Origin of the sequence: Domibacillus sp. A3M-37 (genome assembly GCF_024213455.1) — a bacterium.
GTDB classification, from domain to species: domain Bacteria; phylum Bacillota; class Bacilli; order Bacillales; family Domibacillaceae; genus Domibacillus; species Domibacillus tundrae.
In genome coordinates this window covers 1-44,683 of sequence record NZ_JANAVL010000020.1, presented here as the reverse complement: position 1 = coordinate 44,683, position 44,683 = coordinate 1, and the positions used below count along the sequence as shown (strand labels likewise).

The 44,683-nt window shown below is 44.4% G+C and carries 46 protein-coding genes, 2 tRNA genes and 1 rRNA gene; 3 read left to right on the top strand and 46 right to left on the bottom strand.

Annotation, left to right across the window (positions count from 1 at the left end; genetic code table 11):
* Positions 1 to 273 precede the first annotated feature (273 nt).
* The 14 genes from lysS to spoIIE all read right to left on the bottom strand — a co-directional run bounded on the left by lysS (position 274) and on the right by spoIIE (position 15,575).
* Positions 274 to 1,758 carry a lysine--tRNA ligase gene (lysS, locus tag NLX67_RS19465; RefSeq protein WP_254313056.1) on the bottom strand — a complete coding sequence of 495 codons (1,485 nt, stop codon included), beginning with the start codon at positions 1,756 to 1,758 and terminating at the stop codon, positions 274 to 276.
* 14 nt (positions 1,759 to 1,772) lie between these two features.
* Entirely contained in the window at positions 1,773 to 2,771 is a 999-nt protein-coding gene (dusB, locus tag NLX67_RS19460) for a tRNA dihydrouridine synthase DusB (protein WP_254313054.1), read from the bottom strand.
* A gap of 20 nt (positions 2,772 to 2,791) precedes the next feature.
* Positions 2,792 to 3,304 (bottom strand): 2-amino-4-hydroxy-6-hydroxymethyldihydropteridine diphosphokinase, encoded by a 513-nt coding sequence (gene folK, locus NLX67_RS19455; RefSeq protein ID WP_254313053.1) that lies wholly within the window; start codon positions 3,302 to 3,304, stop codon positions 2,792 to 2,794.
* A complete protein-coding gene (folB, locus tag NLX67_RS19450) occupies positions 3,301 to 3,666 on the bottom strand; it encodes a dihydroneopterin aldolase (protein WP_254313051.1) in 366 nt (121 codons plus the stop codon). Before folB ends, folK begins: the two co-directional genes overlap by 4 nt.
* Entirely contained in the window at positions 3,659 to 4,480 is an 822-nt protein-coding gene (gene folP, locus NLX67_RS19445) for a dihydropteroate synthase (RefSeq protein WP_046181276.1), read from the bottom strand. The genes folB and folP overlap by 8 nt, the downstream gene beginning before the upstream one ends.
* Positions 4,481 to 4,561: 81 nt before the next feature.
* Complete coding sequence (gene cysK / locus NLX67_RS19440; protein WP_254313049.1) at positions 4,562 to 5,482, bottom strand: cysteine synthase A; 921 nt, start codon at positions 5,480 to 5,482, stop codon at positions 4,562 to 4,564.
* A 144-nt stretch (positions 5,483 to 5,626) separates the two neighbouring features.
* Entirely contained in the window at positions 5,627 to 6,502 is an 876-nt protein-coding gene (hslO, locus tag NLX67_RS19435; RefSeq protein WP_254313048.1) for an Hsp33 family molecular chaperone HslO, read from the bottom strand.
* A 13-nt stretch (positions 6,503 to 6,515) separates the two neighbouring features.
* On the bottom strand, positions 6,516 to 7,280 hold the full coding sequence (locus tag NLX67_RS19430; protein WP_254313047.1) for a type III pantothenate kinase: 765 nt from the start codon (positions 7,278 to 7,280) through the stop codon (positions 6,516 to 6,518).
* A 106-nt stretch (positions 7,281 to 7,386) separates the two neighbouring features.
* Positions 7,387 to 9,396, bottom strand: a complete 2,010-nt coding sequence (ftsH, locus tag NLX67_RS19425; protein WP_254313045.1) for an ATP-dependent zinc metalloprotease FtsH — start codon at positions 9,394 to 9,396, stop codon at positions 7,387 to 7,389.
* Positions 9,397 to 9,500: 104 nt separating this feature from the next.
* Positions 9,501 to 10,055 (bottom strand): hypoxanthine phosphoribosyltransferase, encoded by a 555-nt coding sequence (gene hpt, locus NLX67_RS19420; protein ID WP_046181281.1) that lies wholly within the window; start codon positions 10,053 to 10,055, stop codon positions 9,501 to 9,503.
* A gap of 23 nt (positions 10,056 to 10,078) precedes the next feature.
* Positions 10,079 to 11,440, bottom strand: coding sequence for a tRNA lysidine(34) synthetase TilS (tilS, locus tag NLX67_RS19415; RefSeq protein WP_254313044.1), 1,362 nt, complete (start codon positions 11,438 to 11,440; stop codon positions 10,079 to 10,081).
* 31 nt (positions 11,441 to 11,471) lie between these two features.
* Complete coding sequence (locus NLX67_RS19410; RefSeq protein ID WP_254313041.1) at positions 11,472 to 12,362, bottom strand: protein kinase domain-containing protein; 891 nt, start codon at positions 12,360 to 12,362, stop codon at positions 11,472 to 11,474.
* Entirely contained in the window at positions 12,346 to 13,047 is a 702-nt protein-coding gene (locus NLX67_RS19405; RefSeq protein WP_046181283.1) for a hypothetical protein, read from the bottom strand. The genes NLX67_RS19410 and NLX67_RS19405 overlap by 17 nt, the downstream gene beginning before the upstream one ends.
* A gap of 53 nt (positions 13,048 to 13,100) precedes the next feature.
* Positions 13,101 to 15,575, bottom strand: coding sequence for a stage II sporulation protein E (spoIIE, locus tag NLX67_RS19400; protein ID WP_254313040.1), 2,475 nt, complete (start codon positions 15,573 to 15,575; stop codon positions 13,101 to 13,103).
* Positions 15,576 to 15,763: 188 nt separating this feature from the next.
* On the opposite strand from spoIIE, the gene NLX67_RS19395 reads away from it, so the two are divergent.
* Together NLX67_RS19395 and NLX67_RS19390 are read left to right on the top strand one after the other, a co-directional pair.
* Positions 15,764 to 15,837 (top strand) — tRNA-Met (locus tag NLX67_RS19395).
* Positions 15,838 to 16,000: 163 nt separating this feature from the next.
* A tRNA-Glu gene (locus tag NLX67_RS19390) sits at positions 16,001 to 16,072 on the top strand.
* A gap of 307 nt (positions 16,073 to 16,379) precedes the next feature.
* Here the strand turns inward: NLX67_RS19390 and NLX67_RS19385 are convergent.
* The 22 genes from NLX67_RS19385 to metG form a co-directional block, all read right to left on the bottom strand.
* Positions 16,380 to 16,820: a S1 domain-containing RNA-binding protein gene (locus tag NLX67_RS19385; RefSeq protein ID WP_046181284.1), complete on the bottom strand. Its 441-nt coding sequence runs from the start codon at positions 16,818 to 16,820 to the stop codon at positions 16,380 to 16,382.
* 87 nt (positions 16,821 to 16,907) lie between these two features.
* Positions 16,908 to 17,306: an FtsB family cell division protein gene (locus NLX67_RS19380; protein WP_046181285.1), complete on the bottom strand. Its 399-nt coding sequence runs from the start codon at positions 17,304 to 17,306 to the stop codon at positions 16,908 to 16,910.
* 17 nt (positions 17,307 to 17,323) lie between these two features.
* Positions 17,324 to 17,794 (bottom strand): spore cortex biosynthesis protein YabQ, encoded by a 471-nt coding sequence (yabQ, locus tag NLX67_RS19375; protein ID WP_046181286.1) that lies wholly within the window; start codon positions 17,792 to 17,794, stop codon positions 17,324 to 17,326.
* Positions 17,791 to 18,051: a YabP/YqfC family sporulation protein gene (locus NLX67_RS19370; protein WP_052728635.1), complete on the bottom strand. Its 261-nt coding sequence runs from the start codon at positions 18,049 to 18,051 to the stop codon at positions 17,791 to 17,793. Before NLX67_RS19370 ends, yabQ begins: the two co-directional genes overlap by 4 nt.
* Before the next feature lie 83 nt (positions 18,052 to 18,134).
* Entirely contained in the window at positions 18,135 to 18,395 is a 261-nt protein-coding gene (locus tag NLX67_RS19365; RefSeq protein ID WP_046181288.1) for an RNA-binding S4 domain-containing protein, read from the bottom strand.
* The gene (yabN, locus tag NLX67_RS19360) at positions 18,392 to 19,858 is read right to left on the bottom strand and encodes a bifunctional methyltransferase/pyrophosphohydrolase YabN (protein WP_254313039.1); all 1,467 of its coding nucleotides are present in this window, start codon (positions 19,856 to 19,858) and stop codon (positions 18,392 to 18,394) included. Before yabN ends, NLX67_RS19365 begins: the two co-directional genes overlap by 4 nt.
* Before the next feature lie 7 nt (positions 19,859 to 19,865).
* Positions 19,866 to 21,422: a putative polysaccharide biosynthesis protein gene (locus tag NLX67_RS19355; protein ID WP_254313038.1), complete on the bottom strand. Its 1,557-nt coding sequence runs from the start codon at positions 21,420 to 21,422 to the stop codon at positions 19,866 to 19,868.
* A 79-nt stretch (positions 21,423 to 21,501) separates the two neighbouring features.
* A complete protein-coding gene (gene spoVT / locus NLX67_RS19350; protein WP_046181313.1) occupies positions 21,502 to 22,038 on the bottom strand; it encodes a stage V sporulation protein T in 537 nt (178 codons plus the stop codon).
* An 87-nt stretch (positions 22,039 to 22,125) separates the two neighbouring features.
* A complete protein-coding gene (mfd, locus tag NLX67_RS19345) occupies positions 22,126 to 25,647 on the bottom strand; it encodes a transcription-repair coupling factor (RefSeq protein WP_254313037.1) in 3,522 nt (1,173 codons plus the stop codon).
* Positions 25,648 to 25,899: 252 nt separating this feature from the next.
* Complete coding sequence (pth, locus tag NLX67_RS19340) at positions 25,900 to 26,460, bottom strand: aminoacyl-tRNA hydrolase (protein WP_254313035.1); 561 nt, start codon at positions 26,458 to 26,460, stop codon at positions 25,900 to 25,902.
* A 97-nt stretch (positions 26,461 to 26,557) separates the two neighbouring features.
* On the bottom strand, positions 26,558 to 27,187 hold the full coding sequence (locus NLX67_RS19335; RefSeq protein WP_046181292.1) for a 50S ribosomal protein L25/general stress protein Ctc: 630 nt from the start codon (positions 27,185 to 27,187) through the stop codon (positions 26,558 to 26,560).
* A 144-nt stretch (positions 27,188 to 27,331) separates the two neighbouring features.
* Positions 27,332 to 28,291 (bottom strand): ribose-phosphate diphosphokinase, encoded by a 960-nt coding sequence (locus NLX67_RS19330; RefSeq protein WP_046181293.1) that lies wholly within the window; start codon positions 28,289 to 28,291, stop codon positions 27,332 to 27,334.
* 21 nt (positions 28,292 to 28,312) lie between these two features.
* Positions 28,313 to 29,689, bottom strand: coding sequence for a bifunctional UDP-N-acetylglucosamine diphosphorylase/glucosamine-1-phosphate N-acetyltransferase GlmU (gene glmU / locus NLX67_RS19325; protein ID WP_254313034.1), 1,377 nt, complete (start codon positions 29,687 to 29,689; stop codon positions 28,313 to 28,315).
* A 174-nt stretch (positions 29,690 to 29,863) separates the two neighbouring features.
* Entirely contained in the window at positions 29,864 to 30,157 is a 294-nt protein-coding gene (gene spoVG, locus NLX67_RS19320; protein WP_046181295.1) for a septation regulator SpoVG, read from the bottom strand.
* A 120-nt stretch (positions 30,158 to 30,277) separates the two neighbouring features.
* Complete coding sequence (locus tag NLX67_RS19315; protein ID WP_254313033.1) at positions 30,278 to 30,655, bottom strand: RidA family protein; 378 nt, start codon at positions 30,653 to 30,655, stop codon at positions 30,278 to 30,280.
* Positions 30,652 to 31,497 carry a pur operon repressor gene (gene purR / locus NLX67_RS19310; protein WP_046181297.1) on the bottom strand — a complete coding sequence of 282 codons (846 nt, stop codon included), beginning with the start codon at positions 31,495 to 31,497 and terminating at the stop codon, positions 30,652 to 30,654. The genes NLX67_RS19315 and purR overlap by 4 nt, the downstream gene beginning before the upstream one ends.
* Positions 31,498 to 31,565: 68 nt before the next feature.
* Positions 31,566 to 32,435 (bottom strand): 4-(cytidine 5'-diphospho)-2-C-methyl-D-erythritol kinase, encoded by an 870-nt coding sequence (ispE, locus tag NLX67_RS19305; RefSeq protein ID WP_254313032.1) that lies wholly within the window; start codon positions 32,433 to 32,435, stop codon positions 31,566 to 31,568.
* 139 nt (positions 32,436 to 32,574) lie between these two features.
* Positions 32,575 to 32,832 carry a biofilm formation stimulator Veg gene (gene veg, locus NLX67_RS19300; protein WP_046181299.1) on the bottom strand — a complete coding sequence of 86 codons (258 nt, stop codon included), beginning with the start codon at positions 32,830 to 32,832 and terminating at the stop codon, positions 32,575 to 32,577.
* Positions 32,833 to 33,015: 183 nt separating this feature from the next.
* Positions 33,016 to 33,897, bottom strand: coding sequence for a 16S rRNA (adenine(1518)-N(6)/adenine(1519)-N(6))-dimethyltransferase RsmA (gene rsmA / locus NLX67_RS19295; protein ID WP_254313030.1), 882 nt, complete (start codon positions 33,895 to 33,897; stop codon positions 33,016 to 33,018).
* On the bottom strand, positions 33,894 to 34,451 hold the full coding sequence (gene rnmV / locus NLX67_RS19290) for a ribonuclease M5 (RefSeq protein WP_046181301.1): 558 nt from the start codon (positions 34,449 to 34,451) through the stop codon (positions 33,894 to 33,896). The genes rsmA and rnmV overlap by 4 nt, the downstream gene beginning before the upstream one ends.
* A gap of 43 nt (positions 34,452 to 34,494) precedes the next feature.
* Positions 34,495 to 35,262, bottom strand: a complete 768-nt coding sequence (locus NLX67_RS19285; protein WP_254313028.1) for a TatD family hydrolase — start codon at positions 35,260 to 35,262, stop codon at positions 34,495 to 34,497.
* A 33-nt stretch (positions 35,263 to 35,295) separates the two neighbouring features.
* On the bottom strand, positions 35,296 to 37,311 hold the full coding sequence (gene metG / locus NLX67_RS19280) for a methionine--tRNA ligase (protein WP_254313026.1): 2,016 nt from the start codon (positions 37,309 to 37,311) through the stop codon (positions 35,296 to 35,298).
* 361 nt (positions 37,312 to 37,672) lie between these two features.
* Here metG and NLX67_RS19275 point away from each other — a divergent pair, with 361 nt between their 5' ends.
* Positions 37,673 to 37,957 (top strand): transition state genes transcriptional regulator AbrB, encoded by a 285-nt coding sequence (locus NLX67_RS19275; protein WP_046181303.1) that lies wholly within the window; start codon positions 37,673 to 37,675, stop codon positions 37,955 to 37,957.
* 39 nt (positions 37,958 to 37,996) lie between these two features.
* On the opposite strand, the gene rsmI is transcribed toward NLX67_RS19275, so the two are convergent.
* The 10 genes from rsmI to rrf form a co-directional block, all read right to left on the bottom strand.
* Positions 37,997 to 38,869: a 16S rRNA (cytidine(1402)-2'-O)-methyltransferase gene (rsmI, locus tag NLX67_RS19270; protein WP_375143422.1), complete on the bottom strand. Its 873-nt coding sequence runs from the start codon at positions 38,867 to 38,869 to the stop codon at positions 37,997 to 37,999.
* Positions 38,847 to 39,128, bottom strand: a complete 282-nt coding sequence (locus NLX67_RS19265) for a GIY-YIG nuclease family protein (protein WP_254313025.1) — start codon at positions 39,126 to 39,128, stop codon at positions 38,847 to 38,849. Before NLX67_RS19265 ends, rsmI begins: the two co-directional genes overlap by 23 nt.
* On the bottom strand, positions 39,097 to 39,861 hold the full coding sequence (locus NLX67_RS19260) for a tRNA1(Val) (adenine(37)-N6)-methyltransferase (protein WP_254313024.1): 765 nt from the start codon (positions 39,859 to 39,861) through the stop codon (positions 39,097 to 39,099). The genes NLX67_RS19265 and NLX67_RS19260 overlap by 32 nt, the downstream gene beginning before the upstream one ends.
* A 58-nt stretch (positions 39,862 to 39,919) precedes the next feature.
* Entirely contained in the window at positions 39,920 to 40,237 is a 318-nt protein-coding gene (yabA, locus tag NLX67_RS19255; protein WP_046181316.1) for a DNA replication initiation control protein YabA, read from the bottom strand.
* 49 nt (positions 40,238 to 40,286) lie between these two features.
* Entirely contained in the window at positions 40,287 to 41,114 is an 828-nt protein-coding gene (locus NLX67_RS19250) for a PSP1 domain-containing protein (protein WP_046181306.1), read from the bottom strand.
* Positions 41,107 to 42,114: a DNA polymerase III subunit delta' gene (gene holB / locus NLX67_RS19245; RefSeq protein WP_082091642.1), complete on the bottom strand. Its 1,008-nt coding sequence runs from the start codon at positions 42,112 to 42,114 to the stop codon at positions 41,107 to 41,109. Before holB ends, NLX67_RS19250 begins: the two co-directional genes overlap by 8 nt.
* Positions 42,115 to 42,128: 14 nt before the next feature.
* A complete protein-coding gene (locus tag NLX67_RS19240) occupies positions 42,129 to 42,458 on the bottom strand; it encodes a cyclic-di-AMP receptor (RefSeq protein ID WP_046181307.1) in 330 nt (109 codons plus the stop codon).
* A complete protein-coding gene (gene tmk, locus NLX67_RS19235) occupies positions 42,455 to 43,132 on the bottom strand; it encodes a dTMP kinase (protein WP_046181308.1) in 678 nt (225 codons plus the stop codon). Before tmk ends, NLX67_RS19240 begins: the two co-directional genes overlap by 4 nt.
* A gap of 1 nt (position 43,133) precedes the next feature.
* Positions 43,134 to 44,537, bottom strand: a complete 1,404-nt coding sequence (locus NLX67_RS19230) for an aminotransferase class I/II-fold pyridoxal phosphate-dependent enzyme (protein WP_254313022.1) — start codon at positions 44,535 to 44,537, stop codon at positions 43,134 to 43,136.
* Positions 44,538 to 44,607: 70 nt separating this feature from the next.
* Positions 44,608 to 44,683 (bottom strand): 5S ribosomal RNA (rrf, locus tag NLX67_RS23460); the annotation flags it as partial.

The window sequence follows — 44,683 nt, the reverse complement described above, 5'->3', positions numbered from 1 at the left end:
CAAGCATCTTATAATAGAAGTTTCTTGCTTAAAACGTTGACGTTTTTATTGATTTTGTTCAGTTTTCAATGTTCAATGTGTCATTTGCGACTTTAATATCTTAACATTTCCTTCAAGTGATGTCAATCACTTTTTTGAGATGTTTTTCAACTTCGTTGTTCTATGTTACTGACAACGAATATAAATATACCATCGTGTTTCTTTAGACGCAAGCATTTTTTTAATTTTTTTAAAAAAATTAAACCTCTGGTGTTTCCACCAAAGGTTTGTTTATTAATCTTTATGTCTCATAAGTGGGAATAACAGCACGTCACGAATCGAAGGAGCGTTTGTTAACAGCATAACAAGACGGTCAATGCCAATACCCAGCCCACCTGTTGGCGGCATACCGTATTCGAGGGCTTCGATAAAATCATCGTCCATTTCATGCGCTTCATCATTTCCTTGCTCACGTTCTTTCAACTGTGATTCAAAACGTTCGCGCTGATCGATTGGATCATTCAATTCAGTAAACGCATTGGCATGTTCACGGCCAACGATAAATAATTCAAAACGATCTGTGAAGCGCGGATCATCCGGATTCTTTTTTGCAAGAGGAGAAATCTCAACTGGATGTCCATAAATAAAAGTAGGCTGAATAAGCTCTTCTTCTACTTTTTGTTCAAAGAACTCATTGATGATATGACCAAATTGCATCGTTTCTTTGTATTCAATGCCGTGTTCTTTGGCAAGTGCACGAGCTTCTTCGTCACTCATTTCTTTCCAAAAATCAACACCCGTGTATTCTTTTACAGCATCAACCATATGAAGACGACGCCATTCCGGCTTCAATTCTACCGTATACTCGCCGTATTCAATGGTTGTTGTCCCAATTACTTCTTCAGCCACGTGAGCAATAACATTCTCAGTCAAGCGCATAATATCGCTATAGTCTGCGTACGCTTCATATAGTTCAATCATTGTAAATTCCGGGTTGTGACGCGTAGATATGCCCTCGTTACGGAATACACGGCCGATTTCGTATACCTTTTCCATCCCGCCTACGATTAGACGTTTTAGATGCAGTTCAATGGCAATCCGCATGTACAATTCCATATCAAGCGCATTATGATGTGTCACAAACGGACGGGCAGCAGCTCCACCAGCAATGGAATGCATCATTGGTGTTTCTACTTCCAGGTAACCGTTGTTATCAAGGTAGCGGCGCATCGATTGGATAATACGGCTGCGGGCGATAAATGTTTTTTGGCTTTCTTGGTTCGTCATTAAATCTAAATAACGCTGACGATAGCGCTGTTCAATATCTTTCAAACCGTGGTGCTTGTCCGGAAGCGGGCGAAGTGATTTCGTTAAAAAGATGTATTCTGTTGCCTTAACTGACAACTCTCCGACGTTCGTTTTAAAGACTTTTCCTTTAATCCCGACAATATCGCCAAGATCTGTCATTGTGAACAAATCATATTGTTCTTCTCCAACGGCATCTTTTCGCACATAAATCTGAATTTGTCCGCTTAAGTCCTGCACGTGGGCAAAGCCTGCTTTGCCTTTCCCGCGCTTTGTCATAATACGGCCAGCAATGACTACTTCTGCTTCTTTCGTTTCAAGCTCTTCTTTTGAAAAGGAATCAAATTGGGCAGAAATGCTTTCTGCTGTATGCGTACGGTCAAACCGGCCGCCAAACGGATCGAGGCCTTTTTCTTGTAAAGACCGTAATTTTTCTCTTCTGACCAACAACTGGTCGTTTAATTCTTCACTCATTCCGTTCACTCCTATTAAACCGCCTGGATAGACGCTTCTTTTTCTTCTACTTCACCGACAAATGTTGTTAAAAGTGTGGCAAGTTCATCTCGTGTTTCACATTCATTAATTTCTTTGCGCACTTTTCCGTTACCACGAATACCTTTTAAGTACCATGCTGCGTGCTTTCTCATTTCACGTACTGCCACGTTTTCATTTTTCAAACCGATTAGACGATCCAAATGAAGCAGGCATACATCTATTTTTTCACGTGGCGTCGGCTCACCGATTAATTCACCCGTTTCAAGGTATTGAACGGTTTGATAAATCATCCATGGGTTGCCAAGCGCGGCACGGCCGATCATAACGGCATCACAGCCTGTTTCGTCCAGCATTCGCTTTGCATCTTGCGGTGTTTGAACATCACCATTTCCGATCAATGGAATGTTAATGGACTGTTTCACTTCTTTGATAATATCCCAGTTCGAGTGACCTTCGTACATTTGAACACGTGTCCGTCCATGAAGCGCCACTGCCTGCCCGCCAGCGCGTTCAACAGCACGGGCATTTTCGACTGCATAAATATGGTCTTCATCCCAGCCCATACGCATTTTTACCGTGACCGGCTTATCGACTGCATCAACAACAGCAGATACCATTTCATAAATTTTATTCGGATCTAAAAGCCATTTTGCGCCAGCATCACATTTTGTGATTTTCGGAACCGGACAGCCCATATTAATGTCAATAATATCCGCATTCGTATTTTTGTCCACGAAGCTTGCAGCTTGAACGAGCGTTTCTCTTTCACCGCCAAAAATTTGCAGACTGAGTGGGTTTTCACGCTCGTCAATGTAAAGCATATTCATTGTTTTTTTATTTTGAAGTACAATCCCTTTGTCACTGACCATTTCAGCACACACCATGCCAGCGCCAAATTCTTTGACTGTGAGGCGGAAAGCGGAGTTGCATACACCAGCCATCGGCGCAAGCACTACCCGATTTTTCAATTCAACCGGTCCGATATTTAACATATATAATCACCTTTCTATTTTCACAAGCGGTAAAAGGCGTCCGCTGTTTTCCAAAGCTTAACGCCTTCTTTCCCTTCCACATTTTGTACATATTGCTCCAGTGGCAAACCTGCGTCAGGAAGTTCGATTGCTGCATCTATTTCTGCCAGCGGGATAAGCACAAAAGCACGCTCATTCATGCGCGGGTGAGGAATAATAAGACTATCTGATTTAATATTGTCGTGATTATACAGTAAAATGTCAAGGTCTATTGTGCGCGGACCCCATCGGATGACCCGCTTTCGACCAAGCTCGTTTTCAATTTCCATGCAGAGGGAGAGCAGTTCATGCGGTTCGAGTGTTGTTTCTGCTTTTATAACGATATTAAAGAAAGGCGGCTGATCGGTGAAGCCAACGGGATCTGTTTCATAAATGGAGGAAACCGCCGAAACATGGAGTTCTTTTTGAGCGTCCAGGAGACTGATCGCTTCTTTTAAATACGCTTCTCGGTCACCAATATTCGTGCCGAGTGATAAATAGGCGATGTTGTTCATTCTCCGCGTTCCCTCGTAATTTCAATGGCGACAAAATCATAATGCCCAGGGATTGGGGGGTCAGGCTTTATAATTTTAACAGTGCAGGATTGAACAGATAAGAAACTTCCTAAAATACTTGCAGATATTTTTTCAGCCAATGTTTCTATAAGCTTTACCGGCTCTCCTTCCATCACGTTTTTGCACGCATTATAAATGTTTGCATAGTTGACCGAGTAGTCAAGGTTATCTGTTTCACCCGCTTTTTTTAATGAAACGTTTAATGTAACATCCGCTCTGAACCGTTGTCCCAGTTTGTTTTCTTCCGGAAATACACCATGATAGCCCCAAAACTCCATACCCGTTACATAAATTTTATCCACGCTTTTGCTCCTTTCCCATTAAGGCATCCATCATTTTCATCATTCTCGCGATCGGCTTCACGTCATGCACGCGCATAATGCAGCAGCCTTTTTGCGCTCCGAAGCAGCATGTGGCACCCGTCCCTTCCATTCGTTCGTCCACTGGCACATTCAGCACGTAATCAATCATCCTTTTTCGTGATGTGCCAAGCAGAACGGGATAGCCTAAAGCAATAACGCGATCTAAATTTTGCATCATTTCAATATTTTGATCCATTGTTTTAGCAAAACCGATACCGGGATCTATTATAATTTGATCATCCGCTACGCCTGCCTTTTTTGCGATCGTAATGCTTTCGTATAAATCATTTAAAGAGTCTCTCATAAAATTCGTGTAATTTATTTTTTCCCGGTTGTGCATTAAAATAATCGGCACTTGTTTTTCTGCGGCCACCGCGGCGATCTCCGGCTCTTTTTTCGCTCCCCAAATATCATTAATAATCGAAGCCCCTGCTTCTACCGCTTTTTCCGCTGTCCGTGCTTTAAATGTATCAATTGAAATTGGTACTTCTACAGCGGCTGCCACTGCTTCGATAACCGGAACAGTCCGGCTTATTTCTTCCCGGGCTGAAATCGGTGTGTAGCCGGGGCGTGTTGATTCTCCGCCGATATCAATAATGTGCGCGCCCTCAGCTGCCATTTGAACTGCATGCCGGACCGCCGCTTCGGTCTCATCGTAGCGTCCACCGTCCGAAAACGAGTCAGGCGTCGTGTTTAAGATGCCCATAATGTGTGTTCTATCTTGAAAATCAAGTATGTAATTTCTTGCTTTCATTCCTTACCAACGCTCCTTTTCCCTCTTATTTTAACATGAAAAAAAGCCAGGCTGCTTTAGACAGTCTGGCTTGAGGTCGAATTAATCAAATTGGTAAAGCGGTGTGCTCAAGTAACGTTCGCCGTTTGAAGGAAGAATCGCCAATACTTTTTTGCCTTTGCCAAGCTTTTCAGCCACTTGAATAGCAGCAGCAATTGCAGCACCAGATGAGATACCGCCAAGAATACCTTCTTCACGCGCAACGCGGCGGGCTGTTTCGAACGCTGTGTCATTATCAATTTGAATGACTTCATCATAAATTTTTGTATCAAGAATGGCTGGAACGAATCCTGCACCAATCCCTTGAATTTTATGTGGTCCTGGCTTGCCGCCTGAAAGAACCGGTGAATCTTTCGGCTCAATCGCAAAAATTTGCGCGTTTGGCCATTTTTCTTTAATGACTTGTCCAGCTCCTGTAATCGTACCGCCTGTACCGATCCCAGATACAAACGCATCAAGCTGGTCGAACTGCTCTACGATTTCTTTCCCCGTTGTTAAACGGTGAATTTCAGGGTTTGCTTCGTTTTCAAATTGCTGTGGCAGGAAATAGCCGTTTGCTTCCGCTAATTCTTTCGCTTTGCGGATGGCACCGCCCATTCCTTCTGGTCCTGGTGTAAGAACAAGTTCTGCACCGTATGCGCGAAGCAGGTTACGACGCTCCATGCTCATCGTTTCAGGCATAACAAGAATCGCTTTATAGCCTTTTGCCGCTGCGATCATCGCAAGACCAATTCCTGTGTTGCCGCTTGTCGGCTCAATTAATGTGCCGCCCGGCTGTAAATTGCCTTTTTTCTCTGCCGCTTCAATCATAGCAAGTGCGATCCGGTCTTTTACACTGCTGCCCGGGTTCATGTATTCAAGCTTTACATAAACATCTGCACTGTTTTCACTTACAACGTTGTTTAATTTCACAACTGGTGTTTGGCCGACTAAATCGGCTACTGAATTCGCTACACGTACCATTAATTTGTTACCTCCATTTTAAATGCCGAGTATTTTCATTGGTTATATAGAATTTACCAGCTTTTGATTGAAAAGTCAATTACTTTGATATAATTTCGGGAATGGTATACAAAAAACCTGCCAAAATAGACAGGTTTTTTTAAATTATACCTCTTGTTTTAAATGTTCAAGTTCTTCTTTCGAAAAGTGAAATATTTCATTGCAGAAATGGCATTGCGTTTCTGCGCCGCCGTCCTCATCAATCATTTCTTGAATTTCTTGACGACCCAGGCTGATCATCGCATTGCCGAACCGCTCTTTAGAGCATGTACATTCAAATTGAACTGGCATTGTTTCTAAAAATTTGACGTTTTCTTCACCAAGAATATAGTTTAAAAGCTGCTCTGGCGTCAAACCGCGTTCAATGAGCTTTGAGACCGGCTCCATCGTTGTGATGCGTTCTTCTAAAATGGCAATCGTCGCATCATCTGTATTTGGCATAAGCTGAATAATAAACCCGCCAGCCGCTAAAATGGTGTTGTCTGGATTTACAAGCACGCCAACTCCCACAGAGGATGGAACTTGCTCGGAAACGGCGAAATAATACGTAAAGTCTTCTCCAAGCTCTCCAGAGACGATCGGCGTCTGGCCGCTGAAATTTTCGCGAAGGCCCAGGTCTTTAACGACTGTCAGCATGCCCTCTGTCCCAACAGCCCGGCGGACGTCCAGTTTCCCTTGCTCATTTAAATCGAAATGCGTTTGCGGACGTGTAATGTAGCCGCGCACATTTCCATTGGCGTCGCTATCGACAAGAATTCGTCCCGCTTCGCCCCCGCCTTCAATTTTCAAGGTGATTTTTTCATTTCCTTTCATCATCGCACCCATCATGACACCCGCTGTCATTGCACGTCCAAGTGCTGCGGATGCCGTCGGCCACGAGCCGTGCCTTCTTTGCGCTTCACCAATTGTTTCCGTTGTATCTATTGCGTATGCACGCACCTGGCCATTAAAAGCCAATGCCTTCACTAAATAATCGCTCACAATCCTCTTCCTTTCATACATTTCGTTTATAAATTAACAAGAGTCCTTTTAACGTTAAATCCGAATCGACAATATCAATCATGCTGCATTCTTTGGCAATCAAGCCGGCCAGACCGCCTGTAGCGATAACCGTAGGATTCGTATTATTTTCTTTTTTTATCCGGCTGACGATGCCTTCTACCTGTCCGACATACCCATATAAAATCCCCGCTTGCATCGCTGAAACTGTATTTTTTCCGACCACTGCTTCCGGCCTTGTAATTTCAATGCGTGGCAGCTTCGACGCACGTGTATAAAGTGCTTCAGTGGAAATACCGATTCCCGGCGCGATTAACCCACCCATGTAATGGCTGCTTTCATCAATATAGCAGTAGGTTGTCGCTGTACCGAAATCGACGATGATCAGCGGCGTACCATATTCATGAATACCCGCAACTGCATTTACAATACGGTCTGCTCCGACTTCACGCGGATTTTCATATTTAATGTTTAACCCGGTTTTCACACCGGGACCGACGACAAGCGGCTTTACGTGAAAGTACTTTTCACACATACGCTCCAGTGCCGCCATAATTGGCGGAACGACAGAGGAAATAATGACCCCTTCGATTTGTTCGAACTGCAGGCCGTCATGCTGAAACAAGCTCTTGATCATCATTCCGTATTCATCTTCGGTTTTATTCCGGTTCGTTTCAATGCGCCAGTGATGATTCAACGTTTCCCCTTCGTATACACCGAGCACAGTATTGGTATTCCCTACATCCAGTACAAAAATCACCTTCACCACACCTGTCCGTCTAATTTTCGAGTTTTATCATAACATACCCTCCTAAAAAAGAAGAGAAAAGACGCCCGAAAAGAGTTCTTTTCGGACGCCTTCTTTGTTACACTTTTGGCCCGCCGCTATTCGGTGGGTTTTGGAGATCGTCGCGCACTTGGGATCCATCAGCCGCATCAGCCGGCAAGTTTGTCGTTTCTGTCGCTGGTGTTCCTTCTGTCTCCGCTGTTTCTCCGGTTTGTTCCGCATTGTCTTTCACAAGCTCGCCATCTGTGTCGCTGTAGTTACGCTCAGGCAGTGTACCGTGATCAGATAAATGCTTAATTTGTGCTGCATCAAGCGTTTCAATATCAAGGAGCGTGTTTGCAATGAGTTCAAGCTTATCGCGATTCTCCGTTAAAATTTGTTTTGCTCTCGCATAGCACTCTTTAATAATCGTCTGGATTTCCGTATCAATTTCATAGGCAATCCGGTCAGAATAATTTTGTTCGCTATTAAAGTCGCGGCCTAAGAATACTTGCCCTTGCGACTGTCCAAATTGAAGCGGTCCAAGCTTGTCGCTCATTCCGAATTCCGTGACCATGCGGCGGGCAATGCCTGTCGCACGCTGGAAGTCATTGTGAGCGCCAGTTGATACCTCACCAAAGATAATGTCTTCTGCTACACGGCCGCCGAGGAGGCCGGTGATTTTATCAAGAAGCTCTGGCTTTGTCATGAAATAACGGTCTTCTCTCGGCAGCATAACGGCATAGCCGCCAGCCTGACCGCGCGGAACGATCGTTACTTTATGAACGATATCTGCATTATCAAGCACAAGCCCGATGACCGTGTGGCCCGCTTCATGGAATGCAACAATTTTCCGTTCTTTCTTAGAAATGACGCGGCTCTTTTTCGCAGGCCCTGCAATAACACGGTCTGTCGCTTCATCGACGTCTGTCATGTCAATTTTCTTTTTATCAGTACGAGCAGCAACGAGCGCGGCTTCGTTCAATAAGTTTTCTAAATCTGCACCGGAAAATCCAGGTGTCCGCTGCGCGATTGCTTTTAAATCAACGGATTCGTGGAGCGGTTTGTTTCTTGCATGAACACGAAGGACTTCTTCACGACCCTTTACATCCGGACGATCAACCGTAATTTGACGGTCAAAACGGCCCGGGCGAAGAAGGGCTGGATCTAGAATGTCCGCGCGGTTTGTTGCAGCAATCATAATGATGCCTTCGTTCGCACTGAAACCATCCATCTCAACAAGCAATTGGTTCAGGGTTTGCTCTCGTTCATCATGACCGCCGCCAAGTCCTGCACCACGCTGACGTCCAACTGCATCAATTTCATCGATAAAAATGATACAAGGCGAGTTCTTCTTTGCATTTTCGAACAAGTCCCGTACACGGGATGCACCGACACCGACGAACATTTCAACGAAGTCGGAACCACTGATCGAGAAGAAAGGCACGCCTGCTTCACCGGCAACAGCTTTTGCAAGCAATGTTTTACCAGTACCTGGAGGCCCTACAAGCAGAACCCCTTTTGGAATGCGGGCGCCAAGCTCCGTGAATTTGCGCGGGTCTTTTAAAAACTCAACGACCTCGACAAGTTCTTGCTTTTCTTCATCTGCTCCGGCTACATCGTTAAACCGGACTTTTTTCTTTTCATCGTTGTAAAGACGCGCTTTACTTTTACCGAAGTTCATCACACGGCCGCCACCGCCGCCTTGTGCCTGGTTCAGTAAGAAGAAGAAGAAAATAAAGATAATGAGGAATGGGATAATCGTTGTGAAAAACTGAACCCACCCGCTTGTTTCTTTGGCTGGAAGAACTTCCGCCGTCGTGCCTTGAGATGCCTCATTAATTTGGTTCAGCATCGTATCGTTGCCTGTTACGTAAGCAACAAACACTTCACTTTCCTCTGCACCTTTTAATTGGCCGCGTATTTCATAAACACCGCGTTCAGGCTGAATCGTGAATTTTTCAACGTCATCCTGTTCAAGCGATGTCAGGAATTCATTGTATGTGACGTTATTCGTCGGTGCGTTATTGTTGTTGAAATAACTGACAACACCAATAATCACAAGAAAAACTAGTAAATAAAATATAGTGTATCGAAAAATTCTGTTCATTCCTTACCTCCTCCCGAGAAAAACTGACTATATGCAATGTTATCATACAAAAAGTTGGTGTTACAACTATTTGAACCTTCTTTTAGCCTATTCATTCTGAACGTTTATTCCTCTTCGGCCGCTGTGTAAATAGCTGGTTTTAAAACACCGATATATGGAAGATTCCGGTAGCGTTCTGCGTAATCAAGACCGTACCCAACAACAAATGCGTCCGGAACTGTAAAACCAATTGTGTCTGCTTTAATTTTCGCTTTTCGTCCAGTAGGTTTGTCTAGAAGGGTGACAATTTTCACAGACTTTGCTTTTCGGTAATGAAAAAGCTCTGCCAGATAGCTTAATGTCAATCCACTGTCGATAATGTCTTCAATGATTAATACATCACGACCTTCCACAGACGTGTTCAAATCTTTCACGATCTTTACTTCTCCAGATGAAACGGTCGATGCGCCATAGCTCGAAACGTCCATAAAGTCTATTTCAAGATGGGTATCCACACGTTTTACCAAATCAGACATAAAAGGCATTGCACCTTTTAGTACACAGACGAAAAGAGGAAAACGATCTTTGTACTCTTCTGTTAATTGAGCTCCAAGCTCTTTCACTTTCACCTGTATTGCCTCTTCCGAAATCAATACTTCTTCGATATCGTTACGTAACAATAGATTTTCCTCCCAAAATTGGTTCATTCCTTTTCATAAATCAACAGCAGCGGCCCGTCCCCTTCGTGAATCGACTTGCGGATTCCCGGTATCCACAGGATCGTGCCGTTCGCATCCGTTACAACTGGAATGTGGCCTCGGTATGCAAGTGGAACTTTTTCATCAATCAAAAGCCGCGCAAGCTTTTTAGAACCATTCATTCCTTTCAGCTGAATCCGATCCCCATCCTGCCGCATCCGGATACAAATCGGAATTGGCGTATCAGGATTCAAACGAAAACAATCTGCTCCGTCCGGACATCCGCTGTTGTTTGTCAGCGTAAATGTGCCAACGCCCCGCCGGTACAGCCGATCTTCCACAAACAGAAGATTGGGGTCACAGTCCGGTTCATCATCCGTTTCGTAGGCAAAGACGCACTGCTCGTTTATTTTGCGTACAGAAAGACATGATGGAAGGTTTAATCTCCCTGATGGGGCGGTTGTTTGAAGCAGTTGTAAAATGTGTTGAATATGTAGAAAAGAAAACGCTGTTTTTCCATGATAAAGATAGTTTAATATTAGATGAATCGCCCTTTTTTGTAAAGGCAGAGGCACCTCCTGAAACGGCTTGATTTGCAGTGACACGGATTCTTGTTTCCAGATTGTCATATTCTTTATTTGTTCCTCCGCCATCGCGCGCAGCAAACACTCATCTTCCTGACGTCCTTCCGCAAAATGCTGAATATGAAAAGAGGCTTTTGGATTTTCCTTTTTTAAAAATGCCAGCACCTGATGCCGGAACCGATTTCTCGTATATGTGTCTTTTTTATTGCTTGGATCTTCACGATAGGCGATCGAGTTTTCGAATGTATAAGCCCCAATATCCTCTTTCGTAACCGCTAAAAATGGACGAATAAGCTGGCCCCCGGCAAACGAACGAATCGCTGGCATGCCTGTCTGTGTATGTCCGCCCCGCGTCAGCTGCATCAAGACCGTTTCCACCTGGTCATCGGCATGGTGAGCCATTGCCAGCTTATTAGCGCCGAGCTCGTCCATTCCTTGTTCAAAAAGAGCGTACCGCACATGCCGGGCTGCTTTTTGAATACCAATTCGTGACACATCCGCTTCATGCTGAGCATCTGCTCTCCTGCCAAAAAAAGAAATATCTCTTTCCCGGCAAAACGATTCAACAAAACGCAAATCTTCATACGATTCACAGCCTCGAAGCATATGATCCACATGAATAGCACTGACGGAAATACCAAGCCTCGTTCGCTGTTTGTGCAACAAAGAAAGAAGTGCCATCGAGTCAATCCCCCCTGAGACCGCGACGGCCACATGATCCCCCCATTCAACCATTCTTTTTTTTTCCATAAACTGCTTTACGTTTTCTTCAAAAAAATGCACAGCCCCTGCGCCGCCTCTCTGCTTTTTCTTTTTAGTGTAACAAAAACAGCGTAAGGATGGCGGCAAAAGCACCCGCAAAGACCATCCATTTTTTCGAAAACGATATTGTCTGTTTTCGACTTTGCCTCGTTGTATTCTTTTTGGTAAAACAAAGAAGCAGTTCTTTTTTCATCGACAAAGCACTATCATACTCATTGTTGAATGCTTTTATTAAAACGGGTGCAATTAATTGCAGGGCAGGTGATGACTGAACAATATCCTCCAGTTTGCCTGTATCACCCAGCGCTTTTTGAACGAGCTGTTTATGTACAAGAGCGATGGCGAGTACCGCAGCACCAAATAAATCGTAGGAAGGCTCCGATTTTCTCGTTCCGGCCTGCCATGCTGCCCGGTCGTAAAGTGTTGTATATTCTTTCACGGACCGTCCAAACTTTGTAATTCCTCCTACATCCACTGCTCGTACCGTTTGTCCCCTGTCGGCTACAATAAAATTTTCCGGCTTTAAGTCGCCCATGACACTGCCTGACTTATGAAGCGGTTCGAGAAAATTAAGCAGCCAAATAAGGAGGATAATCGCCCATTCATCTGTTTTCTCTTTTATAAATGTATGAAGCATCGGCCCATTAATATACTCCATAATGTAAAACGGATAAATGACGCCCTTTTTTTCTGTATCATCCGCTTCAATGAAAAAAGGGCCGGGAGATGTTCCCCTGACCCGCTCAAGTGCTGTCAATGCATTCGTCTCAGACGCAACAGAAGCGGAGTCTGCAAATTTTAGCGCGGCCTGCCCGACTTTCCCGTTTACAAGATAAACAATTCCGTTTGCCCCGCGGCCAATTTCCCGCTCTACCTGCCACACGTGCCCTGTCCACTTTCCTTTAATCAAATCGCCGGGCCTTGCGTCATATCGATTTTTCATCGTATTCATCCATTTCCAAAAATGAAGAAAGTGCTTGTCTGATGGCGGGACCCGTCGGTGTAATACCACCAGATAAAAGCTGCGGGAACGATTCTGCCAATTTATTTGCATGAGTCGTCCAGCCAATCCGCTCTTCTGCCGCGCTGTATTTCCCAGGAAATGTCCATAATGAAAAAGAAGACGGACCGATCCGGGACTGCATTGTCATAGACAAATCGTAAAGCGCTTCTTTAACAGCAGGCAGCTTCATTTTCATACTGGCGCTCATGTCGGTAAGGACAAGCAGCTCAAGTGCGGCTTCTTCGCTGATGTCCTCCACTTTTTCCGCAATCTCGCTTCTCGTTGCCGGCGGCAATAATTCCACGTTTGTTTCTTTATTTAAAATGCCCCGAAGCTCTTCGTTGATAATGTTGTAAATTGTACCCGTCATTGCCTGCCTTGTGACGTTGACAACTGTTTCAGATAAAGAAGCAGCTTGCACAATCCGGCTCTCGCCCCCGCCCGCTTTTGCAATCGCTTCAATTTCACCCAGCCCCGAATCGCTTTCGCTGTCCTCAACAATGCCGATGACATTAACTGTAATGCCTCGCCGCCGGGCAAAAGCTGCTATCATCGCCGGATCCTCTCCCGTGTTGGAACAGCCATCTGTTAATAAAAGCAATTGCTTAATTGTGCCCATGTTCATGATTGTCCCCGCCTCTCATTCGTTTTCTTCATATTGGACTGAAAAAGATGATTTTATACAGCCCGGCGTCGTGTTGACCGTTTTTTTGTTTTTTCAGACGGTTTAATATCATACACAGGGATCGCTGCCCACTCCGGCACATTGTGTTCGATGCGTGCGACTGAAAGCGTCATATCATCTTTTATTTCATTCGATTGCGTCCGCATCACTTCATCCATCAATAAATCAGCAAAGTCTTGAGGATCGTTGGTTTCGATTGATTTGATTTTTCTTTTCATCCACATCTCGGCATTTTCAATGAAGTCTGCTCCTTCAAAAACACCATCACTCATCGTAATAAGCAAATCACCTGATTTTAATTGTTCTTGAACCGTTTCCACTTCAAACTGCTGCAAAATACCAATCGGCACATTGCCCGCTTCTACTTTCAGCACTTGGTCACCCCGTTTAATAAAACTTGGTGATGAGCCAACTTTTAAAAAAACAGTACGTGCGTCTTGAAGGTCAATAATCGCCAAATCCAGTGTAGAAAACACTTCATCGTTCGTTCGCAAAGACAAAATAGAATTAATTGATTTGACCGCCACCGTTTCCTCAATGCCGGACTGTAGAATTTGTTTTAACAAGCTGATCGTGGCACTGCTCTCATCGTGCGCCCGGCCCCCATAGCCCATTCCGTCACTGATCGCAAGAGCGAATTTCCCCGTTCCAATTTCAATGGCTGAAAAAGAATCACCGGATATGAGACCGCCGCCTTTTGCTGCATGAGCAAGTCCAGTCACGACCCGAAACGCTTTAGCGGAACGAAAAATACTTCTGATGCCTGAGCCATCATGCTGCTCATCTACAACAATGATGTACTCATTTAGAAGATCAGAAAGAATAGGTGCAATAATTTTTTCGCTTTCCCCGTGTCCTCTTGAATGAGGAATGGTCATTTCAATATCAACTGCTCCTTTTTGAACACTGAAAACGCTAATATCTGTAATTTCCATCCCAAATGATTCAATCGCTGTTGTAATTTTTTCTTCTTGTGAAATGTGCGTTTCTTCTTCCCGCTTCATCTCACCTGCAAAGTCTCTCATCACTTTCGAGACTCCTTCAAGCTGATCGGCGACAATTTTCCGACTTTCTTTCATTTGCTGTTTCAGCTTTTTATTCGCCCGGTAATACGTCAGCTGAGAACGAATTTCCGCTTCAACACGGGCAGGGCGGAAACAGTAATCCTCTAATTCTTTTGCTAAATGAGGAGAAAGCGAATCAGTCCCTGTATCCGCGTCCTCCAATATGTTTTTCATCAGCTTGTATGTCTCATCAAATTGATACACCCAGCACTGTTCTTTTTTAAAGCAGGTCTGGCATGTTTTTTCGGTAATGCCGCTTAAAAACAAATCCACTTCTCGTTCGGCTGTTTCGTGATGATGACCGGACTGTGAGAAGCTGCCTGCAAGCGCATCAAACAAATCTGAAAACTGCTCCATTCGATTGGCTGTTACATCCCGTACTTTTCGCAAATAACGCTGCTGTTCAATCGAATGCTCTGTTGTACCCGGTATTAATTTTGACAGATGGTCTGTCCATGTTTTCGGCGTTAAGCATAATAAAATGGCGGCGGCGGCTGATTCATACAAAGTAGCCATATCTGTCAAGTTTCCCTCTCCATAAAAACCAGCCAGCACTGTTGCTGTCATCAAGCCTGCAATTGCGCCGCCCCGTTTCCATTCTTTAAATAAGCCCCCCAGCAAACCGGCGAATGCCAAAATACTCATTTCATGAAAATCATTGACGCCGGCCAAGCTTAAGATAAGCCCGCTGACAACACCGGCTGCTGATCCAAATGCCGCCCCAGATAAAAAAGAAATAGCCGTAACCAAATATCTTGCGGCAATATGATCTGCCTCCAGACCACCGATCACCCACCCAGCCATCCCTGTTGCCGCGGAAGCAAAAACAATCAAAAGACTGATCCATTCTTCCGTTTTCAACGTCCGAATTCGTCCGGAAAGGGATAAAAACGGCATGCACTGCATAAAAATAAGCGTCAGGACGAATGCAAGTGAAGCCTCTACCGCCGCCAGTACTAAATCATACGCTGGTATAAATTCCGATCCATTTAATACATAAGAAAAGATACTTTTCACGGCGAGAGTCGTAAAAAAGACGAAAAAAGGAACGGGCGCTGTTTCTCCTTTATGAAGTGAACGAAATACCCGGTGGAGGATAAGAAAACAAAACAACAAAGCGAAGGCACTTGATGCCTGTATCGGTGAAATCGAAAGTGCTCCGGCCAGTACAGCTAAAAATACCCGCGGTGCCACATCTTTTTTCAACATAAATACCGCTACAAAAAAGGAAAGCGCAAATGGCGACAGTTGCGAAAGCAGCAATGCTCGTCCAAATAAAAAGCCAGCCGGCACCAAAATCCATCCGCGATCCAGGAGGATAAAGGCCGTTTTCCCCGCAAATCCCTTTTCCCATCCTTGGCCTAGAACCGCTTCCCCCGTCATTCCCTGCTCCGCTCTTTGCACAAAACCACTCCTTTTTAATCGTTACCGTGAAGTATAAAAGATCGTTTGCTCAAACTTTGTCAAACGAAGGAAATAAGCTGGAAAAATCGTTCGACAAAATTATAATGAACATTTATTGAAAATAATATTGACTTTTTATCATCCCGCCGTTATTATAGATTTTGTGCTGTTACAGACACACACAATTTGGCGGTGTAGCTCAGCTGGCTAGAGCGTACGGTTCATACCCGTGAGGTCGGGGGTTCGATCCCCTCCGCCGCTATAAAAGAAAAGCGGAGTTTGCCCGCTCAGGAGCGATAGGCATAAGAGATGAACAAAGGTTAAGAATGCGACGTCCTGTCGCAACACCTTTGTGACTCACCTCTTGTGAGCCTCCGAGCTTCTGGCGAACGCAGCTAGACATTACATTACTTCAGTCTCATAACGGCCCCTTGGTCAAGCGGTTAAGACACCGCCCTTTCACGGCGGTAACACGGGTTCGAATCCCGTAGGGGTCATACAGCAAAAAAGATCGGTGAGCATTTGCTCACCGATCTTTTTTATTGGACCTATTGTTTTGCATCTGTGTACTCTTTTACCTTACCCAGACGCTCCTATCGAATCGTTTCTCTCACCCTCTGCTATTTTTCACAAAATTATAGCCTACTCCCGATTTTTCACTTAGAGCAATAGTTGGTCCTTTAAAGGGAAATGCTTCTGATTCGCTTCCTTTCATCCAAAAATGAAAACAAGTCCCGAATTATACTATTCGGGACTTTAAAATAAATGTTTATTGCGTATATATGGGATCGACAGGGAGCAGCGTTATCCGCGTCTTCCGCCTCTTCCGCCTCGGCGTGAGTCTGTTTGACGCTTTAATGTTGAGATGCGTTCTTCACTGTCTTTTAAGAAACGGGCCACTCTCGATTCAAAGTTTTCGACTGGCGGCTGTCCTCCGCCGCGCGGTCCTTTTCGGAAATCACCCTGACGCTGTGGACGCGGACGATATTGCGTTTGCTGCGGTGGCGGGTTATCTTTTGCTTTTCGAATCGATAAGCCGATTTTGCCATCTTTCTCCACATTCAAAACTTTTACTTCCACTTCATCGCCAACTGTTAGATGATCGTTGATATCTTTGACGTAATTATCTGCCACTTCACTAATATGGACGAGACCCGTCGAACCTTCTGGCAGTTGTACGAATGCGCCAAATTTTGTAATTCCGGTTACTTTACCCTGTAACTTGCTGCCCACTTCGATTGACATAAAAAATTTGTTCCTCCTTAAAATTGTTCGAACCTTACTTATTATTATAGTACGTAAAAAAAGCGTGTCAACATGACACTGCTTTCTTTACTGTTCTGTATTTTGTACATTTTCGTTTTCCTCGGGTATATTGAAGATAATTTCTCCATCATCTGACAAAAAATAGTCTTTCCGAGCAAGCTCTGCAATATACTCATCATCTTGCAGGCGGACCAACTCTTCTTCGGATTGCTTTTGCTGCTGCTCAAGCCCAGACAGCGTTGATTTCGCCTCCGCAAGCTCCTGTTCTTTCTCTTTTAAACTGCCGGTCTGTGTGATCAAACCCGATAGAAGGGTACCGAGAATAATTAGTGTCACTGCAGTAAACGCAGCAAGCCTGCGCATTAATTTTCGCTTATGCTGCATCTTAAACATGGATCTTTTTTCTTCGCTCATGACAAAGGCATTTTTTAAGGAAGCTACTTTTTCTTTATTTAATCCGCGCATCGACGTTCCTCCAACATTTATTTTTTCATGCGGACAATTGCCGTCCACGGCCGCACGATCAGTACCTTTACCACCCATAATAATAGAAACTTACTCATTCTGGCAAGGGAAAGCGTACATTTTGCGATGAAAAGGATTGGAATCACAAAAAATATTCGAATAATTCCATAGACGACTCGATATAAAAAGCGAATACAGAAAAAAAGACCATCCACAAGCGGAAGAATAAAACGCCGCAGCCCTGTTATATACATCATGCAGCCAGCCAGCCAAAAAAGAAAAAAAGACAGCCGGACAATGCCATCGTTTACATAGTATAAAGAAACGAATAACAAAACGGCATAATTGATCCAAAACAGCACATCCGTCAAAAAGACAACACCTTTTGTTTTCGGACGGATGCGGTGATAAATTTCAGCCATTAACCCGAAACAAATCCCCATCCCAAGCATTGCAATAGCTGTATCAAACTGCGTACCGAGGCTCATGTTGACCGTTTAAAGAATGATTTTCCCAAACCGCCTTCAACGTACATAAAAGCCGTGATGCGTCCTTCAATGGCTGCTTCTTTCTTGACCGTATCAAAATGCTTCATCTTCAGGCCCGTGCCGCGAATCTTTAACTTCCCCATGACTGTTTCGAGTAAAAATTCCGTGCTGTCAAACCGTTCCACCTGCATAACACCCGTTAACTCAATCATTTTACGCCCGTCCATTTTTACGGTATGGCTTTGTCTTATGTCCATTGCATCCATCCCCTTTATAGAAATGCTATGCATAGAAAGCCCATTTCATGAAAAAAACACCCGCCTTAAACGGATGCTTTCGATTAGTCGCCCAGCTGTTCTTCTTTAAGAAGTGTATACATGCCGGCTGCTTCTTCTTTTTTCGTTGTATCAAGCAATTTTTCAATTTTCACGGTCATGATATGACGACCAAGACGGATCGTCAGCTCATCGCCTGCTTTTACAGTTGAACTCGCTTTTCCTTCTGTTCCGTTAATCAAAATTCGGCCTTGATCCGCCACTTCTTTAGCCAGCGTACGCCGTTTAATAATCCGGGACACTTTTAAAAATTTATCGAGTCTCATTTTCTTTCCTCCTGTTTAGCTAAATCCCAAAATGAATCCAATTCATGAAGGGTAAAATCCGAAAACCGACGGCCGCTCTCGAGGACACGCTCTTCTACAAAGCTGAAGCGGCGGCGGAACTTGCGGTTAATTGCCTCAAGCGCTTCTTCTGGATGAATATCGTAAAAACGGGCTACGTTAATAAGGGTAAAAAGGACGTCGCCAAATTCTTCTCGCAGCTTGTCCGGCTGGTCCGATTCCGTTTCCACCAGAAATTCGGCCCATTCTTCTTTTACTTTAGCAATCGCACCCGCTGCATCCGGCCAGTCAAAGCCTGTTTTCGCCGCTTTTTTTTGAAGGTCGTATGCTTCCATCATCGCTGGCTGCCCTTTCGGAATGCCATCGAGCACTTTTTCTCGCTTATGTCCATTTTCTGCAGCTTTAATTTCCTGCCAGTTCGCTTTTACATCCTCAGCTGTTTCTGCTGTGGATTCACCAAACACGTGTGGGTGCCGGCGAATCATTTTTGCCGAAGTCGATTCAATAACATCATCGATTGAGAACATACCTTCATCCTCACCGATTTGTGCGTGCAGGAGCACTTGAAGCAAAACATCACCAAGCTCAGCAGCCACTTCACCGTCGTCTTCATTATCGATCGCTTCAAATAGTTCATACGTTTCTTCAAGCAAATACTTTTTTAAAGAAGCATGTGTTTGTTTAAGATCCCAAGGGCATCCATTCTCCGGGTCCCGAAGACGTGCAATAATACCGCGCAGCACCGAAAATTCACGATATGTATTATCTTCTTTTTGGACAGGCGGCACGTACACGCTCGTTAAGTTGTTTAGTTCCATCCCGTGATCAAGCTCATAAAGCGGCACGGTCCGAATCACTTCATGCTCACTTCCGGCCGCTGTTACAACCGTTACTTCATGTTCGGCCGGGTACTTTTCCATCAGGGTCAGCTTCACGTCTGAAGCGACGAGTGAATCATATACTTGGGCAATAATAATGTGGCTGAAAATATGAAGGTCATCCCGGTGTAAGGCTGTACCATCAAGCAGTTGAAAGCCATCTGCCGGGTCAATTTCTACACTTGTAAACAAAGCATCAAGAAAGCTTTGTCCGCCGGCAATAACAACATCCGCTTTTTCTGCCCGTTTTCGCTCAAGTAAAAGCTGAACCGTTTTTTCCGCCGCCATTGGATGGCCGGGAACCGCATAGATAACGGGTTCGTGGATGGCTTTTTCTAAAAGTTCTGCTACAATCTCATCGTATACCGCTTCAAACCGGTCATGCTTTTCGTAAATAGCATCAAAGCTTTCAAACTGAATGCCTTCTTTTTTTAATTCTGCTACAGCCGGATGCTCCATCGTCCGGAGCCAAACGGTTTTTGCCTGTTTCAGCAGCCGGTATACGCCAAGTGGCATTTGATTCAGATCGCCCGCACCAAGGCCGACAATCGTTATTTGATTCGTCAACTTTCCGTCACTTCCTTTTAGTCCGCATTTCTGCCCGTTTTGCCAGCTTTTCACCAAACGGCAGGATACGCAAGTCGTCATCATTCCATATTCTCCATTTTATCATGAAAACAAAAAACAAACAGGCACCGAGAAGCGCTCCGCTTATGGCAGCAGCCCCGTTCCATATTCTCCCTGCATCTGTTGGAATAATAAGTTGGATAAAGAGAAAAACTACTAACGCCATTAGGAGCACGGCTGCCGTTGTTTTAAAGACGAATACATGCGTTAAAAGCGGCGCACACTTTCTTTTCCACATAACCGACAAAAAACAAACACCGGCTAGAAGCGAACCTGCTGTCGCAAATGCGGCACCGTACAATCCGTATCCTGGAATTAAAAGTGCGTTTGCTCCCCATTTGACAGCGACCGTGATTACGGTTCCTGCGGCGGGTATCCAGTCATTTCCTCTTCCTTGAAAAACCGCGTTCATTACCGCCATCAATGAATAAAAAAAGATCGATAATCCAAAAACAGCTAAAAATCCTGAGCCATCCGCCGTTTTAAAAAGCATCGTATTCAGCGGAATCATAACAGCAGCCAGACCGGCAGAAGCGGCGAGACCGAGCGCAAAACTGACACGCAGCGCCAGCTGGCTGAATGCGGCTTCCGCTTTTTGGTTTTGTTCTTTCCATGCTTTCGAAATCAGTGGAACAATAGTTAATGAAATAGACACAGCTGCCACAACACCAAGCTGCAGCAACGGCTGGCCGCGATCAAAAATACCTTTCCACTTTTTCGCGTCCGCTGCCGCCATATCAGAGTCAATTAGTCCGCTGTACACTTGAAAAGAATCTGCCAGCTGTAAAAAAACAAGCGTCAATGCAGACAAACAAACCGCCGTCCCGCGTGTGATAATCTCCACAGCTGTCCTGCGGTCAAACAGAAACAAAATACTCCGCTTTTGCTTTCGGCTGTACTGCCAAACGACAAAAGCAGATACTGCCATTCCGAACAGTGATCCAATAACAGCACCAAGTCCCGCTTCATACAGTGTTCTACCCGACAAAACAGCATAAGCTGAGAAAAGTAAAATAGCCACGATCCTAACAGACTGTTCCGCCATTTGAGAGGAGGCTGTCAGTGCCATATTGCCGCTTCCTTGAAACGTTCCCCGCTTCACCGCAATATACGGAACAAATAAAAAAAACAACGCACTGCATTGAATGAGCGGCTTCAGTGCTTCATCACCCATTGATGAGGCCATCCACCCGGAGCTGAAAAAAAGCAATAAAAAAGCGATAAAACCCATCATACCAATTGTTATAAAAGCGGTATGGACAGCCACCTGACTTCTCCGTTCATCCGCCTTTGCCACTATACGGGATAATATAACCGGAAAACCGGAAACAGCAAGCCCTGCGGCAATTCCGTAAAACGGATACACTTGTTGATAAATATAAAAACCGGTATCCCCAACTATATTTTGAAAAGGCACACGGTACACCGCGCTTAACACTTTTACAAATAACGCGGCGATTGTCAGCAAAACCGCTCCTTTTAATAATGACTTCTCTGTTTCCACGCGACCACCTCAGTGACTACTTTACTCATTTTTATCCTGTTTGAAAAGAAAAATCCGGCTCCCTATAAGGGATGCCGGATTAATGCTCCATTTGTTTACCGAAAAAAGCCGCAGCGACGAACGCCGCTTTTTGTTCAGCCTCACCGGCTGAACGTTCTTCTGAAAATAAAACAACAGCTCCAATGGTGTCACCAGCTGCAATGATCGGTGTTATAAAATACGATTCAGTTTCTACTGTGCGGCCATCGGTTAATTCAACATCACGCCGCTCATTGCTTTCAGCTGAACGCCTTTCCTGAATGACCGATTCCACAATCGGACCGATTTTTCGTTCTACAAAGTCTTTCTTTTTCACACCCGCAGCAGAAATAACGGTATCTTTGTCACAAATAAGCACTGCGTAGTGCAGGCTGTCATGCAGTGCTTCTGCATATTCCTGCGAAAAATCACCCAGTTCTGTAAAAGGTGAATATTTTTTTAAAATGACTTCGCCGTCACGATCTACAAAAATCTCCAGCGGATCCCCTTCTCGAATTCGAAGTGTACGGCGGATCTCTTTCGGAATAACCACACGGCCAAGATCATCAATACGTCGAACGATACCTGTAGCTTTCATCATGGACTGCCTCTCTTTCGCCATCAAAATATCAAAACCATTTCTTGGCGTTAGTATCTTTCAGGAGGAAGCATTCTATACATGAAACTATACTTGTTTTTTTGCCATTTCCAGCTCTTTTATAAGTTCAAATGCAGCATTAAACCAACCTTGCTCCGGCGCTTTTTTCGGGTCGATCGTTATTTTCAGGCGCTGTTCTTCCATTCCCAACCCGCACATGCGGCCAAACTTGGTGCAAATGGCGAACACCTTGGAGCCATCAATTTCTTTTGTCCCTTCATCGCTCATTAAAATGGCAACTGTGTCTTTTGATTGCTTAATGGATTCCAGCTTCGTTTTAGCCGCATAAATTTTCATTTCTGCCACTGTAAACAAATCCGCCACTTCTTGCGGGTAGTCGCCAAAGCGATCGGTCATTTCTTCTTTCAGCTCATCTATTTCATCAAACGAATCCGCTGAACGGAACCGCTTATACATATCAATTTTTTGTGCACTGTCCGTAATATACGCATCTGGAATATATGCATCAATGGTCACATCTACTTCGAATGAAGGCGCCTTTTTCTCTTTATCGCCGCCTTGTTTTTGTTCAATCGCTTCTTTCAGCATTTGTGAATACAAATCAAAACCGACCGAGTCGATAAAGCCGTGCTGCTGGGATCCAAGCAAATTACCCGCACCGCGGATCGATAAATCGCGCATCGCGATTTTAAAGCCTGAACCGAGCTCGGTAAATTCTTTAATTGCTTGAAGCCGTTTTTCTGCCGGTTCAGATAGCACTTTGTCTTTCCGGTACATAAAATACGAATACGCGACCCGATTGGACCGGCCGACACGCCCGCGGATTTGATACAGCTGAGAAAGCCCCATCCGGTCAGCATCGTGAACAATTAATGTATTTACATTTGGAATATCGACGCCGGTTTCAATAATTGTTGTTGTCACCAATATGTCTGATTCCCCTCCTAAAAAGCCGAGAATAACGGCTTCAAGCTCTGTTTCTGTCATTTGGCCGTGCGCATAGGCAACCCGCGCATCTGGAACGAGCATCGAAATTTCATCGGCACGCCGCTCAATGTCTTCAACCCGGTTGTATAAGTAAAAAACTTGTCCGCCACGGGCAATTTCCCGCTCGGCTGCTTCACGGATAAGACCAATATTGTGCTCAACGACGTACGTTTGGACAGGAAAACGGTTTTCGGGCGGTGTTTCAATAACCGACAAATCCCGTACACCAAGCATCGACATGTGAAGTGTTCGTGGAATTGGCGTCGCTGTCAACGTCAGCACGTCCACGTTTGTTTTCATCTGTTTAATTTTTTCTTTATGTGTGACACCAAACCGCTGTTCTTCATCGACGACAAGCAGGCCAAGGTCTTGATACTGCACATCTTTTGACAACAGGCGGTGCGTACCAATTACGATATCGACCGTTCCTGCTTTTAAGCCTTTGAGCGTTTCTGTTTGCTGCTTGCGTGTGCGGAAGCGGCTAAGCAGGCCGACGTTAACAGGAAAGTCCTGCAGCCGTTCTTTCAGCGTTTCATAGTGCTGCTGGGCCAATATTGTTGTTGGGACTAAAATTGCTACCTGTTTGCCATCCGCCGCTGCTTTAAATGCCGCCCGGATCGCTACCTCTGTTTTCCCATAGCCGACATCGCCGCAAAGCAAGCGGTCCATCGGCTGTTCACGTTCCATGTCGCGCTTAATTTCTTGAATCGACCGCAGCTGGTCCTCTGTTTCCTCATACGGGAAAGCAGTTTCAAATTCACGCTGCATATCCCCGTCTGGTGAAAAAGCATAACCGCGTGCTGCTTCTCGTTCAGCATAAAGTTTAATTAAATCATCCGCAATGTCCTGAACTGATGATTCAACTTTCTTTTTCACCCGTTTCCACTCACTGCCGCCAAGCTTATAAATTTTTGGCTCTTTTCCTTCTGAGCCAACATATTTTTGCACGAGTTCAATTTGTTCAACTGGGACGAACAATTCATCTGTGCCCTGGTATTTAATTTTCAAATAGTCTTTATGGACGCCGTTAATTTGGAGCGTTTCAATGCCGAGGTACTTCCCGATCCCGTGATTTACATGAACGACATAATCGCCGGTCTTCAGTTCTGAATAACTTTTGATCCGCTCAGCGTTTGAAAGCTTTTGGCGCCTCTTGCTTTTTGGCGCTTTTTTATTAAACAGCTCCTGCTCCGTAACGACCGCAATCTTTAACAGCGGAAACTCAAAGCCGGATGTTAAAGCGCCAGGACCTGTTTGGACAATACCTTCGATCACTTCATTTTGATCTTTAATCATTGTGATCTCCATGCCATAATCATTCAGTGTCGCTTTTATTTTTTCAACCCGTTCCATCGTTTCGCCTAAAAACAGCACAGTTGTTCCAGCTTTTTTCCAACGCTCGACTTCTCCTTCAAGCACATTCATTTGACCATGGAAATTTTGCATTGAGCGGGCGGAAAAATTCACGATATTTTCCGGCTTCCCGCCAGCTGTCTGGCGCATAAACAACGATAAATATACAGAAGGCTGAACAGTTGCCTGAATTGCTTTTTGAAGAGTATGTGCGAGCGTTAAGCCATGAACTGCTTTTCCTTCTTCAATAAGAGTGGTATACCATTCTGCTTCCTCTTTTTCTAACGAATCACTAATTTCCTTAATTCGGCTCATTTCATCAAAAAAGACGACTCCACTTTCCGGCAAGTATGATGTCACAAGCGCCGTTTGATCGTAAAGAAGAGACGTATATTTGCCTAATTCATTGATGCGGATGCCTTGTTTTAACTTTTCAATATCCGCGCCTACATAAGAAGATAGCTGCTTTTTCACTTCCGGGCTGCCGATTTTCTTTAACGTGTCATCCAGTGCGTCCTGAAGTCGACCGGCCAGTGCAGCCAGTTCTTCCGCTGAAGCCGGCATTTCCGCCGCCGGACCAATCAAAATAGAGGTCATGTTTTCAATCGAACGCTGCGTATCCGGTGCAAACGTCCGGATGGAATCAATTTCTGTGTCAAACAGCTCGATTCGGACCGGATACTCAGACGTGAGCGGATAAAGGTCAATAATTCCGCCGCGAATGCTGAATTCACCCGGTGCGTACACCATATCCGCCCGCTCATAACCCATTTCCACGAGCTCGTGTTTTAGGCTCTCCAGTTCCACTTCTTCTCCAGATGTAAATGTTTTTTGAAGTCGCTTCCATCTATCTTTAGAAGGAAGCAGCTTTTTTAATCCAGCTACAGGCACAATATATATTCCAGTTCCTTGCAGTGCCAGATGGTTCAGCATCTCAATGCGTTGTGCGCGCAGCTCCGGGCTGGCAATACTGATTTCTGCCGCAATCAGTTCATTGGCAGCATACATATACACGTGTTCCTCTGGTATAAATTGAACGATATCGTCATACAGTTTTTGAGCTTGAAGCATATTGTATGTAATAATCATCACCGGTTTTTGAAGCTTTCGGTGTGCAGCAGCTGCGAAAACAGCCCGGAGTGAACCGGACAAACCTGCGGCCAGCTGTTCTTTCATCCCAAGTTCCATTCCATTGATGACAGATACTGCTTCATCATTTTTTAAAAATAAATCAAGTAAATGGTTCATCCCGATTGCTCCCCCTTTTCCAAAACAGAAAAACGCTTTGGGGCATACGCCCAAAGCTTTTTTACTTCATTTTCTAGCTCCAGGCGCCATCAGCTTGAGGGCTCACAGGATGTGAGTCACAAAGTCTTTGCGGCGTGATGCCGCAAAGACTTTGCTCTAAGCCAGCCAAGCCCTTCTGGAGGCAAAAAGCGCCTCCGCCATTGCTCGTCTTATGCTTGTCGCTGAAAGACTTGCGCCTTGTGCTTTCCTAACTTATTGGTTAAATTCATTCATGACATCAATAAATGAATGGTCTACTGCGTGAATACAAGCTGCCGCGCTTTTTTCTACCGCTTCATTCATCACGATTCGCTCATCGCTGCTGAATTTGCCTAGAACATAATCGACAGTTTTCATTGGGCCATCCGGCCGGCCAATTCCAATCCGTATCCGCTTAAATTGATCTGTACCTAAATGGGCAATGGTCGATTTGATGCCATTATGGCCGCCAGCACTGCCTTTTTGCCGAAGCCGTATTTTCCCCTGCGGCAGGTCAAGGTCATCGTATACAACGATTACATCATCCGTTTCCATGCTGTAATAACGCATCACTTCACCAATGCTTTCACCTGATAAGTTCATATATGTGAGCGGCTTCAATAAAATGACTTTTCCCGTTCCTTTTCGGGCGATGCCGTATATCCCTTTATGTTTTGCTTCTGTTAATTCGGCGCCCAGCTGTTTCGCCAGTTCATCAATGACGTCAAAGCCAATATTATGACGTGTTTCCGCATATTTCATGCCTGGATTGCCAAGGCCTACGATTAATTTCATCTTTCATTGCACCTCAATTTTTCACAGTTACTTTCAGTATACATGACCACATGCAAAAAAAACAGGCAGATTAATCTGCCCGTCTTTATTCAAATGATTAGTCTTCTTTTTTTTCGCCTTCAGCAGATGCTTCTGCTTCTGTTTCACTTGCCTCTTCAGTACCTTCTTCTGTTTCTTCCAGTTTTTGTGGAGGAAGAACAGAAACAATTGTATCTTCGTCCTCGTTTTCAATCGTAAAATCATATTTATCACGAATATCACCGACTGAAATCGAGTCACCAATCGCAAGCTCTGACACATCAACAGATACATGTTCAGGGAAATCTGATACTTTCGCTGTAACGTTTAACTCGAATAATGGCTGTTGAATAACGCCGCCTTCTTTAGAACCCACCGCTTCCCCTTCAATATCTACACGCACTTGGGAGGTGATTTCAGATGAACGGTCGACTGCCAGAAAGTCTGCGTGTACGATAAACCCTTTAATCGGATCCTTCTGGTATTCCTGCAGAATAACATCATGCTTGCTTCCATCTACATCTAGTGAAATTAATCCATTTCTTCCTACTTCACGGATCACTTTAATGAACTCGGATTCTTCAACGGACACCGGTTCGGATTCCACGCCTTTTCCATATATAACAGCCGGAAACAAGCCTGCTGTACGAATTTCAGTTAATGCTGCCCTCGTAAAACCTTCACGTTTTTTTGCTTGTAATTTACTCATAGCTGATCTTCACCTTCCTGATTTATAAATCGGTCATTTTTTTATGTGTACATGATTGTGTATTCCCCTGGGAGGTGATTTATAAACATGAACAGCACAAAAAGAAACCCAATTCCTTAGAAGGAATCAGGTTTCAGGTAATGATTAATCAAACAGGGTGCTGACAGACTGATCTTCGTGAACACGGATGATCGCTTCGCCAATGAGCGGCGCAACAGATAGTTCCACGACTTTGTCTATTTTCTTTTCAGGAGCAAGCGCAATTGAATTTGTTACAACCAGCTCTTTAATGTTCGAATTTTCAATGCGTTCCATGGCAGGGCCTGACAAAACCGGATGCGTACAGCAAGCATAAACTTCTTTTGCACCACTTTCAGAAAGGGCATTCGCCGCAAGTGTAATCGTGCCAGCCGTATCGATAATATCATCGATCAAAATCGCAATTTTCCCTTCAACGTTTCCAACGATGTTCATTACTTCTGATACGTTCGGACGTGGACGGCGCTTGTCAATAATCGCAATTGGTGCTTTAAGACGGTCTGCAAGCTTACGCGCACGCGTTACGCCGCCATGATCCGGGGACACGATAACAATTTCTTCGTTATTAAGCCCTTTTTCTTGAAAATATTGACCTAAAATAGGCACACCCATTAAATGATCGATCGGGACATCAAAAAACCCTTGAATTTGTGGTGCATGAAGATCCAGTGTAATCAAACGGGTCGTTCCCGCTGTCTCAAGCAAGTTCGCAACGAGTTTTGCTGTAATCGGCTCACGGGCACGCGCTTTACGATCCTGGCGCGCATAGCCGTAATACGGAAGCACAACATTGATTGTTTTCGCTGACGCCCGCTTTAACGCATCAATCATAATGAGCAATTCCATCAAATGTTCATTGACCGGGCCGCTTGTGGATTGGACGATGTACACATCACAGCCGCGGATGCTTTCTTCAATGTTAATTTGTACTTCTCCATCACTAAAACGGGTAACGGAACATTTGCCAAGTTCAACTCCGATAAATTCCGCAATTTCCTGGGCAAGTGCCGGGTTGGAATTTAACGAAAAGATTTTCAAATTTGGATCTAAATACTGATTGCTCATGATGACCTCCACTGTCCTAATTTAATCATTTTTCGGAAAGATTTTTTGAACGTAGCTTTCTTTATTCACTTGGCGGGCACGGGCAATCGCCATTGATTCTTCCGGCACTTCGTCGGTAATCGTAGATCCCGCGGCCACATAAGCACCTTTTTTTACGGTGACAGGTGCAACAAGATTCGAATTACAGCCGATAAAAGCACCGTCTTCAATCGTTGTTAAAAATTTGTTTTTCCCGTCGTAGTTGACGGTAATGGCGCCACAGCCGATGTTCACATCGCTGCCTACTTGTGCATCACCAATATAGCTCAAGTGAGACGCTTTGCTGCCTTTGCCAAATGATGCTTTTTTCACTTCAACAAAATTGCCGATTTTCACTTCATTGGCAAGCGATGACTTTGGACGGATGTGTGCAAATGGTCCAATGTTAACATCTGAGCCAATTTGGCTGTCAAAGGCCGCCGACTGGCGAATCACAGTCCGATTTCCGACCTCGCATTCACAAATTTCACTGTTTGGTCCAATGACACAGTCCTCACCAATGGATGTGGTGCCGGAAATAATCGTTCCAGGGTGAACCACTGTATCAGAACCGATGGCAACATCCGGCCCAATATATGTGTTTTGCGGATCAATAATGGTTACACCAGCGCGCATATGCTGTTCGTTAATTCGTGCCCGCATAAGGCGTTCTGCTTCACTAAGTGCAACACGGTCATTGACGCCTAGTGTTTCATCAAAGCTTTCTGTTTGATACGCAGAAACGGTTTCACCGGCCGCTTTTAAAATTTCGATGACGTCTGGTAAGTAGTATTCACCCTGGACATTTTCATTTGAAACATTTTTTAATGCCTCAAACAATGCTTTATTATCAAAGCAGTACGTGCCTGTATTAATTTCTTTCACAGCACGCTCCTGATCCGACGCGTCTTTATGCTCTACAATACGGGTAACAGATCCATCTGTTCCACGAAGAATACGGCCATATCCATCCGGTTTTTCCGCATGAGCCGTTAAAATCGTCGCTTTTGCGTTTGTTTCCTGATGATGCTTAACAAGTGCTTCCATTGTTGACGTCTGAATGAGAGGTGTATCTCCGCACACAACAAGCGTGCAGCCTTCCTTTCCATCCAACATCGACTGCGCTTGAATAACCGCATGTGCTGTACCGAGCTGTTCTTCCTGCAGAGCGTAAGCAGATCGGTCTCCAAGCTGCGCCTTTACTTTTTCAGCACCGTGACCAACGATTGTCACAATTTGTTCTGTATGTAAACCTGAAATTTGATCAATAACATGTTCTACCATTGGCTTTCCACAGACCGGGTGCAGCACTTTGTACAATTTTGACTTCATGCGCGTTCCCTGTCCTGCAGCCAGAATCACAGCGTAAATATTCGTCATGAAAGGCCTCCTCACCTGATTATCCACTATTGAATATATCTTAAATACCGATTAATTTCAATCAAAGCAGGAAAATGACACATTTTTGACAACGCAAAAAAGAGCCCTCACATAATCAGGCTCTTGCTGAAAAAAAAAGCGGCAGCTGCCACGTTGATGAAATAAAAAACATAATTACGCCTCTTCAAGCGCAACCAGTTCTTCTTTCTCCATTTTGCATACGCGGTGATATTCTTCAAGCACCGTATCTTGAATTTTCCCGCGGGTTCCGGAATTGATCGGGTGCGCAATATCGCGGAATTCTCCTTCCGGTGTCCGTTTGCTTGGCATTGCCACAAATAGGCCGTTATTGCCGTCAATGACGCGAATGTCATGAATAACAAATTCCCCGTCAAATGTAATGGATGCGATCGCTCTCATCCGGCCTTCTGTTTGAACACGGCGTAATCTTATGTCTGTTATTTCCACGCATATTCACCCCCTTTCCCCGTATTTAAAAAAGCCTAAACTACTTATTCCATAATTGTTGCAATATTCCTTCTTTCTTAACCAAAAAAATTTGAACAAAAAAACCGGCGCAAGGCCGGTTTATGCTTTTACAAGCGCAATAACTTCAATTTCTACTTTCACATCTTTGGGAAGACGCGCTACTTCAACACATGAACGGGCAGGCTTGTGCGCTGAGAAATATTCCCCGTACACATCATTAAACGGTGCAAATTCATTCATATCAGACAGAAAAACAGTTGCTTTCACAACGGTTTCAAGGGAAGCCCCTGCTTCTTCAAGGACGGCTTTTAAATTTGCGAATACTTGATGGGTCTGCTCTTCAATTGTGCCTTCTACAAGTGTGCCTTCTGCTGTAAGCGGAATTTGGCCGGAGCTGTAAAACAAGTTATTCACAATAATTCCTTGTGAGTACGGTCCAATTGCTGCAGGTGCTTTTATAGTATTGACGATGTTCATTTTGATTCCCCCTGTAAAAACTCATTATTTTTTATAAAATAGTTGCCTTCCACAACGGAGATGGAGGCATCTTTTTCATTTACATTTTGTAATTTAACGAGTGAAATATAGTCATCAATAAGACAATCCGGATATTCCGCTTCCACAAGAACCGCTATTCCGGCTACGGAGGCATTAAATTCAGCCAGCAAGCTGATCATGCCGTTGATTGTGCCCCCGCCTTTCATAAAATCATCGACGAGAAGAACTTTTGATCCTTCTTTTAAACTGCGTTTCGATAACACCATTGCTTGAATACGCTTTGTTGAGCCTGATACGTAGTTGATGCTGACAGTCGGTCCTTCTGTCACCTTGCTGTCACGGCGCACGACAACAACCGGCACGTTTAAATGAGCCGCAATTGCATGAGCAATAGGAATGCCTTTCGCGGCAACCGTCATGACGGTGTCGATCTTTTTGTCTGCATATGCTGATGCGAGCAGCTTGCCAATTTTATTCATTGTGGATGGATTTCCGAGCAGATCCATAATATATAAATAGCCGCCTGGCAAAAGACGCTCCGGATTTTCGATTTGCCGGCATAACTCTGAGATAAACTCTTTCGCACTTTCTTTATCTACGCGTGCGTAAAATTTCACACCGCCCGCTGCACCCGGAACAGTCTGAAGCGTACCAATGCCGCGCTTCTCAAATGTTTCTTTAATAATAGCCAAATCCTCACTAATGGAAGACTTGGCAGAACCAAATCTTGCCGCAAAAAGGGTCAATGACACAAGCTGATGCGGGTGCTCCAGTAAATAATGCGTCATATCAATAATACGTTCACTTCGACGAAACTTCATCGTTCTATTTAAACCTCCTGGGGAGTAAAACCGAATATTTTAATTATAATATATCTTAATATACGGTTTTAATCAACCAAGTCCGTGTCCCCAAGCATGCGCACTGCGTACACCTGATCACAAAATCCACGCAGGCAATTATAAACGCGGTGCATACGAGAATCGTGGCGGATTAAGCCAAACACGGTCGGACCGCTGCCGCTCATCAGCACGGCATCCGCCCCGAAACGGATCATTTGCTCTTTAATAAGCGCCACTTCGGGATGGGCGTACAAAGTGACGGATTCCAGCACATTCCCCATGTTTTGACACATTTTGTTATAATCGTTTTCTTTAATCGCTTCAATCATTGCGTTTGTATCTGGTCGTTTCATGCGGTCAAGCTTTAAGTTTTTATACACTTCACCTGTAGAGACGCCGATCGTTGGTTTTGCAAGCACAACCCAGCAATTTGGCGGTGTCGGTAAATGCTCGATTTTTTCCCCTCGACCCGTCGCAAGTGCTGTACCGCCGTATACACAAAAAGATACATCCGAGCCAATTTCTGCCCCCAGCTCCGCCAGCTCATCAAGTGACAGGCCAAGATTCCACAGCTGATTCAGCCCTTTTAACGCAGCTGCGGCATCACTGCTTCCGCCAGCCAGCCCTGCTGCGACCGGAATCACTTTATCAATTTGAATGGACACGCCGGTTTTAATACCATATCGATCTTTCAGCAGTTTTGCTGCCTGATAAGCGAGATTTCGGCTGTCATCCGGTACAAACCGGTTGTGCGAAATAATCCGGATTTCGTTTTTATTCAAGCTTTCCAATTCAAGACGGTCAGCCAAATCAACTGTCGTCATAATCATTTCCACTTCATGATAGCCATCCGGCCGTTTATGGAGCACATCAAGCGTCAGGTTAATTTTCGCTGGTGCTTTAATCATTAACTTCATTTCAGTCCACCTACTTTATGTTATACGCAATAAATTATTGTCTTATTTTATCACAAAAGAAAAAGAGCCGGCTCAAAAGATTCAAATTGAATCTGTTGAGCCGGCTCCCCGGTGTGCTGCTTTATAAAAAGCAAGCCATTTATACTGCGTTGCCTGCCGCTGTATCTTCAAATGTCAGTTCAACTGTTTCAGTGAGTACATCCGCGTAACTATAAGAAACGCGCTCGAATGAATTCTCGTCCTGATCAAGTTCTACGACAAAAACAGCAGGATACGTCTCCGTTAAAATACCGGAACGCTCAATCGTCTTACGTCGTCCACCATTCGCTTTCAGCAACAATCTTTTACCCAAATGACAATCAAGCGATCTTTTTATGTCAGCTAATGTTTTCGGCATTTGCATCCACCTCACTATGTTTAGTGTAGCACAAACTCCTGTTTTAGTCAAACAAATAAAATATTTTATCAGCGTCGCCTTCTAATGTCAATATTTTTTGTTCGGCAAATATCGATTTTTTTCGATAACGTTAGTATTTCCCAAGTTTATAAAAAAAACCACTCTATTTTCAAGAGCAGTTAACTATTTCCCTATTCCTTTTTTTGTCAAAGATTCAGAAAGCGAAGCGAATTCAGCGAGCGATAGCGTTTCACCTCGTCTAGACGGCTCAATTCCAGCTTCTTCAAGCGCGGTAGTAATATCTTCTTTTTTTTCTTTTCCACCTGGCAGTCCGTTAACGAGGTTATTTAAAATGGTTTTTCGGCGCTGGGCAAAAGAGGTTCTTGTGACCTTAAAGAAAAAGTCTTCATCGTCAACAGAAACAGCAGGCTCGTCGCGCACATCTAGCTTAATAATGGCGGAATCCACATTCGGCGGCGGCATAAAAACTGTTTTCGGCACGATAAACGCAATCGATGCTTCCGTATAATATTGAACCGCAATGGAAAGGGAGCCATATTCTTTTGTTGACGGCTTCGCTGAAATACGAGCGCCTACTTCTTTTTGCAACATGACAACAAATCCGTTGACCGGTATTTTGTCTTCAAGCAGCTTCATAATAATTGGTGTCGTCACGTAATAAGGAAGGTTTGCTACAACCATAAGCCGGTCAAATTGGGCAAATTCCTGCTCGACCACTGTTTTCATATCCGCTTTTAGCACATCTTCATTAATAATCTTCACATTGTCGTATGGCGCCAGGGTTTCATCTAAAATCGGCAGCAATCGTTGATCAATTTCAAATGCGACGACTTTACCCGCTGAACGGGCCAAGTGCTCCGTCAGCGCTCCGATCCCCGGACCAATTTCAATGACGCCGGTTTCTTTCGTCAGTTCAGCTGTTTCGGTAATCCGCTGCAATATATTCGAGTCAATTAAAAAGTTTTGGCCGAGGCTTTTTTTAAATGAGAATCTGTGCCGAGCGAGAATATCTTTCGTCCGGGACGGTGTTGCGATATCTTTCATGATTGTTCCTCCTTCAGTACTTCCGTTAAGACTTTAGCAAATTGTTCTCGTGTAATCTGGAACATAATCAGCCGCTTGTGCAGCTGCTTTCCGTTCACGTAACCAATTTTCAGCTTTTGTCCAATGACTTCACGCCGTGTTTTTGAAGCAGGACCGCCAATAAGCCCGGCTGCAACGAGATCTTCTTTTGTTATCTGTTCAGTTGCTTCCTCATCCATATACTGCGCGTCACGAAGCGCTTTTCGGATCGATTCAATAGAGGCATGCTCCACCCCGACACCGCGTCCATGTTTTTCAATTGCTTCATTTTTCGGCAAGAAAGCATGACGGCAGCCAGGCACTCTATCAGCAATAAGGCTGCGGATGCGCTGACCAGGATAATCCGGGTCCGTTAAAATAATAACGCCGCGCGTAGCTTGAGCATGGCGAATTTGGTCAATGACGCTATCGTCGACCGCGGACCCTCTCGTTTCAATTGTATCAGCATTCACTGCCAGCTTGATTTTCACCGTGTCATCTTTTCCTTCAACAACAATAATTTCTTTAATTTTCATTTTTCCTCCGAACGAAAAAGCGGAGGCTTTGTGAGCCCCCTGCTTAATCAAGTTGAAACAGTGTGTTGGCGTTTTTCATCGTTGCAGCCGCCACTTCTTCATATGAAAGATGTTTAAGCGCCGCAATTTCCTCAGCCACGAGTTTTACATAAGCGGGCTCGTTCCGCTTGCCGCGATATGGATGCGGCGCAAGATACGGGCAATCCGTTTCAATCAATAGCTTATCAAGCGGCACCGCTTCCGCCACTTCTTTCGGCTTCTTCGCATTTTTAAACGTCACGGGACCGCCAAGAGAAATATAAAAATTTAATTTAACGCATTCAAGTGCCGTTTCAGCACTGCCGCTAAAGCAGTGCATAACGCCGCCCACATCGCTGGCGCCTTCTTCTTTTAAAATATCAACAATATCCTGCGTTGCTTCCCGATTATGAATAATGATTGGCAGCTTCACTTTTTTAGCCAGACGAATCTGGCGACGAAATACGTCTTTTTGCACGTCCTTTGGTGACTTATCCCAGTGATAATCAAGGCCCATTTCCCCAATTGCGACGACTTTCGGATGGTTAGCGAGCTCTTCAATCCAATTCAAATCTTCTTCTGTCATATCAATAGCGTCAACCGGATGCCAGCCGACAGCCGCATACAGCCAATCATATTTTTCCACAAGTTCCATCGCCCGTGTAATCGTCAGCCGGTCAAATCCGACCACAACCATTCGTTTTACACCGGCTTCTTGAGCGCGCTTCATAACATCTTCTACATCTTCTTTAAACTGATCTGCATTTAAATGAACGTGTGTATCAAATAGCATGTTATCACCCGTCTTTTGTTTCACGTGAAACAATTATTTGATTTTTGCTCCATTTGGCAAGTTTTCCGGCACTTCGGCCAGCGTTAAAATGTCATCTTTTGAACCGGCCAAAATCATTCCCTGCGACAGTTCGCCGCGCAGCTTAACCGGCTTCAAATTCGCAACAACGACTACTTTACGGCCGATAAGTTCTTCCGGTTTATAATATTGCGCAATACCAGATACAACCTGGCGTTTTTCAAAACCGAGGTCCAGCTGCAATTTTAACAGCTTATCTGCTTTTTTAACAAGAGAAGCTTCAATAACCGTGGCAGCACGGAGATCCACTTGCATAAAATCGTCGATGCTGATTTCTTCCGCAACCGGTGCATAATTTTCTGCAGGCTTCTTTTCTTGTGCCGGGGCTGCTCCTTGCATTTTTTCTTTTATAAAGTTAATTTCCTCTTCCATATCAAGACGCGGGAAAATCGGCTCGCCTTTCTTAACAACTTTAACACTCGGTGGAATTGCTCCAAATGTGTGTAAGCTTTCCCAGTTCCGCAGACTTTCATCCGTCAGCCCAAGCTGTTCAAAAATTTTTGATGGTGTTCCCGTTAAAAACGGCGTCAGCAAAACAGCAGTTCGGCGCAATGATTCAGCTAAATGATACATCACAGTGCCGAGCCCATCTTTTTTCTCTTCTTTTGCGAGCACCCATGGCTGTGTTTCATCGATATATTTATTCGTCCGGCTGACAAGCTGCCAAAGTGACGTCAGTGCAACGGAGAACTCCATGTTTTCCATCGCTTCTTCGTATTCACGGACTGTTTTGTCATTCATTTCAACAAGCGCCTGTTCAAATTCGCCATCTGAACCGCTATAAGGTGGAATGTCGCCGTCAAAGTATTTGTTAATCATTGCAATCGTCCGGTTCAGCAAGTTGCCAAGGTCGTTGGCTAAATCGTAATTGATCCGCTCTACAAATCCTTCCGGTGTAAATACACCATCAGAGCCAAATGGTACTTCACGCAGCAAATAATAGCGAAGTGCATCCAGGCCGTAACGATCGATTAATGTGACAGGATCCACGACATTTCCTTTTGATTTCGACATCTTGCCGTCTTTCATAAGCAGCCAGCCGTGCGCAAATACTTTTTTCGGCAGCGGCAAATCAAGTGCCATCAGCATGATTGGCCAATAAATCGTATGAAAACGGACGATTTCTTTGCCGACTAGATGGACATCCGCCGGCCAATATTGTTCGAACTTCGTTTTATTTTCTGTTCCATAGCCAAGTGCTGTAATGTAATTTGACAATGCGTCAATCCATACGTATACGACGTGCTTCGGATTGCCAGGCACTTTGACGCCCCAGTCAAACGTCGTCCGGGATACCGCCAAATCTTCAAGACCTGGTTTAATAAAGTTATTAATCATTTCGTTTTTGCGGGATTCCGGCTGAATGAATGTCGGATTTTCCTCATAATATTTCAATAAACGGTCTGCATATTTGCTCATCCGGAAAAAGTATGATTCTTCTCGAACTTTTTGGACTGGATGGCCGCTGTCTGGACTTTTCCCGCCAACGACCTCTTCTTTTTCATTTAATTCTTTGTCGACAAGCTGTGTTTCAGTATAAAATGTCTCATCCGGAACCGAATACCAGCCTTCATATTCGCCAAGGTAAATGTCTCCCTGATCTAAAAGCTGCTGAAAAATTTTTTCAACGACTGTTTTATGGCGCATTTCCGTCGTGCGGATAAAATCATCATTGGAAATGTGCATTGTTTTCCACAGCTTTTGAATACCCGATACAATCTCATCTACGTATTCTTGCGGGGTGACACCTTTCTCATCCGCTTTTTCTTGAATCTTTTGACCATGTTCATCTGTTCCGGTCAAATACATTACATCAAATCCACGCAAACGCTTATAGCGTGCCATAGCGTCTCCCGCAACTGTTGTATAAGCGTGTCCGATATGCAAATTGCCGCTCGGGTAATAAATAGGTGTTGTTAAGTAAAACGATTTTTTATGCTCATTCACTGGAAAATCCTCCTTAAAAAGCATCCGCTTATGTACGATAAGCTTTTTTAGTCACTTCTTTTATTTTCTCCCATATCTGAATAAATGTAAATATGAACACTTTTTTTTCTGTTAATTTCTTTGTCGAATAATCACTTTTATTCGACAAATTTCGACACATGTCGAAAACACTTTTAAAAGTGTTTTGCTTTTTCTGACTTAAAACATTGGTAAATCAACATTTTAAGCCTTTACATTTACTTGAAGAATTAGATTTTATTTATTGACGTTTATGGCAAGTCTTGGTATAATTACGTCATAGGGTAAGTTTTTTGTCGAATATTGACGAATGAATTTAGATAACGCTATTTGAACGACACACATATATTGAGAGGAGCTTTTTAAAATGAAATCAACAGGTATTGTACGTAAAGTAGACGAACTCGGACGGGTCGTTATTCCAATTGAATTGCGCCGTACGTTGGGAATTGCAGAAAAAGACGCGCTTGAAATTTATGTGGATGATGAAAAAATCATTCTTAAAAAATACAAGCCGAGCATGACGTGCCAAGTAACAGGCGAAGTATCTGACGATAACATCAAACTTGCCGATGGCAAACTAATCCTTAGCCATGAAGGCGCTGAGATTTTAATGAAAGAAATTGAAGAAGCATTCGCAAAAGGTAAATAAGACTATAAAAAAGGTGCCTTCCCGGGCACCTTTTTTTGTTTATATATGGTAAGCAGCATAAACATCGCGTTTTGACAGATTCCGTTCTTTCGCTACTTGTTTAATCGCCTCTTTTGAATTCATGCTTTGTTCTGTTACATAATGAGCAACGTGATCTTCAACGGTCATGTCTGTCCACCACTGCACTTCTATTTCAGCGGCCGGTTCTTTGCCACTTCCTTCAATAATCAAGCAAAATTCACCTTTAATATCCGATTCTGCTGCCCATTTTGCCGCTTCCTGAATGGTTCCACGCAAAAATTCTTCAAACTTTTTCGTCAGTTCACGGCTTAAGACAATCCGCCGCTCGGCCCCTAAATATTCTTCCATGAGCGTAAGTGTTTCTTTTAAACGATGAGGCGATTCGTACAAAATAAACGTATGCTGCACATTCGCCAGTTTTTCAAGTTCTTTTTTCTTTTCTTTTTTTCCGCGGCTTAAAAAGCCGTAAAAATAAAATGGCTGTGGTACAATACCAGAAGCAATCAATGCTGTCACGGCCGCATTTGCGCCCGGAAGCGGCACAACGTTCACACCCGACTCAATTGCCATCACAACAAGTTCATGCCCTGGATCAGAAATACATGGCGTGCCGGCATCACTGACAAGCGCAACGGTTTCTCCCGCCTGCATACGGTCAATCAGCTTGCGGCCTGCTGCTTTATTGCTATATTCATGATAGCTGACTACCGGTGTCGCTACCTCAAAATAATTGCACAGTTTTTTCGTATTGCGCGTATCCTCCGCCGCGATGACATCTGCTTCTTTCATAATCCGAATCGCACGGACCGTTATATCTTCCAAATTCCCGATCGGCACCGGCACAAGGTACAGCATGCCCGTCTTTTTTTCAAAGCTTTTCTGCGAGTTCACCGCCCACACCCCTTTTTTGTAAGTACGCTTCTTTTTTTCGGCGCGGAAGTTGTTTAAAGGCATATTCCGCACGCATTGCTTCCTGTTTTGTTTGGAATGATTCACTATGAATAAGCATCACAGGCAGACGGGCGCGTGTATACTTTGCTCCTTTTCCCGCATTATGGACACCCATTCGTTTGTCCAAATCATTCGTATACCCTGCGTAAAGGGAGCCGTCATTGCATTTAACGACGTAAAAATGGTGGCTCGTCTCCATATAAAAGGGTCCTCACTTCGTCTGTATATTCGCCTTTTTCATCATAAACGTAAAGCGGCGGCAAAATTTTCAAATCTGGTGCTCCGTCTTTAATGCCCTCCACAAGGACAGTATTTGCTTCTTTGTTTCCCGCTTTTGGATAGACAAACTGGATGCGCTTCGGCTCAATCCGGTACTTTCTCATTAACGTAACGATATCGAGCAGCCGGCCGGGGCGGTGGACAAATGCCGCTTTTCCTCCTTGCTTTAACAACTGGGAAGACGACAGAATGCAATCTTCTAACGTGCACATAATTTCATGGCGGGCAATGGCCAAATGTTCATTCAAATTAATTTCATTTGCTGACGGGGTCAAAAAATACGGAGGATTGCATGTGACGAGTGTATGCTTTTCTTTACCCAGCCGCTCAGGCGCTTTTTTTAAATCATCGTTCACCATTTGAATTTGTGTGTTTAAGCCGTTATATGTCACGCTTCGGACTGCCATATCATAAAGCCGCTCCTGTATTTCCACGCCAGTCATTGATACGCTCGTTCTCGCCGACATTAAGAGCGGCACAACACCGTTTCCTGAACAAAGATCAACGATAGATCCGCGTATTTTCGGTACAGAAGCAAATCGAGCTAAAAGGACGGCATCCAGTGAAAAGGAAAAAACAGATGGACTTTGAATGATCCGCAACTCTTCTGCCAGCAAATAATCAAGCCGCTCACCTTCTTTTAATTCGAACATAATCCTTACTCCTTTTGCACAAAAGAACCTTCCTTGTAAAAGGAAGGCTTCGATCTCGTTATTTTTTATTTAAAAAGGATAAGCAAAACAGACAGTCTTCGTCTTTACGCGGGCTTCCAAAGTGCACACTGCAAATATGAAATCCTTCTTGATACAAACGGGCCAGGTTATCATAGCCTTCGCCGATATCTGCTCCACGCGCCTGTACATTAGCCGCCCCTGATGCTTTTCGTTCATGACCGCGGTCTAGTTCTTCAAGACGGCGGCGCAAATGATCATTTTCAATCATTAATGAATTGTTTTCTTCCAATATTTCGGCTAACTGCACCTTCACTTCGCCAAGCTGCTGATACAGTTCACCGATTTGCAGCTCCATATGGCTGACTGAATCAAAAATGCCTTTCTTGTCTAGCTTTTCCACCGCATCAATCACCTGCTTTCACAGAAACGGCTCCTTCTTTCCCAATCTCATCAGATGAGAACTCAAGCGTCCGTTCCAATTCCGGAATGTGCACCTGCACGAGCCGCTCTAAAATATTTAAGCCCGTCACACGCCCATTTCCGCTTGGCGTCTTCACTTTTTGGCCAACATCCGGCAGCACACGACGCGCATCTTCATACTCATCGTTTTCATACTTCAGGCAGCACATTAATCGGCCGCACAAACCGGAAATTTTAGCTGGATTTAATGATAAGTTTTGATCTTTTGCCATTTTAATCGATACGGGCTCAAAATCACCAAGGAATGTTGAACAGCAAAGCATTCGGCCGCATGGTCCAATGCCGCCCAGCATTTTCGCTTCATCGCGGACACCAATCTGCCGCAGTTCAATCCGCGTTCGGAAAATTGATGCCAAATCTTTCACAAGCTCACGAAAATCAACGCGGCCATCTGCCGTAAAATAAAAAATGACTTTGTTTCGGTCAAATGTATATTCGACATCGACTAGCTTCATATCAAGCTTATGCTCCGTAATTTTACTCGTGCATGTATCAAACGCAGTCATGGCCGCTTCACTGTTTTCCTGAACAGCCAGGCGGTCTTTCTGATCCGCTGTCCGGATGACTTTTTTCAATGGCAGAACGACATCGTCTTCATCAACTTCTTTCGGTCCGACAACGACATGTCCGTATTCAACGCCACGCACTGTTTCCACAATGACATGGTCTTCCTTCTGAATACCGAGGTCGCCTGGATCGAAATAATATATTTTACCCGCTTGCTTAAAGCGTACACCTACTACATTACACAAAGGCGTGTCCCCCCTGTAACTTTAACAAAAGCTGCTCCATCAGCAGCTGCTGGTTCATATTACTATTGAGTCTTCGTTTCGCTTCCAAAATGGATGCCATTCGGTCGGCAAGCTTTTCTGCCGACAAGAGCAGTGCATCCTGTTGAAAAGAAGCGAGACGATCAGGAAATGCAAGACCGTGTTCTTCACCGGTCATAATGGAAAGCAAATCCCTATGGATGAGAACGAAAAGATCGAGGGCAAGACTGACCTGCTGTTTCTCTTTAAAATGCGAATAAAAGTCTTCTGAAAGCGGAACGATGGCTGAGAGCCCTCCGCCTTTTAGACCTTCGTATAATTTTAACACTATTGAACGTGCCAGTGCAAACCACTCATCACGTGATTGTTCAAGCGCTTCTTCCAAGTGATTCGTTAATTTGGATGTAAGCGACGCCATCGGAATACTGATTTCTTCCTCAACAAGGCGCTGCTTCAGTCGATCTGAATCAATCGGCTTGAATGTCAGCTGCTGGCAGCGTGACAAAATTGTCGGCAAAATGCGGCTGCTTTGTTCCGTTAATAAAAAAGCGACCGTATTGGCGGATGGTTCCTCTAAAAATTTGAGCAGGCTATTCGCGGCACTCGCTGTCATTTTATCCGCCTGATTTACAATATATACTTTCCAAACCGATTCAACTGCTGTTTTTATAAACTCCTGCTGCAAATAATAAATTTGTTCTTTTTTGATCGATAAGCCATCCGGCTCAATAGCATGAAGGTCCGGATGATTGCCATGTTCAATGCGGCGGCAATTAATACAGGCGCCGCATGGCATAAATTCATCTTCCGGCTCCAGGCAAAACAAGCTTTTTGCAAACAGCATTGCTGTTTCTTTTTTCCCGGTGCCCGGGTCGCCTTCAAGCAAATAAGCATGCGCCACACGATCGCGCAGTAAACTATTTTCAATGATCCGCATCACAATCGGCTGGCGTTTTTCTGCTTCTTTCCACGGGTTAGACACGTGCTTCACGCCCTTTAAAATTGATGAAATTGCTCAACTGGAAGCACAAATATTGTTGCGCCCCCGACCGGCACTTCAACTGGATAGGGCACATATGCATCAACATTACCGCCCATCGGCGATACGGGAGGGGCGATCTGTTCACGCGACTGGCAATTTTTTTTGATAATTTCAAGCGCATCCTGTACCCGGTCATCTTCTACACCGATCATAAACGTCGTATTGCCCGCTTTTAAAAAACCGCCTGTTGAAGCAAGCTTTGTTGCACGAAATTGATGTTCAATGAGCGCATGAGACAATTTATTGCTGTCTTGATCCTGTACAACTGCCATAATCAACTTCATATACCATCTTCCCCTCTTACAGGATTTCTTTCATTATACCAAATCTTTTCCCGAAGCACTTTTTCAATTTTAGCAAGCGCTTCTTGAAAAACGTGTTCTTCTTCTTGTTCTGCATCAATAATCACAATTCTATCTTTATTTAAGTTCGCTAATTTCGTATAACCTTCCTGCACTTTTTTGTGAAAAGAAAGATCCTCAAGATCAAGCCTGTTTACCTCTCGGCCATCATGACGATGAATGCGTGCAAGCCCGATTTCAGGACGGACGTCAAATAGCAGCGTCAATTCAGGCATAACTCCATCAATGGCAAAAGCATTAATCGAACCGACTTCCTCCATCCCCAGCCCTCGTGCATAACCTTGGTATGCAAGCGAACTGTCCACAAACCGATCACAAAGCACAGTCGCTCCCCGTTCAAGAGCCGGAATAACTTTTTCTGCTAAATGCTGACGACGGGCAGCCGCGTACAACAACGCTTCCGTCCGTGCATCCATCGCTGTATTTTCTTTATTTAAAATAACCGAGCGAATTTGTTCGGCGATTGCAATGCCGCCCGGTTCTCTCGTTTGAACAATATCGAGCCCTCTTTTCCGAAGCTCGGTTACAATCCGGTCGAGCACGGTTGTCTTACCGGCTCCCTCGGGTCCTTCTATTGTAATAAATAGTCCTGCCATGTTAGCTCTCCTTCCGAAACACAACAATCTTCTGTTCGTTTAACCCGCTTCCGCCATGAAAACGGGATCCTTGCTCCATAAGCCATTGAATCATTTGGATATGTCCGCTTGAAATACGTTCCCCTTCCATAACAAGCGGTATACCCGGCGGATAAGGAATAATCATTTCCGCCGATACTTCCCCGGCTGCCTCTTCAAACGAAACAGCAGTTTTTCTATAGCAACTATGCTCATTATAAGGCAATGCCAAGACAGATACACGCTCAGATTGAAAGTCTCTCGGAAACGAAACAGCTTCTTTTTCTCCTTTTACTTGCAGGACACTGAGCTTTCCAGCAGCATATTCTTCAAATAACACTTCTCCTGCTTTTAAAAGAGGAAAAACCAGAAGCACCTGGCATGGATCAGCCAGTTCAATGTACACACCAACGGCTTCAAACAATTCCTGTACGTTATATCCTGTTAGTCCCTCTACCCGTACAAGCAGCTTGTACGGATCATCTACTGTTATACAGATGAAGCCTTTTGATTCCAGAAGCTGAACGATTCTTTTTTTCACATCCATCGAATAAGCATGATCTTTTTCGGTATATAAAGCTAAATAAGAGCGTGCATAATCCAATGAAGCCATAATCGGATACGATGGACTGCTGGACTGAAGCGCCTGCAAATAAAAGTGGATTCGCCCACGATCTATTCTTTCAGACTGAATATGAAGGTACGCTCCCATCGTCATCGCCGGCAGCATCTTATGGGCCGACTGTACAACAATATCGGCTCCCAATTGCAGCGCACTCATCGGAACCCCTTTTCCATTCGCCCTGAAATGCGCACCATGCGCTTCATCTACAAGCACCCATGATCCATGGGATTTCGCCATTATCGCCAGCTCTTGAAAAGAACCGGTCATTCCATAATATGTCGGATAGGTAAAAATGACAGCTTTACTATTAGGATAGGCTGCATACGCTTCTTGCAGCGTTTCAACAGAAATAAGAGTCGCTGTCTGCGTACGTTCATCAACATCCGGCGCAAGAAAAACAAGAAAAGCTTCAGCCATTTTTAATGCATTCAAGACGGATTTATGGCAATTACGCTGAACAAATACCGTATCGCCTTTTGAAAGCGTCCCAAGAATCATTGCCAAGTTTCCAATGGTGCTTCCATTGATAAGAAATTTGCTTTCAACCGTTTTATATACATCCGACAACATGTTTTCTGCTTCGGCAATACATTCTTCGGGAGCATGAAGATCATCTAGTCCAGTTAGCTCCGTAACATCAAATGAAAGATCCATCCAAGGACCGAGTAAACCATTTTTATGGCCTGGAACGTGAAAAGAAACTGAATTCTTGTGCTTATGATTTTTTAACGCTTTCATAACTGGCATAAAAGAATGATCCATTCGGCAGAACCTCCCAAGGAATAAAGAATGTAAAAAAAGAGATGACGTAGTGTCATCTCTTAAATATATTGCCAGGCGGCGTCCTGCTCTCACAGGGGGAAACCCCCAACTACCATCGGCGCTGAAGAGCTTAACTGCCGTGTTCG

Bases quoted from the DNA above. Each gene is read 5' to 3' on its own strand.
- lysS (WP_254313056.1), bottom strand. From the start codon at position 1,758: ATGAGTGAAGAATTAAACGACCAGTTGTTGGTCAGAAGAGAAAAATTA.
- dusB (WP_254313054.1), bottom strand. From the start codon at position 2,771: ATGTTAAATATCGGACCGGTTGAATTGAAAAATCGGGTAGTGCTTGCG.
- folK (WP_254313053.1), bottom strand. From the start codon at position 3,304: ATGAACAACATCGCCTATTTATCACTCGGCACGAATATTGGTGACCGA.
- folP (WP_046181276.1), bottom strand. From the start codon at position 4,480: ATGAAAGCAAGAAATTACATACTTGATTTTCAAGATAGAACACACATT.
- cysK (WP_254313049.1), bottom strand. From the start codon at position 5,482: ATGGTACGTGTAGCGAATTCAGTAGCCGATTTAGTCGGCCAAACACCA.
- ftsH (WP_254313045.1), bottom strand. From the start codon at position 9,396: ATGAACAGAATTTTTCGATACACTATATTTTATTTACTAGTTTTTCTT.
- NLX67_RS19410 (WP_254313041.1), bottom strand. From the start codon at position 12,362: ATGAAAAATCGATATGACGCAAGGCCCGGCGATTTGATTAAAGGAAAG.
- NLX67_RS19405 (WP_046181283.1), bottom strand. From the start codon at position 13,047: ATGAACATGGGCACAATTAAGCAATTGCTTTTATTAACAGATGGCTGT.
- NLX67_RS19385 (WP_046181284.1), bottom strand. From the start codon at position 16,820: ATGTCAATCGAAGTGGGCAGCAAGTTACAGGGTAAAGTAACCGGAATT.
- NLX67_RS19380 (WP_046181285.1), bottom strand. From the start codon at position 17,306: ATGCGCGGATTAAATAAAGAAAAAGTAGCTTCCTTAAAAAATGCCTTT.
- yabQ (WP_046181286.1), bottom strand. From the start codon at position 17,794: ATGAGCCTCGGTACGCAGTTTGATACAGCTATTGCAATGCTTGGGATG.
- NLX67_RS19370 (WP_052728635.1), bottom strand. From the start codon at position 18,051: ATGGACATAAGACAAAGCCATACCGTAAAAATGGACGGGCGTAAAATG.
- NLX67_RS19365 (WP_046181288.1), bottom strand. From the start codon at position 18,395: ATGAGACTCGATAAATTTTTAAAAGTGTCCCGGATTATTAAACGGCGT.
- spoVT (WP_046181313.1), bottom strand. From the start codon at position 22,038: ATGAAAGCTACAGGTATCGTTCGACGTATTGATGATCTTGGCCGTGTG.
- mfd (WP_254313037.1), bottom strand. From the start codon at position 25,647: ATGAACCATTTACTTGATTTATTTTTAAAAAATGATGAAGCAGTATCT.
- pth (WP_254313035.1), bottom strand. From the start codon at position 26,460: ATGAAATTAATCGTAGGCCTTGGCAATCCAGGCATGAAATATGCGGAA.
- NLX67_RS19335 (WP_046181292.1), bottom strand. From the start codon at position 27,187: ATGAGTAAATTACAAGCAAAAAAACGTGAAGGTTTTACGAGGGCAGCA.
- NLX67_RS19330 (WP_046181293.1), bottom strand. From the start codon at position 28,291: ATGAGCAATCAGTATTTAGATCCAAATTTGAAAATCTTTTCGTTAAAT.
- glmU (WP_254313034.1), bottom strand. From the start codon at position 29,689: ATGACGAATATTTACGCTGTGATTCTGGCTGCAGGACAGGGAACGCGC.
- NLX67_RS19315 (WP_254313033.1), bottom strand. From the start codon at position 30,655: ATGAACATCGTCAATACTATAAAAGCACCTGCAGCAATTGGACCGTAC.
- purR (WP_046181297.1), bottom strand. From the start codon at position 31,497: ATGAAGTTTCGTCGAAGTGAACGTATTATTGATATGACGCATTATTTA.
- ispE (WP_254313032.1), bottom strand. From the start codon at position 32,435: ATGAAGTTAATGATTAAAGCACCAGCGAAAATTAACCTGACGCTTGAT.
- veg (WP_046181299.1), bottom strand. From the start codon at position 32,832: ATGCCGAAAACATTAGCTGACATAAAAAGATCGCTTGATTGTCATTTG.
- rsmA (WP_254313030.1), bottom strand. From the start codon at position 33,897: ATGAAAGATATCGCAACACCGTCCCGGACGAAAGATATTCTCGCTCGG.
- rnmV (WP_046181301.1), bottom strand. From the start codon at position 34,451: ATGAAAATTAAAGAAATTATTGTTGTTGAAGGAAAAGATGACACGGTG.
- NLX67_RS19285 (WP_254313028.1), bottom strand. From the start codon at position 35,262: ATGCTATTTGATACACACGTTCATTTAAATGCAGATCAGTTTAAAGAA.
- metG (WP_254313026.1), bottom strand. From the start codon at position 37,311: ATGCTTTTTAAGGAGGATTTTCCAGTGAATGAGCATAAAAAATCGTTT.
- NLX67_RS19275 (WP_046181303.1), top strand. From the start codon at position 37,673: ATGAAATCAACAGGTATTGTACGTAAAGTAGACGAACTCGGACGGGTC.
- NLX67_RS19265 (WP_254313025.1), bottom strand. From the start codon at position 39,128: ATGGAGACGAGCCACCATTTTTACGTCGTTAAATGCAATGACGGCTCC.
- NLX67_RS19260 (WP_254313024.1), bottom strand. From the start codon at position 39,861: ATGTTCGAATTAAAAGAAGGTGAGCGGCTTGATTATTTGCTGGCAGAA.
- yabA (WP_046181316.1), bottom strand. From the start codon at position 40,237: ATGGAGCTGCAAATCGGTGAACTGTATCAGCAGCTTGGCGAAGTGAAG.
- NLX67_RS19240 (WP_046181307.1), bottom strand. From the start codon at position 42,458: ATGAAGTTGATTATGGCAGTTGTACAGGATCAAGACAGCAATAAATTG.
- tmk (WP_046181308.1), bottom strand. From the start codon at position 43,132: ATGGCAGGACTATTTATTACAATAGAAGGACCCGAGGGAGCCGGTAAG.
- NLX67_RS19230 (WP_254313022.1), bottom strand. From the start codon at position 44,537: ATGGATCATTCTTTTATGCCAGTTATGAAAGCGTTAAAAAATCATAAG.